The sequence below is a fragment of the Pseudomonas sp. 5Vm1k genome, assembly GCF_056161485.1.
In genome coordinates, this window is the sequence record NZ_JBSPCZ010000006.1 from 284,002 (window position 1) to 340,896 (window position 56,895).

The window sequence follows — 56,895 nt, forward strand, 5'->3', positions numbered from 1 at the left end:
CGATGATCCTCACCGGCGCGCTACTGATGCCGCTCTCGATTCTCGGCATGGCGTTCAGCGCACCACAGGCCTTATTGATGAGCAGCCTGTTCATGTTGCTCAGCGGTATCGCCAGCGGCATGCAGTTCCCGACGTCACTGGTGGGTACGCAGAATTCGGTGGAACAACGGGACATCGGCGTCGCCACCAGCACCACCAACCTGTTCCGCTCGCTGGGCGGCGCGGTGGGGGTGGCGTTGATGTCGGCGTTGCTACTGGCGTTGTTGCAGGATTCAAGTTTCGCCCACCTGAGCGGCTCGGCGCTGATTGGCGAGGGGCATTCGGGGAATGTGTTGCTGGATGGTTTGAACGCCGCGCCGGGGGATGCGAAGGACGCCTTGCGTGCGGAGTTGCTGCTGACGTTCCGGCATTTGCTGATGGTCAGTGCGGCGGTGTCGTTGTTGGGGTTGGCGGCGGCGATTGCGATGCCGAACAAGGTGTTGCGGGGGCGCGAGGATAAGGTTCGATAGTTAGACCGAGTCGCCTGTATTCGCGAGCAAGCCCGCTCCCACATTTGATCTCTGTCGTACACAAAATCTGTGACCACTGGAGATCCACTGTGGGAGCGGGCTTGCTCGCGAAAGCGGTCTATCAGGCCCTACGATTCAAGGGCTGTAATAACCCACTGCTACCAGAAAATGCCCAACCTTCTTCAGGTAGGCATGCTTATCCTCAACTTTGCCGGTCACCGGGTTCTTCCAGCGGTATTCGTATTCCCCCTGATCCTGCTTGGCGATCAACGCCAGAATCGGCTCGCCCACGGGTTTGCCTTCCGGGTCGTTGACCTTGCTGAAGTCGGTATTGATCAGTCTCAGATTAGTGCCATGGGCGACGTAGCGCTGGTTATCCAGGTCCACCACGAACACATACAGATCGTCCTGCAAGTACCCGCCCTTGAGGGAATTGATCGCCGTCAGCGTGCCCTTCTCGTCCTTGCCCAAGTCGATGGCCGCTTTATTCAGCAAAGCCATCGCCTGCTCCGCCGATGCCCGGGGTACGTAATAACCGACCGCCAGAATCCGCTGGCCGATGCGCTGATAGAACACGTGCTTGCGTTCGACCTTGCCGTCGGCCCAGTTCTGCCAGCGGTATTCGGCCTGCTGGATGCCGTTGCCTTCCGGTACTTTCAAGGCGTCCTTGAAGGCTTTCTGCAAATCAGGTGGCAGCGTCTCGGACACATCACGCCCGATCAACGCCGAGGACGGCCCACCGCTGGCGAGCATCACTCCCTTGGTGTCGACCACAAAGACGTAACGGTCCTTGTCGACAAACTCGCCCTGACGACTGAACGCCGCGAACGCCTTGTCACCGTTGTCGTGGTAATACGCCAGGGCTTTTTCCAGCAAGGCCCGAGCGGCCTGGCCGTCATCCTTTGCTGCCGTGGCTGCCTGAGCCTGACCCAGGCTCAGCAACAGCATCCCTACCAGCCAGGTCATCTTGTGCACAAACCCCATAGCGCATCCCTCGTTCTTGTTGATGTTTCAAGAGCGTAGACGGGTTGGGGATATGTATGGATATTCAGCTGAGCGTGGTTTGCGGGTGGTGCATTGAGCTTTTGTGGCGAGGGGGCTTGCCTGTGGCGAGGGAGCTTGCTCCCGCTGGAACGCGAAGCGCTCCCCAGCAGTGGACCAGACACACCGCGCTCTCAGGTTTTGCGACTGCTGCGCAGCCGAGCGGGAGCAAGCTCCCTCGCCACAGAAGCCCGCCCGCCACAAAAGTGGTGTGCCGGGCTATTTCGCCCGGGCGTTGATCTGTTGTTGCAGGTTCTGGATCTGCGCTTGCAGGGTGTTGAGGTTGCGAGTGGTCTGGGCGCGGAAGGCGTCGAACTCGGCGGTGTTGGCTGCGCTTGGGGCGACGGCGGCCGGGCGATTGTCCTGCTCGCTTTTGAGCACAACGATTTCCTGTTCCAGACGATCGATCGCGACAGTCGGATTGCCCTGTTTCTTCAGCGCCGCGATGTCGGCGTTGAGGTTTTTCAGCTCGGCGTCGACTTTGCTGGTGTCAGCCGGGGCGCTTTTCAGGGCAGTCAGTTCATCGCTCAGGGTTTTGACCTGAGTCTGCAACTGCGTGTTGGCAGCGGCTTGCGCGGTGGTCTGCGCAGTCATTTGTGCCAGGCGTTTGTCCAGGTCGCTGGTCTGGCCAACAACACCTTGCTGTGCCTGACTCTGATCCTGAAGTTTGCTTTCCAGTTGTTTGATCTGCAGTTTCAGCGCTTCGCTGTCGCTGTTGACGTTGGACTGACTGGCGACCACCTTGCCGGAAATATCCTGCAGGCGCCCCGCCGCCTCCTCACTGATCCGCGCGAAACTTTCCTGCGTCGCCACCAGTTGCTGCTCCATCAGCGAAATCTGCTGAAAGCTCCACCAGGCCAGGCCCGCGCAGGCAAAAAACAACGCGCCGACCAGTGCCCACAACGGACCGGTGCTGGCGCTTTTGACTTTGACTGCGGGTACCGGGCGCGAATGCACGGTGGTGCGAACGGTAGGCGGGAAATCATCGTCATCGAGGGGGTCGGCACGCAGGCTCGGTACATCGTCGAAGTCGTCGTTGGCATCGTTACGCATGGACATTGAGGCAACCTTTGTGAAACGCGGTGATGGCTTGATGCGGCGAAGTATAACCCCCACTGCCGCTGTGATTGACCCTCAACCCTGCACTCGGTTCAGTGTCGGGACAGGTCCTGCGCCACTTAGCGAATATCCTGAGCCTTCCACCAGCCACAGAATTCATCGAGGGCACTCCACAGGCTGACTTTTGGATCGTAGTCCAGATAATGCCGGGCGCGACTGATGTCCAACGTGAAATTTTTGTTCATCACTTGCATGCCCAAGCGCGACAGCGTCGGCTCGGGACGCCCCGGCCAGAGTTTGCACACGCCTTCGTTGAGCGCCGCGACGCTGTAGGCCAGGCCGTAAGAGCGATAACGAGTGACCTGAGGAACGTCCATTTTGCGCATCACGTAATTGACCACGTCCCACAACGGCACCGGTGTTCCGTTGCTTATGTTGTAAGCCTTGCCCAGCGCCGAACCGCTGGCCAGCAGACTGCTGAGCAACGCTTCGTTGAGGTTTTGCATGCTGGTGAAATCGACCTTGTTCAGCCCATTGCCGACAATCGCCAGACGCCCCTTGCGCTGCATCTTCAACAGCCGCGGAAAGATGCTCATGTCGCCGGCGCCAGTGACGAAACGTGGGCGCAGGGCGATGGTTTCGAGACCGAACTCCTGAGCACCGAAGACCTTTTGCTCAGCGAGGAATTTGGTCGCGGCATAGTGATGCTTGAAGCGTTTAGGCACTTGCTCTTCGGTCAGGCCCAGATGATCGCGGCCATCGAAGTAGATCGATGGCGACGACAAATGCACCAGGCGTCGAACCCGCTGCTTCAAACAGGCTTCGACCACGTTTTCGGTGACCTGGACGTTGCCCAGGTGAAAGTCCTGATAACGCCCCCACAACCCGACGGCGCCGGCGCAATGCACCACGGCTTCGACGTCCGAGCACAGGTCGCGCACCAGCTCCGGGTCGCTCAAATCACCCTGGATAAATTCGGCGCCACGGCGCACCAGGTGCTCGACGCCCTCGGCCCGGCGACCGTTGACCCGTACGTCCAGGCCCTGCTCCAGGGCGAAACGCGCAAAGCGCCCGCCAATGAAGCCGCTTGCGCCGGTGACCAGAATTTTCATGTAGAGCTCCGATGTCTTTCGTTTTGCGTAATGCGTGAGTCTTGACGCCGCCCGTCAGTCCAACGGCACCAGCCATTGCTTCGACGAACGTACCAATTGGTCAGTCAGTAAACCCAGTAACTGACCGCCATTGCGCCAATGATGCCAGTACAGCGGCACATCGATCGGCTTATCTGGCAAAAGCTCTACCAAAACACCGCGTTGCAGCTGTTCGCGCACCTGCAACTCCGGCACCAGCCCCCAACCCAGCCCCGCTTCCGTGAGGCGGATAAAGCCTTCGGACGATGGGCATAAATGGTGCTCGAAACCGCCGTCTACACCCAAGGACGCGAGGTAGCGATGCTGTAGGAAATCGTCCGGGCCAAACACCAGCGCCGGTGTGCGAGGCAACAGTTCGGCGCGCACACCTTCGGGAAAGTGCCGGGCAATGAACGCCGGGCTGGCCAACGCCCGATAGCGCATGGCGCCCAACAACACGCTGCGGGCACCGGCCACCGGGCGTTCGCTGGCGCAGACGCACGCCGCCACTTCACCGGCGCGCATGCGTTTAAGGCCCACGGTCTGGTCTTCCACCACCAGGTCCATCAACAGGTGTTGCTCGGCGCAAAAGTCTCCCACCGCATCGGCCCACCACGTGGCGAGGCTGTCGGCGTTCAGGGCGATGCGCAGGCGTTCCGGCAAACCTTCTTCGTCCAGCGCCGGCACCAGCGTCAACAAATCCCGCTCAAGCAAGCGCACCTGCTGCACATGGTTGAGCAATCGCCGACCGATTTCAGTGGGCGCTGGCGGCGTCGCCCGCACCAACACCGGTTGGCCAATCCGCGCCTCCAGCAGCTTGATGCGCTGGGAGATCGCCGATTGCGACAAACCCAGCACTTGGGCGGCGCGTTCGAATCCGGCCTGCTCGACCACGGCGGCCAAGGCAGAAAGCAATTTATAGTCGAACATCAGTTTTCCTAATGAGCGATCAGCACTATTGGTTTTTCTTATACAGCTTGGCGCTGGAGAATGGCCAGCAAGAACTTTTGAACAAGGAATACCGACATGGCTGGCGAAACGTCATTGGCAACCCTGCTGCGCAGCATGAGCCCACAACTCAACGTCGGCGAATTCGTGTTTTGCACCTCGCCCGACACCACGCTGCCGGCGGGGCTGGAGATCATCGGCAGCTTTCGCGAACAGGAAGGCCTGACCGTCATTATGGAAAAATCCCACGCCGAAAAAGCCGGTTTCAGCTTCGATTACGTCGCCGCGTGGATCACCTTGAATGTGCACTCGGCCCTCGAAGCCGTCGGCTTGACCGCCGCGTTCGCCACGGCATTGGGCAAGGCCGGGATCAGCTGCAACGTGATCGCCGGCTACTACCACGACCATTTGTTCGTCGGCCAGGCCGATGCCGAACGGGCCATGCAGGTACTTCGGGACCTGGCAGCCAACGCGGAGTAGATAACCATGTGGCAAAGCTATGTAAACGGTCTGTTGGTCGCTGCGGGGCTGATCATGGCGATCGGCACCCAGAACGCGTTTGTGCTGGCGCAAAGTCTGCGGCGTGAGCATCACTTGCCGGTCGCGGCGCTGTGCGTCGTCTGCGATGCGCTGCTGGTGGCTGCAGGCGTATTCGGTCTGGCGACCGTGCTGGCCCATAATCCGACACTGCTGGCGGTGGCGCGTTGGGGCGGTGCGGTGTTTCTGATTTGGTACGGCAGCCAGGCGTTGCGTCGGGCCTGCTCGAAACAGAGCCTGCAACAGGGCGAAAACCAGACCGTGCGTTCGCTGCGGGCGGTGATGCTCAGCGCCTTGGCGGTAACGTTGCTGAACCCGCACGTTTATCTGGATACCGTGTTGCTGATCGGCTCTCTGGGGGCACAACAAACCGAGCCGGGGGCCTATGTCGTCGGCGCAGCGAGTGCTTCGCTGCTGTGGTTTTTCACCTTGGCGCTGGGCGCCGCATGGCTGGCTCCGTGGCTGGCGCGCCCGAGCACCTGGAGGATTCTCGACCTGCTGGTGGCGGTCATGATGTTTACTGTAGCGATTCAACTCATCACGTCAGCCTGAATATTCCAAAAGGCTCTGGAACCTCTATTCCACACAGTTGTTGCGTGGTTATGCCGCACCCCCGGTGCTATGATCCGGTTCGATGCGCCGCAAAGAGTACAAACTCCCCGGCGCTTGTCTGGCCGCCCGTGATCGGCCTTGCGCTCACCGCAACTGACCTGATTAGGAGAATCATCATGGCTTTCGAATTGCCGCCGCTGCCCTACGCACACGATGCCCTGCAGCCGCACATTTCCAAGGAAACACTGGAATACCACCACGACAAGCACCACAACACCTACGTCGTGAACCTGAACAACCTGGTGCCAGGCACCGAGTTCGAAGGCAAGACCCTGGAAGAAATCGTTAAATCTTCTTCGGGCGGTATCTTCAACAACGCCGCTCAGGTCTGGAACCACACCTTCTACTGGAACTGCCTGGCGCCAAACGCCGGCGGTCAACCTACCAGCGCACTGGCTGAAGCCATCAACGCAGCCTTCGGTTCGTTCGACAAGTTCAAAGAAGAATTCAGCAAAACCTCCATCGGCACCTTCGGTTCCGGCTGGGGCTGGCTGGTGAAAAAAGCTGACGGTTCCCTGGCCCTGGCCAGCACCATCGGCGCCGGCAACCCGCTGACCAACGGCGACACCCCGCTGCTGACCTGCGATGTCTGGGAACACGCTTACTACATCGACTACCGCAACGTTCGTCCGAAGTATGTCGAAGCGTTCTGGAACCTGGTCAACTGGAAATTCGTGGCTGAGCAGTTCGAAGGCAAAACCTTCACCGCTTAAGATCGATGCCCAAGAAAAAAACCCGGCTTAGGTCGGGTTTTTTTATGGGCGTTGGAAATGTGTTGTCTGGTCGGGCGCCTTCGCGGGCAAGCCCGCTCCCACAGGGGGAATGCATTTCAACAGTGGGAACGGGGCTTGCTCGCGAAGAACGATGACGCGGTCAACCTGACTGAACGCCTATTGCTGCGGATCGACAATATCCAACGCCCGATTCACGGCCAACTCCGCCAACATCACGATCTGCGCGATAGCCAGCGCCGTATTACGTTGGGGACCTGTCAGGCCGGTGGCGAAATCACTGGCCAGGACACACGCGGAGGCCAATGACTCACAGGCATTTGCCAGGAGCGATTCGATGTCCATGTTTGGGGAAATCATGAACATGGGATTCGGGGGATGGGGGTTGGTGGGGTTGAAGGGCGGATCGGGGATTAACTTATCCATTGGAACTCCTGCTGGTAGTTGAAGCCATCCCACTCGCCGGATCTCAAGCGACGAAGAGGAGGCAGCTATGTGCAGGGTGAGATCACCGGTAGCAGGCACCCGGCCGGACCGAAGTCCGCCCGCACACAGCCGCCATAACGCATTTTCTGGCAGCAGATAAGCCGGCGCCAATTATGGTGATATTGGCACTGGATGCATACTAATTGCCGGGATCTCACACCCGGTCGCTGATGTTCAGCGACCGCCAAAAGGTTATTGAGCCCGCTTCCGACAGGCAACCTGAAAACCTCGTGGGAAAGTTCTACCGACTTCCTACACAGCAAAAACCCCTGTGGAAGTGAGCCTGCTCGCGATAGCGGTAAGTCAGCCAGATTGATATTGAATGCGCCGCCGCCTTCGCGAGCAGGCTCACTCCCACAGTGAATTAATGTGTGACAGGAAGAAACAGGTCGGCAGGAAGCCCGCCTTCGCAAGCAAGCCAGCTCCCACAATTGGACCGAGCACATCCGGGAGAGATAGGTCGGCTGGCAGGCCGCCTTCGCGGGCAAGCCTCGCTCCTACAGAAGCAGAAGCAGAAGCAGACGCAACCCAGCGCACACCGCCCCGCCCCTCACCACTCAACAGGCCGAGCGTTAGCTCGCCTGAAGCTCTTGATCTTGCTCTACCCGCCCCTTCGGGAGGCTGAGTGGAGGTGTTCATCTGGGGGTGGGCGCGCAGCGCCGTTCGACGAAGTCGAACACATCGAGAGGAGGTCGAAGCGAAGCCGACCGTAGGCGATGCCCCCAGATGGATACCGGAGCGAAGGAACGCCGAGCCTAAGCGAGGGGCCGGACGCTCGGGGCGAGCCTTTTTTTGCTTACTTTTTTTTGGCGTTTGAAAAAAAAGTGAGTCGCCGTAAGGGCGAAACCATAAGCCGCCGTTACCGCAGCAACGGATATGTACACAACCACCAAGAACATGGTCGGCCCAGAGGCCGCCAAGCCCCACCCGCCCAATCGCAATTTCCTACGATGAAACAAGCCAAGAGCCCCTTGCCCCCAAGCCACAGCGGACTAACATCAACCCAAAGGAAAAATAGTCCCGATCCCCCTCAAGTTGAAGGCCAAAACTACCGACACAGTACAAATAGGACAAACACTCAAAACAACAGCATATTGGCCAAGCTACAGGCAAAATCCCCTGAGCTGAATTGTCCCTTTGACTGCCATCACGGGATTGCCAATACTCATGGCAACTTGATGCTACCCGCACGGAACAAGGAATAACCCTTTGAAGCTGGAACTCAAGAACAGCTTGTCGGTGAAGTTGCTCCGGGTCGTGCTCCTGTCGGCATTGATCGTCGGCGTGGTCTTGAGCTGCGCGCAGATCGTTTTCGATGCCTATAAAACACGCCAGGCCGTGGCCGGCGATGCCCAGCGCATCCTCGACATGTTCCGCGACCCCTCGACCCAGGCCGTCTACAGCCTGGACCGGGAGATGGGCATGCAAGTGATCGAAGGCCTGTTCCAGGACGACGCCGTGCGCCAGGCCTCCATTGGCCATCCCAACGAAGCCATGCTCGCGCAAAAATCCCGCGAGCTGCAGCATTCCCATAGTCGCTGGCTGACCGACCTGATCCTCGGCCAGGAACGCACCTTCACCACTCAATTGGTGGGTCGTGGCCCCTACAGCGAGTATTACGGCGACCTGAGCATTACCCTCGACACCGCCACCTATGGCCAGGGATTCATCGTCAGCTCGGTGATCATCTTTATTTCCGGGGTATTGCGCGCCCTCGCCATGGGCCTGGTGCTGTACCTGGTCTACCACTGGCTGCTGACCAAGCCGCTGTCGCGGATCATCGAGCACCTGACCGAAATCAACCCAGACCGCCCCAGCGAACACAAGATTCCGCAGCTCAAGGGCCACGAAAAAAACGAACTGGGGATCTGGATCAACACCGCCAATCAGTTGCTCGAATCCATCGAGCGCAACACCCACCTGCGTCACGAAGCAGAAAACAGCCTGCTGCGCATGGCCCAGTACGATTTCCTCACCGGTCTGCCGAACCGCCAGCAATTGCAACAGCAACTCGACAAGATCCTGGTGGACGCCGGCAAACTGCAGCGCCGGGTCGCTGTGCTGGTCGTCGGCCTCGACGACTTCAAAGGCATCAACGAACAATTCAGCTACCAGACCGGCGACCAATTGTTGCTGGCCCTGGCCGATCGTCTGCGCGCCCACAGCGGTCGCCTCGGCGCCCTCGCCCGCCTCGGTGGCGATCAGTTTGCGCTGGTCCAGGCCGACATCGAACAACCTTACGAAGCGGCTGAACTGGCCCAAAGCATCCTCGATGATCTGGAAGCGGCGTTTGCCCTCGATCATCAGGAGATCCGCCTGCGCGCCACCATCGGCATCACCTTGTTTCCCGAAGACGGTGACAGCACCGAGAAGTTGCTGCAAAAAGCCGAGCAGACCATGACCCTGGCCAAGACTCGCTCGCGCAATCGCTATCAGTTCTATATCGCCAGCGTCGACAGCGAGATGCGCCGCCGCCGCGAACTGGAAAAAGACCTGCGCGATGCCCTGATCCGCGATCAGTTCTACCTCGTCTACCAGCCGCAGATCAGCTACCGCGATCACCGGGTGGTTGGCGTCGAAGCGCTGATTCGCTGGCAGCACCCCGAACACGGGCTGGTGCCGCCGGACCTGTTCATCCCGCTAGCCGAACAGAACGGCACCATCATTGCCATTGGCGAGTGGGTACTGGATCAGGCTTGCAAGCAATTGCGCGACTGGCATGACCAGGGGTTCGTTGACCTGCGCATGGCGGTGAACCTGTCCACCGTGCAACTGCACCACGCCGAGCTGCCGCGGGTGGTCAACAACCTTTTGCAAATCTACCGACTGCCACCCCGCAGCCTGGAACTGGAAGTCACCGAAACCGGCCTGATGGAAGACATCAGCACCGCCGCCCAGCATTTGTTGAGCCTGCGTCGCTCCGGCGCACTGATCGCCATCGACGACTTCGGCACCGGCTATTCGTCACTGAGTTATCTGAAAAGCCTGCCGCTGGACAAGATCAAGATCGACAAGAGCTTCGTCCAGGACCTGCTCGATGACGACGACGATGCAACCATCGTTCGAGCCATCATCCAGCTGGGCAAGAGCCTCGGTATGCAGGTGATTGCCGAAGGCGTGGAAACCGCCGAGCAAGAGGCCTACATCATCTCCGAAGGCTGTCACGAAGGTCAGGGTTACCACTACAGCAAACCACTGCCAGCGCGGGAGTTGAGCGCTTATTTAAAGCAGGCCCAGCGCAGTAACGCGGCTATTTTGTAAAAATCAAAAGATCGCAGCCTCGTGTCACTCGACAGCTCCTACAGAGTGCAACGAGGCTGCGATCTTTTGACCCACAACACCCCCACCCGCTAAATACGAAATATTTCCAAGCACAACCCTTTACACATAATGCGAAAGATTTGCATTATGTCGCAGTTTTGCGCGCCCACAGCGCCATTCCACCCCCTTACCGAAGCAGGATGTTCGCCATGATTCGTATGCCTCTGGCTACCGCCAGTCTGTTGGCCATCGCTATTTCCCTCGCCGGTTGCGGCGAAGGTAAAGACAAGACCGCCGCTGCGCCAACGCCTGCGCCGGCCGCCAGCACCACTGCTGCGGCCCCGGCTACTGCGCCAGCCGCTGCCGGTAAAGTCGACGAAGCCGCCGCCAAAGCCGTGGTCGCGCATTACGCCGACATGGTCTTCGCCGTTTACAGCGATGCCGAATCTACCGCGAAAACCCTGCAAACCGCCGTCGACGCCTTCCTCGCCAAGCCGAACGCCGACACCCTGAAAGCCGCCAAGGCTGCCTGGGTCGCTGCTCGCGTTCCTTACCTGCAGAGCGAAGTGTTCCGCTTCGGCAACACCATCATCGACGACTGGGAAGGCCAAGTGAACGCCTGGCCACTGGACGAAGGCCTGATCGATTACGTCGACAAGTCCTACGAACACGCACTGGGTAACCCGGGCGCTACCGCCAACATCATCGCCAACACTGAAGTTCAGGTCGGCGAAGACAAGGTCGACGTCAAAGACATCACCCCGGAAAAACTCGCCAGCCTGAACGAGCTGGGCGGTGCCGAAGCCAACGTCGCTACCGGTTACCACGCCATCGAATTCCTGCTGTGGGGCCAAGACCTGAACGGCACTGGCCCAGGCGCCGGCAACCGTCCTGCTTCCGACTACCTGGAAGGCAAAGGCGCGACTGGCGGTCACAACGATCGTCGCCGCGCTTACCTGAAATCCGTGACCCAATTGTTGGTCAGCGACCTGGAAGAAATGGTCGGTAACTGGAAGCCGAACGTGGCCGACAACTACCGCGCCACTCTGGAAGCCGAGCCTGCCGAGACCGGCCTGCGCAAAATGCTGTTCGGCATGGGCAGCCTGTCCCTGGGCGAACTGGCGGGCGAGCGCATGAAGGTTTCCCTGGAAGCCAACTCCCCGGAAGACGAACAGGATTGCTTCAGCGACAACACCCACAACTCGCACTTCTACGATGCCAAAGGCGTGCGTAACGTGTACCTGGGCGAATACACCCGCGTTGACGGCACCAAAATGACCGGCGCAAGCCTGTCGTCCCTGGTGGCCAAGGCCGACCCGGCTGCCGACACCGCACTGAAAGCCGACCTGGCCGCGACCGAAGCCAAGATCCAGATCATGGTTGATCACGCCAACAAGGGTGAGCACTACGACCAGTTGATCGCTGCCGGCAATACCGCAGGCAACCAGATCGTGCGTGACGCCATCGCGTCGCTGGTCAAGCAGACCGGTTCGATCGAACAAGCCGCTGGCAAACTGGGCATCAGCGACCTGAACCCGGACAACGCTGATCACGAATTCTGATCAACGCTGGCTGAGTGACTAAAGAGGCGACCTTCGGGTCGCCTTTTTCATGCCCGCCAAACACCACCCCTGTAGGAGCAAGGCTTGCCCGCGAAGACGGCGGCACATTCAAAATCATTCGTGCCTGACACACCGCCTTCGCGAGCAAGCTTCGCTCCTACAGGGGATTGATGGCGACCACAAAATCGGGCGTCACACCGAACAAAATGTGGGAGCGAGCTTGCTCGCGATAGCGGTCGCACATTCAGCATCAATGTCGACGGTGATGACCCCATCGCGAGCAAGCTCGCTCCCACATTGGATTGCATTCCCACAGGTGAATTGTGGTGCCCAGATAAATACTGTCCCACATCAACCAAACGATAATTCCTCTTATTCAATTTCCCCTGCCCTGTTAGACTTTGCGCCCTTGTTTTGCTCGTCTTTCAGGAAGTCTGATGCTGTCGTCGCCTCTTCGTTGGTGCACCCTGTTCATGGCCCTGGGCCTGAGTGCCTGCGATGACGCCCCGCGTTTTACCAAGGCCGAACCCGGTGAAGCCCGGTCCGGCGGCAGCGCGACGGTGCGCAAGACCGATCAGAACGCCTTTTCCCTGCCTTCAGCCAATCTGCCGCCATCACGCCGGGTGGATTTCAGCGTCGGCAACAGCTTTTTCCGCAGCCCCTGGGTGATCGCTCCGTCAACCACCACCGCCCGGGATGGCCTCGGCCCGTTGTTCAACACCAACGCCTGCCAGAACTGCCACATCAAGGACGGTCGCGGTCACCCACCGACGCCGGACGCCAATAATGCGGTGTCGATGCTGGTGCGCCTGTCGATCCCCGATGCGCCGGCCTACGCCAAGGTCATCGAGCACCTGGGCGTGGCGCCGGAACCGATCTACGGCGGCCAGCTTCAGGACATGTCGGTGCCCGGCGTCACCCCGGAAGGCAAGGTGCGGGTCGACTACACGCCGGTGCCGATGCGTTTCAAGGACGGCACCGAAGTTGAACTGCGCAAACCGACCTTGCAGATCACCCAACTGGGCTACGGCCCGATGCACCCCGACACCCGATTCTCGGCGCGGGTTGCACCGCCGATGATCGGCCTGGGCCTGCTCGAAGCGATCCCAGACGAAGCGATCCTGGCCAACACCGAGGCCCAGGCCAAAGACAAAAACGGCATCGCCGGGCGCCCGAACAAGGTCTGGGATGACGCTCAACAGAAAACCGTCCTCGGACGATTTGGCTGGAAGGCCGGGCAGCCCAACCTCAATCAACAGAATGTTCACGCGTTCTCGGGTGACATGGGCCTGACCACCAGCCTGCGCCCCTTCGATGACTGCACCGAAGCGCAAACCGCCTGCAAACAGGCGCCCAACGGCAATGGCCCGGACGGCGAACCGGAAGTCAGCGACAACATTCTGCGCCTGGTGCTGTTTTACAGCCGTAACCTCGCCGTCCCGGCCCGCCGCGATGTCGGCACGCCGCAAGTGCTGGCGGGCAAGAATCTGTTTTTCCAGGCGGGATGCCAGTCCTGTCACACGCCGAAATACACCACCGCCGCCAATGCCGCCGAACCTGAGCTGGCCAATCAAGTGATTCGCCCCTACAGCGATCTGCTGCTGCATGACATGGGCGACGGTCTGGCGGATAACCGCAGCGAATTCCAGGCCAGTGGCCGCGACTGGCGCACTCCGCCGTTGTGGGGCATCGGCCTGACGCAAGCGGTCAGCGGCCACACCCAGTTTTTGCACGATGGCCGCGCGCGCAATCTGCTTGAAGCGGTGCTCTGGCATGGCGGCGAAGCGAGCGCGGCGCAGCAACAGGTTTTGTCTTTCAACGCCGAGCAGCGCGCTGCGTTGCTGGCGTTTTTGAATTCTCTTTAAACACCTTATAAAAGAATCGGGAGCCCGACATGTTCCGTCCCAAATTGTTGTTCACCAGCCTTGCAGCGCTCGCCTTGGGCGCTTGTTCGCCCCAAGACCCACAAGCTGTTACCTCGGCGGCCATTGCCAAGCAAGTGATCCTGCCGACCTACAGCCGCTGGGTTGAAGCCGACCGCCAACTGGCCGTCAGCGCCCTCGCCTATTGCCAAGGGAAAGAAGACCTCGACACCGCCCGCGCCGACTTCCTGCACGCGCAGAAAGCCTGGGCCGAGTTGCAACCGTTGCTGATCGGGCCGCTGGCCGAGGGCAACCGTTCGTGGCAGGTGCAATTCTGGCCGGATAAGAAAAACCTGGTCGGCCGTCAGGTCGAGCAACTGGTCACCGCCCAGCCGCAGATCGATGCCGCTGCCCTGGCCAAATCGAGCGTGGTGGTTCAGGGCCTGTCGGCCTATGAATACATCCTGTTCGACAGCAAGATCGACATGGCCGATGCCACCCAGAAAGCCAAGTACTGCCCACTGCTGACTGCCATCGGCGAACGTCAGAAGCAACTGGCCGAAGAGATCCTGTCGCGCTGGAACACCAACGACGGCATGCTCGCGCAGATGAGCAAGTTCCCGAACCAGCGCTACGCCGATTCCCACGAAGCGATCGCCGATCTGCTGCGGGTACAGGTCACGGCGCTGGACACCCTGAAGAAAAAACTCGGCACGCCAATGGGTCGCCAGACCAAGGGCATTCCACAACCGTTCCAGGCTGATGCATGGCGTAGCCAGTCGTCGCTGCAAGGTCTGGAAGCCAGCTTGGCCGCGGCGAAAACCGTCTGGGTCGGGGTCGACAACAAAGGCCTGCGCGGTCTGTTGCCGAGCGAGCAGAAACCGTTGGCCGACAAGATCGATGTTGCCTATGCGGCATCGCTCAAGCTGTTCGCCAGCAACCAGCGTTCGCTGACCGAAATGCTCAGCGACGATGCCGGGCGCCAGCAACTCAACGATCTCTACGACAGCCTCAACGTCGTCCATCGCCTGCACGAAGGCGAGCTGGCCAAGGCGCTGGGCATCCAACTGGGCTTCAACGCCAACGACGGTGACTGATGAGGGCGACTGCCATGCTGCGACGTCAGGCTCTGACTTTAGGTAGTTTGCTGCTGGGAGCAGTGACACTGGGCGGCTGGACGCTGTTCAAGCACAAGGACAAGAGCCCGCTGCTGTTGTCGGCGCGGGACGATACCGACGGCAAGCATTACGCCGTCGGCTATCGGCTGGACGGCACCCGGGTGTTCGCCACCCAGGTCGGCCAGCGTTGCCACGACATCATCAACCACCCGACGCTGGCGATTGCGCTGTTCGTTGCACGTCGCCCCGGCACCGAGAGCTACCTGATCGACCTGCGCGACGGCACGCTGCTGCAAACCGTGACGTCGCAGCCGAACCGGCATTTCTACGGGCACGCGGTGATTCATAAGGACGGTGAGTTTTTATACGCCACCGAGAACGACACCTCCGATCCGGGCCGTGGCTTGCTGGGTGTGTATAAGTTCGAAGGCGAACGACTTATCCACAGTGGCGAAATTCCAACCCATGGCGTCGGCCCGCATCAAGTGTCGTGGATGCCCGACGGCGAAACCCTGGTGGTGGCCAACGGCGGGATTCGCACCGAGGCCGAAAGCCGGGTCGAGATGAACCTCAATGCGATGGAACCGAGCCTGGTGTTGATGCAGCGCGACGGCACCCTGCTGAGCAAGGAAACCCTCGCCCAACAGATGAACAGCGTGCGGCACCTTGGGATTGCCAGCGACGGCACCATCCTCGCCAGCCAGCAGTTCATGGGGCCGTCTCACGAGTCATCAGAGTTGCTGGCGATCAAGCGTCCGGGTCAGCCGTTCGTGGCGTTCCCGGTGCCGGAGCATCAGTTACAGGCCATGGGGCATTACACCGCCAGCGTCGCGGTCCACAGCGAGCTGCGCCTGGTCGCATTGACTGCGCCACGGGGTAATCGCTTTTTCATCTGGGACCTGGACAGCGGCGAAGTGCGCCTGGATGCGCCTTTGCCGGATTGCGCCGGGGTGGGTGCCGTGGCCGACGGGTTTGTCGTGACCTCGGGTCAAGGTCGTTGCCGGTACTACGATTGCCGTCAGACAGATTTGGTTGCAAAACCGCTGGAGCTGCCAGCGGGGCTTTGGGATAACCACCTGCATCTCATCTGATTTCCCCCTTCCGGGTGATGGACTTACCCTGTGGCGAGGGAGCTTGCTCCCGCTGGGCTGCGAAGCGGCCCTAAAAAATGGGACTGCTACGCATTCCAGCGGGAGCAAGCTCCCTCGCCACAGGGTTTATATTCCTCCCATTACAGACTGTAATAAGTGGCAGTTGGATTCCCCTTCCCACTCGGAGTAATGTTTCCGCCTGTCTCGCCTGATTTTCTCCAAGGAAGTGGAAATATGCTGCGTCGCCGCATGCTGATCATGTTGGGTGTTGTCCTGCTAATCGTGCTGGCGCTTGGCGGTTATAAAGCCTTTTCGATTTACACGATGGTCCAGGGGTTTGCCAAGCCCAAACCACCCATCAGTGTCGCCGTGGCCAGGGCCTCCGAACAGCCGTGGCAAATGCGCTTGCCCACCGTTGGCACGCTCAAGGCGTTGCAAGGGGTCAACCTGAGTCTGGAGATCTCAGGCACCGTGAAGGACCTGATGTTCGAGTCCGGGCAGAAGGTCAAGGCCGGGCAACCGCTGCTGCAATTGGACAGCGCCGTCGAAAGCGCCCTGCTGGAAACCGCCCAGGCTGACCTCGGGCTGGCACAACTGGATTTCGGCCGGGGCAGTCAATTGGTCGACAGCCGGGCGATCTCCAAAGGTGAGTACGATCGGCTCTCGGCACAACTGCAAAAAAACAAAGCAACGGTCAATCAGCTCAAGGCTTCCCTGGCGAAGAAACGCATCCTCGCCCCCTTCAGCGGCACTATCGGCATTCGCCAGGTCGACATCGGCGACTACCTCGCCAGCGGCACGATGATCGCCACCCTGCAAGACCTCAGCAGTCTGTATGTCGACTTCTTCCTGCCCGAGCAATCGGTGCCGAAGATCGCTCTCGGCCAACCTGTGCAGGTCATCGTTTCGGCCTACCCGACGCAAAACTTCCCCGGCACCATCAGCGCGATCAACCCGAAGGTCGAGAACAGCACCCGCAACATCCTGGTGCGCGCAACCCTGGCCAACCCCGATGGCAAGTTGCTGCCCGGGATGTTCGCCAGCCTGCAAGTGATGCTGCCAGATCCACAACCGCACATCGTCGTGCCGGAAAGCGCGATCACCTACACCCTTTACGGCAACTCGCTGTACGTGGTCGGGCAGAAAAAGGCCGAGGACGGCAGTGTCGAAAAAGACGACAAGGGCCAGCCGATCCTGATCGCCGAACGACGCTTCATCGAAACCGGCGAGCGCCGTGATGGGCTGGTGATGATCAACAAAGGCGTGCAGAGCGGCGAACAAGTGGTCACGGCCGGCCAGATCAAACTGGACAACGGCGCACACATTGCCATCAGCGACGACAAGACCCTGACCGATAAGAACAGTCAGCCACGTACTGACTGATCAAGGAATCCTCATGGCTTTTACCGATCCGTTCATCCGCCGCCCGGTGCTCGCCACCGTGGTCAGCCTGTTGATTGTGCTACTGGGTTTCCAGGCCTGGAGCAAGCTGCCACTGCGCCAATACCCGCAAATGGAAAACGCCCTGATCACGGTAACCACCGCCTATCCCGGGGCCAACGCCGAAACGATCCAGGGCTACATCACTCAACCGATGCAGCAGAGCCTGGCGAGTGCCGAGGGCATCGACTACATGACCTCGGTCAGTCGCCAGAACTTCTCGGTGATCTCGATCTACGCACGCATCGGCTCCAACAGCGACCGTTTGTTTACCGAGCTGCTGGCGAAAGCCAACGAGGTGAAGAACAAGCTGCCCCAGGACGCCGAAGACCCGGTGTTGAGCAAGGAAGCGGCCGACGCTTCGGCGCTGATGTACATCAGCTTCTTCAGTAAAGAACTGAACAACCCGCAGATCACCGACTACCTGTCCCGGGTCATCCAGCCGAAACTGGCGACGTTGCCTGGCATGGCTGAAGCGGAAATTCTCGGCAACCAGGTGTTCGCCATGCGCCTGTGGCTCGACCCGGTGAAGCTCGCCGGTTTCGGCCTGAGCGCCAGCGACGTGACCAACGCGGTGCGCCAGTACAACTTCCTCTCCGCCGCCGGCGAAGTGAAAGGCGAGTACGTGGTCACCAGCATCAACGCAAACACCGAACTCAAGTCTGCCGAGGCCTTCGCCGCGATTCCGCTCAAGGTCTCGGGTGACAGCCGCGTATTGCTCAGCGATGTGGCGCGGGTCGAGATGGGCGCCGAAAACTACAACGCCATCAGCTCGTTCGGCGGCACGCCGTCGGTGTACATCGGCATCAAGGCGACACCCGGCGCCAACCCGCTGGACGTGATCAAGGAAGTGCGCAAGATCATGCCGGAGCTGGAAGCCCAGCTGCCGCCCAACCTGAAAAGCGAAATCGCCTACGACGCCACGCTGTTTATCCAGGCCTCGATCAATGAAGTGATCAAGACGCTTTTCGAAGCGGTGCTGATCGTCATTGTGGTGGTGTTCCTGTTCCTCGGCGCTCTGCGTTCGGTGGTGATTCCGGTGGTGACCATCCCGCTGTCGATGATCGGCGTGATGTTCTTCATGCAGATGATGGGTTACTCGATCAACCTGCTGACCTTGCTGGCGATGGTATTGGCCATCGGGCTGGTGGTGGACGATGCGATTGTGGTGGTGGAGAACATTCACCGACACATCGAGGAAGGCAAGACTCCACTGGACGCAGCCATTGAAGGGGCCCGGGAAATCGCCATGCCGGTGGTGTCCATGACCATCACCCTGGCGGCGGTGTATGCGCCCATCGGTTTCCTCACGGGCCTGACCGGAGCACTGTTCAAGGAGTTCGCCCTGACGCTGGCCGGGGCGGTGGTGATCTCCGGTGTCGTCGCCCTGACCCTGTCGCCGATGATGTGCGCCTTTTTACTGCGCCACGACCAAAACCCCAGTGGCCTGGCCCATCGACTGGACCTTATTTTCGAAGGCCTCAAGCGCCGCTATCAAAGCATCCTGCACGGCACACTCAACACCCGGCCGGTGGTGCTGGTGTTCGCGGTGATCGTGCTGTGCCTGATCCCGGTGTTTCTCAAGTTCGCCAAGTCGGAACTGGCACCGGACGAGGACCAGGGCATCATTTTCATGATGGCCAACGCCCCGCAGCCGACCAACCTCGATTACCTGAACACCTACACCGACGAGTTCATCACGATCTTCAAGGAGTTTCCCGAGTACTACTCCTCGTTCCAGATCAATGGTTTCAACGGTGTGCAATCGGGTATCGGCGGTTTCCTGCTCAAGCCATGGAACGAGCGCCATCGCACGCAAATGCAGATTCTGCCCGAGGTCCAGGCCAAATTAGGGAACATTCCCGGTTTGCAGATCTTCGGCTTCAACCTGCCATCCTTGCCGGGCACCGGTGAAGGCTTGCCGTTTCAGTTCATTATCAACACCGCCAACGATTACGCGTCGCTGCTGGACGTGGCAGACCGGGTCAAAAAACGCGCACTGGAATCCGGCAAATTCGCCTTTGTCGACATCGACCTGGCGTTCGACAAACCGGAAATCGTGGTAGATATCGACCGCGCCAAGGCTGCGCAGATGGGCGTGTCGATGCAGGACCTGGGCGGCACCCTGGCGACACTGCTGGGTGAGGCGGAGATCAACCGGTTCACCATTGAAGGACGCAGCTATAAGGTCATCGCCCAGGTAGAGCGAGCCTATCGGGATAACCCCGACTGGCTGAACAACTATTACGTCAAAAACACTCAGGGCGAACTACTGCCCCTGTCGACCCTGATCACTGTCACCGACCGGGCGCGGCCACGGCAGTTGAACCAGTTCCAGCAGCTCAACGCGGCGGCCGTGACCGGGTTCCCACTGGTGAGCATGGGCGAGGCCATCGAGGTCGTGCGCCAGATCGCTCAGGAAGAAGCCCCGGCGGGTTTCGCCTTCGACTACGGCGGCACATCACGACAATTCGTCCAGGAAGGCAGTGCGCTGTGGGTGACCTTCGCCCTGGCGCTGGCAATCATTTTCCTGGTGCTGGCGGCGCAGTTCGAAAGCTTCCGCGACCCGCTGGTGATTCTGGTCACCGTGCCGCTGTCGATCTGCGGCGCGTTGATCCCGTTGTTCCTCGGCTGGTCGAGCATGAACATCTACACCCAGGTCGGGCTGGTGACGCTGATCGGGCTGATCAGCAAACACGGGATCCTGATCGTCGAGTTCGCCAACAAGCTACGCAAGGAGAAGGGTTTGACGCCCCGGGAGGCCGTGGAAGAAGCGGCGGCCATTCGCTTACGACCGGTGTTGATGACCACGGCGGCAATGGTGTTTGGCATGGTGCCGTTGATTCTGGCGACGGGTGCGGGTGCCGTCAGCCGGTTCGACATCGGTACGGTCATCGCCACGGGGATGTCGATCGGGACGTTGTTTACCTTGTTTGTGTTGCCGTGCATCTACACATTGCTGGCCAAGCCCGATAAACCCTGATTCGCCCCATTCCCCCTGTGGGAGCGGGCTTGCTCGCGAAGGCGGTGTGTCATTGAGCGATGATGTTGCCTGACACTCCGCTTTCGCGGGCAAGCCCGCTCCCACAAAGGGTTCGGTGTCGTTGCTGAACATCAGGCAAAAAAAAACCCCGCATCGGCGAGGTCTTTTATTTTGGCTTCAATCTGTTCAACTTTGCGGCCTCAATCCTTGTGATAGTCCGAACATAAACAGTAACAAGTCATGATCAGGTTGTGTGGCCACGGTTGCTTTGGCAACCCGTGGCAACGGGCAGTGAGCGTCACCGTTCACTGCACTGAGGACTTGCGTGCGGGGCTGCTCCCAAGCCGCCACCGCCAATGAAGCAACTGCCAAGGCTCCTAGAAGAAACACACCTCGTGCAATTTCGAGTTTCATCGCTATAAACCCTTGATAGCGCTGCCAAACGCCGTCTCATAAAAATAGACCAGATTCTTCCAGTCTGTATCGCTGAACGACGAGTGGCGACGCAATTGCTTCATGTCATGGGCGGCGGCACGCTGGGCGGTCAAACGCTGCCGGCACTTCTCCAGATCGATCAACGCCACTTCAACTGTGGCAGCGTCGCCCTCGCCAGTGACCCGCACAAATACGTGCTTGATATAGATGCAGCTGTGCTGCCAGCGGCCCTTGTGCATGCGGGCCAGGTTCTCGGCCAGTTCCTTGAGAACGCGCTCATGCACTGCCTCGCCGTGACGCTCGCGACCGCCGCCGGCGTACCAGTGTTCGATTTCTTCGAAACCGTCCAGAGACTTGGTGACCAGCAAGGCACGCCATTTGTGCACCGGGTCACGCTGGGCGCCGCAGAACACCATTTCTGGTACGCGCACACCCAGTGCGGTCAAACCGATCAGCGCATCACGCTCGCGCAATACCGTCGGCCGACCGAAGGGATGCAGCCAGCTGCGATAGATGTGCCCGGTCTGACGCTTGGCGTACAGCAGTTGTCCGTCGGTGCTCCTGACCCGTTGCACGCCACTTTCGCCACCGCGACGGACGTTGGGTTCTTCTACCCATTCACCGCGCTGATTCCAGAAATAGTCGAAGCGGTCCTGAGGAGCGACTTCCGTTTCTGCTGCACATTGCACTGCCATCCTGTTACCTCTTGCGTAATACGTAAACCCGCCACATGGCATAGAGCGGTATAAAGTCCAGTTGTTCCTGGATACGGAAACCCGCCTGCTCGAATTCCTTTTCAACCGTAGCAGCCGGTAACACAAAGCGATTTTGGTAACCTTCCTGACCGCGTGCTTTCTCGGCACGCTTGCGTTTCCAGGCCTTGAAATTGCCATCAACCCACAGAGAAAGGATCACGCTGTCGCGGGTGACGCGCTCGAACTCGCGCAAAATAGCCAGTCGATGCTCGGCTTCCCCGATGTGATGGAGCAAACGCATGCAGAAAATGCTGTCGACGGCGTTATCAGGTAAAGCAATGTCGAATGCAGAAGTGTGCAAGGGTTGTACCCGTTTTACCACTTCGGCAGGTTGTGCCTGGGTGGCGATCTTCAGCATTGACTCGGAGTTGTCGGCTCCGATGATGACACGGTTGTGCTTTTCGGCCAGCAGGGGCCAGAAACGTCCCGCGCCGCAAGGCAAATCGAGGACCAGCCCAGGGTCACCGGCCAGGGTCAGCGCCTTGCGGGCCAATTGCTCGTCACGCCAATGAGACAATCGACGACCGAGACCGTCCTGATGCTTGCGCAAATATTTTTGCGCGTGTTGATCGTCGTATTTTTCGGAAAAATCCAGTTTGATCGGGCCTTCCATCACCAAAGTCTCCTGAGTTGCTGATGACATCTACGTTATGTAGCGTAGTGTCAGCATCAGGTCATGGCTTTGTGAAAACTTCGTTGTGTACAACGGCGAAGTATTTCAGGGTTTTACAGGGGTTCAACAGTGGCGCGGGGCCACCATCCAAAGATCACGATGCCCGCCGCCGCGCAGGAACCGCCGAAGGCTGCGTTCTTCTCGCTCGATCAGACCCGAGGCTTACCCAACTCCACCTCAAAGCGGCAGCCATTAGGCTCCATGGTGGTCAGGCTGACGGTCCAGCCCTGGTTCTCACAGATCCGCTGCACCAGCGACAAGCCCAACCCCAGGCCTTCGCCGCGCTTCTCGCTGCCACGCACGAAGGGTTCGAACATCGCTTCGCGCTTTTCCTCAGGAATGCCGACACCGCTGTCCTCGACGATGAACCCACTGGCCGTCAGTGTCAGGCGAATGAACCCGTGCTCGGTGTAGTGCAGCGCGTTGCGCAACAAATTGCCCATCACCGCATGCAGCAGGGTTGCGTTGTAGCGGTTGTTCGGTGGATTGCCCGGTTCGAAGTTCAGGATCAGGCCCTTGTACTCGATCGGCTCGCGCCAAAGACTGAGCAGCCCGTCGGCGATCTGACTGACGGTCTGCTGCGGCGACATGCTGGCGTCTTCACGCTGGGCACGGGCCAGCATCAGGAAGGTTTGCACCAGCTCGCGCATCTCCTCACAGGCCCGAGCGATGCGCTCAACCTGGGCTCGACCGCGCTGATCGATGCCCGGGTTCTCCAGCAACAGTTCACAGGAACTGGCGAGCACCATCAGCGGGGTGCGCAATTCATGGCTGACGTCACTGGTAAACAGGCGCTCACGGGTCAAGGCCTGGCGTAGACGCCCCAGGGTGGCGTCGAAAGCCACTGCCAGTTCACCCACTTCATCGGCGGCGTAATCCGGCGCCAGTGGCGGCGCCAGGCCCAGCAACTGATCGCGGTGACGCACCTGACGGGCCAAGCGCACCACGGGCGCCATCACTTTGCGCGCCAGGATCCAGCCAAGAAATACCGCCAGCGCCAGGCTGAGCACAAAGCCCACCAGCACCACGGCAAACAGCACGCGCTCACGCTCTTCAAAATCGCTCTGATCCTGCAACAGCACGTAACGCCGACCGTCGACGATTTCGACCATCGCGTGGTACGACAGATTTTCACGAAAGACTTCGTGGAAACCGGAATCCAGGTGACGCAGATCCTTGGGCAACTCGAAGTCCCCCGGCCCGCCGCTGAAATAAAACAGCTGATCAGGCTCCGGGCGGTGGCTCCAGTCCGTAACGCTGTCCATCAACAACAGGCGTTGCAAGTCGCCGCCCAGACCTGCCGATATCAGCTTCTCTTCCACCAGGTGCACGGTCGCCACGATGCCCATGGCGAAGGCCCCGGCCACCAGTGCGCTCATCAGCGCAAAGGCGATGATGATCCGTTGAGCAAGGCTCTGTTTAAACTCCATCACGGCCCTCGGCCAAGCGATAACCGACACCGTGCACGGTTTGCAGCAGGGGCTTGGCAAAGGGCTTGTCGATCACCTGGCGCAGTTGGTGAACGTGGCTGCGCAGGCTGTCGCTGTCCGGGCAGTCATCGCCCCACAAGGCTTCTTCGAGGATTTCACGGCGCAGTACGTGGGGGCTTTTCTGCATCAGCACCGCCAGCAGTTTCAGGCCGACCGGGTTGAGCTTCAGCAAACGCCCTTCGCGGGTCACTTCCAGGGTATCGAGGTCGTAACTCAAGTCGCCGACCTGCAACGAACGGCGACCGCCACCCTGGGTGCGGCGCATGACCGCTTCGATACGCGCGGCCAGTTCGGACAAGGCGAAGGGCTTGATCAGGTAATCATCGGCGCCGGACTTGAAGCCCTGCAGCCGGTCATCGAGTTGATCCCGGGCGGTGAGCATGATCACCGGCGTGTCGCGGCGGGCGTCTTCGCGCAGGCGCTTGCACAGGGTGTAGCCGTCAATGCCGGGCAGCATGATGTCGAGCACGATCAAGTCGTAATGCTCGGTGGCTGCCAGGTGCAACCCCGACAAACCGTCCTGCGCGCAATCCACGGTGTAGCCCTTGAGCCCCAGGTAATCGGCCAGATTGGCGAGGATATCGCGGTTGTCTTCAACCAATAGAATTCGCATGGGGCACTCCTCCGTACACAGTAACAGCCGTCTTGGCCCGCGCAGCTTAAGGCCTCGTGTGGCTCAGGGCTAGGGCCGGGTATCGCTGGAATCAATTCACTCAACCAAAGCCCGGGTTTGACAAGTTTTTCACTATCGGTTCACAACATCATTACAGTACGACGGTTAGACTCACGCGGCTGATAAAAAAGGAAGGTCTCCAATGGATGTTTTGAAGACAGCGCCAATGCGCTTTCTAACGCTTGTTACCGGCACCTGGCTGGTTATTTTCTTTCTGACCCGGATGGTTCTGCTACTCACTCACCTGGATGAGGCCGGTAGCGGCTTTCTGTCGGTTTTTGGAATCGGGTTTCTTTATGACCTGGGTTTCATTGCCTATGCGGCCTTGCCGATGGGCCTCTACTTGCTGCTGTGCCCGCCCGCCTTGTGGCGTCGCCGAGGCCATCGCTGGTTTCTGCAAGGGCTGCTGACTGTCAGCCTGTTTGCGATGCTGTTCACGTCCGTCGCCGAATGGCTGTTCTGGGACGAGTTCGGTGTGCGCTTCAACTTCATCGCCGTTGATTACCTGGTGTACTCCGACGAAGTGTTGAACAACCTGCTGGAGTCGTACCCGATCGGCACGCTGCTGGGCATTCTTGCTGTGGTGGCCGTGGTTCTGAGCCTGCTACTGCGCAAGCCCTACAATGCTGCACTGGACGCGCCACTGCCGCCAGTGCGCCGACGCCTGCTCAATGCCTTGGGCTTGCTGATCGTTGCGGGCCTCAGCCTGCAACTGCTCAGCCAGGACGCCCCGCGCGCCCAGGGCGGCAATGCCTATCAGAACGAACTGGCGAGCAACGGCCCGTATCAATTCTTCGCCGCGTTCCGCAATAACGAGCTGGATTATCCACAGTTCTATAAAAGCCTGCCGCCCGCCACTGTTGCGGGGCAGATCCGCGCCGAACTCAGTGAACCGAACGCACGCTTCATCGGCGAAGACCCGCAAGACATCCGCCGCATGATCGACAACCCCGGCACCCCACGCACACCCAACATCGTGCTGGTGACCATCGAAAGTTTCAGCGCCAAGTACATGGGCAGCAATGGCGACGGGCGCAACCTGACGCCAAACCTGGACGCCCTGCGTAAACAGAGCCTGTACTTCAATAACTTCTACGCCACCGGCACCCGCACCGATCGCGGTCTGGAAGCCATTACCCTGGCTATTCCGCCGACGCCGGGCCGTTCGATCGTCAAGCGCGTGGGCCGTGAAAGCGGTTTCGCCAGCCTTGGCCAGCAGCTCAGTGCCGTGGGCTACGACAGTGTGTTCGTTTATGGCGGACGTGGTTACTTCGACAATATGAACGCGTTCTTCAGCGGTAACGGTTATCGCGTGGTCGATCAGAGCAGCGTCGATGAAGCGGAGATCCACTTCAAGAACGCCTGGGGCATGGCCGACGAAGATCTGTATAACCAGACCCTGAAACTGGCCGATGCCGACTACGCCAAGCAGCAGCCCTTCCTGCTGCAATTGATGACCACCTCCAACCATCGTCCTTATACCTACCCGGACAACCGGATCGACATCAAATCCGGTAATGGCCGCGACGGTGCGGTGAAATACACCGACTATGCCATCGGCCAGTTCCTTGAGCAGGCACGCCAGAAGCCGTGGTTCGACAACACGATTTTCGTGTTTGTCGCCGACCACACGGCGGGCAGCGCCGGCAAGGAAGACTTGCCGATCAGCAACTATCAGATTCCGCTGTTCATCTATGCACCGAAGCTGATCGACGCCCGGGAAACCGCGCAACTGGCCAGCCAGATCGATCTGGCGCCGACCCTGCTTGGCTTGCTGAACATGGACTATCAATCGACATTCTTTGGCCGCAATCTGTTGCAGGACAATCCGCTGCCACCGCGTGTGGTGGTTGGCAACTATCAACATTTGGGGTTGTTCGACGGCAAGGATCTAGCGATCCTGAGCCCACGTCAGGGCCTGCGTCGTCATGACGATGCGCTGACCGAGAGCCGCGAGTCGAAGGCCCAGGCCAGCGATCCGTTGATCACCCGTGCCATTACCTATTACCAAACCGCCAGTTATGGCTTCAAGCAACAGCTGCTTGGCTGGAAAGCGCCCAAGGAGGGCAACGACCAGGTCAGCGAACGTTAACCGAACAGCCCCGGGCTGATGCCCCGGGGCTTTTTCCCATGCTCAGGATCCACCATGTCATCAACCGCTGTTCGCCCCGTTTCCCGGCCACTCAATTTCTGGGTGTGCCTCGGGGTCCCCGCCATTGCGGCGATCGTTCTGGTGCTGCTCGAACTGACCGACCTGGACATGGACCTGGCCAGGTATTTTTATGACCCGGCGGCCGGTGACTTCATTGGCCGGCACAGTTACTTCCTGGAAAACATCCTGCATGACAAGGCCAAGGAAGTGGTCATCGCTTTCTCGGTGTTTGCGGTGATCGGTTATATCTGCTCGTTTTTTGTCGAGAAACTCAAACCGTTCAAACGGGAGCTGGGTTGCCTGGTGCTGTCCCTGGGCTTGGCGACGTCCTTCGTCACGCCGGTGAAAGTGGTGACAGCGGTGCAATGCCCGTGGAGCCTGGAACAGTTCGGCGGCCACGAAACCTACAGCGAGCTGCTCAGCCCGCGTCCGCACACCGAAAAACCTGGTCGTTGCTGGCCTGGTGGTCATGCGGCTACTGGTTTCACGCTGTTTGCGCTGTTCTTCGTGTTGCGTGACCGTCGCCCACGTTTGGCGCGCAAAGCGTTTATCTTCGCCGCTGCACTGGGCACGGTGTTTTCCATCAGCCGGATGATGCAGGGTGCGCACTTCTTCTCGCACAACGTGTGGACGGCGATTTTCTGCTGGTTGATTTGTCTGGGGTCGTATTACTACATCCTGTATCGACCGGCGTCCAAGGCTGAACGGGTTGGCAAGGCAGATCCGGTCAACGCCTGACACACACAGATCCAAATGTGGGAGCGGGCTTGCTCGCGAAGGCGGCGTGTCAGACAACGTTGATGTCGACTGATACACCGCCTTCGCGAGCAAGCCCGCTCCCACAGTGGTTCGATGTGACCGCTGAATCCGGGCAATAAAAAGCCCCGCCTGCTTTCGCAGGCGGGGCTTTTTTATAGGGGTAAGGCTGGCTTACATCATGCCGCCCATGCCGCCCATACCACCCATGTCTGGCATACCGCCGCCAGCGCCGCCTTCTTCCTTGATCTCGGCGATCATGGCTTCGGTCGTGATCATCAGGCTGGCGATGGAAGCCGCTGCCTGCAGAGCCGAACGAGTCACTTTAGCCGGGTCCAGGATACCCATTTCGATCATGTCGCCGTATTCGCCGGTAGCAGCGTTGTAACCGTAGTTACCCGAACCCTGCTTGACCTTGTCGACTACTACGCTTGGCTCGTCGCCGGAGTTGGCAACGATCTGGCGCAGCGGCGCTTCAACAGCGCGACGCAGCAACTGGATACCAACGTCTTGATCGGCGTTGTCGCCTTTCAGTTCGGAGATAGCCTGCAGAGCGCGAACCAGTGCCACGCCACCGCCAGGTACCACGCCTTCTTCAACGGCTGCACGGGTAGCGTGCAGGGCGTCTTCAACGCGGGCTTTCTTCTCTTTCATTTCAACTTCGGAGCCAGCGCCAACCTTGATCACTGCAACGCCGCCGGACAGCTTGGCCAGACGCTCTTGCAGTTTTTCACGGTCGTAGTCGGACGAAGTGTCGGCCACTTGCTGACGGATTTGCAGAACGCGAGCCTGGATATCAGCTTCAACGCCGGCGCCGTCGATCACGGTGGTGTTTTCTTTGGACAGGATCACGCGCTTGGCATTACCCAGGTGTTCCAGGGTAGTGCTTTCCAGGCTCAGACCGATCTCTTCGGAGATAACGGTACCGCCAGTCAGAACAGCGATGTCCTGCAGCATGGCCTTGCGACGGTCGCCGAAGCCCGGAGCCTTGACGGCTGCGACTTTAACGATGCCACGCATGTTGTTCACAACCAGAGTCGCCAGGGCTTCGCCTTCAACGTCTTCGGCCACGATCAGCAGTGGACGGCCGGCTTTGGCAACGGCTTCCAGTACTGGCAACATTTCGCGGATGTTGGAGATCTTTTTGTCGACCAGCAGGATCAGCGGACCGTCGAGCTCGGCAGTCATGGTCTCTGGCTTGTTGACGAAGTACGGGGACAGGTAGCCACGGTCGAACTGCATGCCTTCAACAACCGACAGTTCGTTTTCCAGGCCCGAGCCTTCTTCAACGGTGATCACGCCTTCTTTACCGACTTTTTCCATGGCTTCGGCAATGATGTCGCCGATGGAGTTGTCGGAGTTGGCCGAGATGGTGCCGACCTGAGCGATTGCCTTGGTGTCAGCGCAAGGCTTGGACAGGGCTTTGAGCTCTTTGACGATAGCGATGGTCGCTTTGTCGATGCCGCGCTTCAGGTCCATCGGGTTCATGCCGGCAGCGACGGCTTTCAGGCCTTCGTTGACGATCGATTGAGCCAGAACGGTAGCGGTGGTGGTGCCGTCGCCTGCGTCATCGTTGGCACGGGAGGCAACGTCTTTGACCAGCTGCGCGCCCATGTTTTCGAAACGGTCTTTCAGTTCGATTTCTTTGGCTACGGAAACGCCGTCCTTGGTGATGGTCGGAGCGCCGAAGCTCTTCTCGATGATCACGTTACGGCCTTTAGGGCCCAGGGTCGCTTTTACTGCGTCAGCCAGGACGTTTACACCGGCGAGCATTTTCTTGCGGGCGGAGTCGCCGAATTTAACTTCTTTAGCAGCCATGATCGATATTCCTTAAATACTTTGTAGTAACGGGAAAATGAGCGGGGAATCAGCCTTCGATAACAGCGAGAATCTCGTTCTCAGCCATTACCAGCAGGTCTTCGCCGTCAACTTTCACAGTGTTGCTGCCGGAGTACGGGCCGAACACAACCTTGTCACCCACTTTTACGGCCAGTGCACGCACTTCACCGTTTTCCAGCACGCGGCCGGTACCGACAGCGAGGATCTCGCCGCTGTTGGCTTTTTCAGCAGCCGAACCTGGCAGGACGATACCGCCAGCGGTTTTCTTTTCTTCTTCGCTGCGACGGATGACGACGCGGTCATGCAGAGGACGAAGCTTCATTGTCGATCTCTCCTAATTGTGGTTTTCATCGGCCGGTGTATTCCCGGCGGGTTTAACAAATCCGGCGGTGCCGGGTGCGGTTCGTCAAGCGAACTGCGGAAGTCTGTCTGGCATGATCGCCAGAAACCTTGCGGTGACCGTTACATAAGGGCGCATAAGCTTATTACAAGGGCGAGCAAGCAAATTTTTTCATGTTGTTGCCCGCAAACGAACACGGCACCCGAAGGTGCCGTGCAGCTGAAACGCTTTACTTGGGATCGTGGTGTTCGAACTCGCCTTCGATCACGTTGGGCTCGCGGCCCAGCGGTTGCTGTCTTGGAGCGGGACCGCCCCGGGACTGCAGGTCATCGGCGAAGGCACGCTGACGGATCGCCTGTTCTTCGGCACGCTGACGCATCTTGTTTGCCAACAGACGCCGAGACAGCGGCATCAACATGATCAGGCCCAGCACGTCGGTGACGAAACCCGGCAGGATCAATAGACCGCCCGCCAGCGCCAACATCAAGCCTTCCAGCATGGTCTGGGCCGGCAGCTCGCCGCGGTTCAGGCTTTCACGGGCACGCAGTGCGGTAGCCAGACCGGCGATACGCAGCACGAACACGCCGAGCATCGAGCCGAGAATGATCAGCAGCAGGGCCGGGAAAAACCCGATGGCCCCGCTGACCTTGACGAATACGAACAGCTCCAACACCGGAAACAGTACAAAGAGCAATAAAAAAGGGCGCATCAAATGGTTCCTCAACGCAAGAATGCCTTGCCAGTGTTCCTTAGATGACGTCGCCGATTCGTGAATTCAAGCGTCGGCCACTTCATTTTTCGGCCAATGCTCGGCGTGAGCCAGGAAAACCAAGGCTTCGCGCACTTGTGTCGGCGTATTACAAGGCGCTTGAAACGGTAGCCAGTACAGCGCCTGACCTATCCGCAGGTGCATGCCTTCGGTGTCGATGCCGGCCAGTTGCGCCGGTTCGGTTTTCGGCAAACCGGCCAATTCGACGTAATGGGCGATGGCCTTGGTGTGGTCAGTATTCATGTGCTCGACCATGCTCACTTCGGCCTTACCGGCGAACGGGTTGGCCAGGGTCAGTTGATCGACCCAGTGAATCGCGCCGAAGCCGCCGATGTAACGGTGACGCACCGGTTTGAGCACCCAAAAATCGAAATCATGCGCCTTGTGGTAACTCTGCGAATCCGGGAAATAACGGTAGTAACGCTCGGCCGCCGCTTCAATGGCTGCCTCATCCTCGAGTTTTTCGGCTTCGGCGAGGTAAGTCAGGCGACCGACGGCTTGTGCATCTTCCGCCCCGCGCTCGCCCACGAACAGTGAGCACTTAGGATCTTTTTGCAGATTGTGGGTGTGCTGGGCGATGCGGCTGATCAGGATCAGCGGCCGGCCCTGCTCGTCCAGGCAGTACGGAACCACCGAGCCGAAGGGGAAACCGGGCATGGCCTTGGAGTGCGTCGAAAGCACTCCGCGGTATTCCTTGAGAAGCAATTCTCGGGCATTCTTGGCCGCTTCAACGCTCAATTTATGACTCCTTATATAGAATCCGTCGAAAAAACGGACAGGCGCCTGGGGATAAGTTCCAGTGCGCCATCGGGGCAGTTCTCATGTGCAACCAAGCCGCATCAGGTGCAGATCGAGAGGCCCTCTACAAGGAACCACTCTCCGACCTGCTTTTGGGGCATGCGAATGCAACTCACTGACAAAGTAATCATTATCACTGGCGGTTGCCAGGGTTTAGGCCGTTCCATGGCCGAGTATTTCGCTGACAAGGGCGCAAAACTGGCGCTGGTGGATCTGAACCAGGAAAAGCTCGATGACACCGTCGCCGCCTGCAAGGCCAAAGGTGTCGAGGCCCGCGCTTACCTGTGCAACGTCGCCAATGAAGAGCAAGTGACGCACATGGTTGCTCAGGTGGCTGAAGATTTCGGCGCGATCCATGGTTTGATCAACAACGCCGGGATCTTGCGCGACGGCCTGCTGCTGAAGGTCAAGGACGGCGAAATGACCAAGATGAGCCTGGCCCAATGGCAGGCGGTGATCGACGTCAACCTGACCGGCGTGTTCCTGTGCACCCGTGAAGTCGCGGCGAAAATGGTCGAGCTGAAAAACAGCGGCGCGATCATCAATATCTCGTCGATCTCCCGCGCCGGTAACGTTGGCCAGACCAACTACTCCGCCGCCAAGGCTGGCGTGGCAGCAGCGACCGTGACCTGGGCCAAGGAACTGGCGCGCTACGGTATTCGTGTGGCGGGCATTGCGCCGGGCTTTATCGAAACCGAGATGACGCTGGGTATGAAGCCTGAGGCGCTGGAGAAAATGACCGCCGGGATTCCGCTCAAGCGCATGGGTAAACCAGACGAGATCGCCCATTCGGCAGCGTACATTTTCGAGAACGACTACTACACCGGCCGGATTCTGGAGATGGATGGCGGGTTGCGGATTTAAGTCCACCGCATAACCAATGTGGGAGCGGGCTTGCTCGCGAATGCGGTGTGTCATTCAACAGATAAGTTGACTGATCTACCGCATTCGCGAGCAAGCCCGCTCCCACAGGGGATTGTGTTTCTTCTGTGATTAATCGTCGCTAACGGTGATATTCGGCATCGCCGGGGTTGCCGCTTCCTGCAACACGATCCGCGCGCCGACGTGGCGGGCCAGCTCCTGGTAGACCATCGCAATCGGGCTGTCCGGCTCAGCGATCACCGTTGGCTTGCCGCCATCGGCCTGCTCGCGAATGGCCATCGCCAGCGGCAATGAAGCCAGCAATTCAACGCCATACTGCGTGGCCAGTTTCACGCCACCGCCCTCACCGAACAGATGCTCGGCATGCCCGCAGTTGGAGCAGATGTGCACGGCCATGTTTTCCACGACACCCAGCACCGGAATGTTGACCTTGCGGAACATCTCCACGCCTTTGCGTGCGTCCAGCAGGGCCAGATCCTGTGGCGTGGTGACGATCACGGCACCGGCCACCGGGACTTTCTGGGCCAGGGTTAGCTGGATGTCGCCGGTGCCTGGCGGCATGTCGATGACCAGGTAATCGAGATCGCCCCACGCGGTTTGTGTCACCAGTTGCAACAGCGCACCGGAGACCATCGGGCCGCGCCAGACCATCGGCGTGTTGTCGTCGGTCAGGAACGCCATGGACATCACTTCGACGCCATGGGACTCGATCGGAATGAACCACTTCTGATCCTTGACCTTTGGTCGAGTGCCTTCGGGGATGCCGAACATGATGCCCTGGCTCGGACCGTAGATGTCTGCGTCGAGAATCCCGACCTTGGCGCCTTCACGGGCCAGCGCCAGCGCCAGGTTGGCGGCGGTGGTGGACTTGCCCACGCCACCCTTGCCCGAAGCCACGGCAACAACGTTTTTGACGTTGGCCAGGCCCGGGATTTGTGCCTGGGCCTTGTGCGCGGCAATTACGCTGGTGATCTCGACGCGCGCGGTGACCACACCGTCCAGCCCTTCGATGGCCATTTGCAGCAATTGCGCCCAGCCGCTCTTGAACAGGCCGGCGGCATAACCGAGCTCCAGCTGGACGCTGACGCGGTCGCCCTGGATGTCGATGTTGCGTACACACCCGGCGCTGACCGGGTCCTGGTTCAGGTAAGGGTCGGTGTATTGGCGAAGGACGGCTTCCACCGCTGCGCGATTGACGGCGCTCATGGGCAACTCCGATAGCAAGACTGGAAAATCAGGCGGGTATCGTACCTGTTCTCTCGCACGGACGGCATGCTTTCAGGATGTGACAATTATCCGGTGACCACACGCATTCTGTAGCAGCTGGCGAAGCCTGCGTTCGGCTGCGCAGCAGTCGCCAAACCGGACACCGCGTACTGCCTGAAACACCTCCGTGTCCAATTTTACGACTGCTGCGCAGCCGAACGCAGGCTTCGCCAGCTGCTACAAGGGACCGTGATGGCCTGTGCCGGGGGTGAAAAATATGCGCCAGCGCTTTATAGTGGCCGACCTCCGTTTCATCAAGTAGCCGAGCCCCATGTCCGAGCCACGCAAGATCCTCGTCACCAGCGCCCTGCCCTATGCCAATGGTTCGATCCATCTTGGCCACATGCTGGAATACATCCAGACCGACATGTGGGTGCGCTTCCAAAAGCACCGCGGCAATCAATGCATCTATGTCTGCGCCGACGACGCTCACGGCTCGGCCATCATGCTGCGTGCAGAAAAAGAAGGCATCACCCCGGAACAACTGATCGCCAACGTCCAGGCTGAACACAGCGCCGACTTTGCCGACTTCCTGGTGGACTTCGACAATTTCCACTCCACTCACGCCGAAGAAAACCGTGAGCTGTCGAGCCAGATCTACCTGAAGCTGCGCGACGCCGGGCACATCGCCCAGCGCTCGATCACGCAGTACTTCGACCCGGAAAAGAAAATGTTCCTGGCCGACCGCTTCATCAAAGGCACCTGCCCGAAATGCGGCACTGAAGACCAGTACGGCGACAACTGCGAAAAATGCGGTGCAACCTACGCACCGACCGACCTGAAGGATCCGAAGTCGGCAATCTCTGGCGCCACCCCGGTGCTCAAGGATTCCCAGCACTTCTTCTTCAAACTGCCGGACTTCCAGGAAATGCTGCAAGCCTGGACCCGCAGCGGCACCCTGCAAGACGCCGTGGCCAACAAAATCGCCGAGTGGCTGGACGCCGGCCTGCAACAGTGGGACATCTCCCGCGATGCGCCGTACTTCGGTTTTGAGATTCCGGGCGAGCCAGGCAAATACTTCTACGTGTGGCTGGACGCGCCGATCGGCTACATGGCCAGCTTCAAGAACCTCTGCGCCCGTCGTCCAGACCTGGACTTCGACGCGTTCTGGGCCAAGGATTCCACCGCCGAGCTGTACCACTTCATCGGCAAGGACATCGTCAACTTCCACGCCCTGTTCTGGCCAGCAATGCTTGAAGGCGCGGGTTTGCGCAAGCCGACCGGCATCAACGTGCACGGCTACCTGACCGTCAACGGTCAGAAAATGTCCAAGTCCCGCGGCACCTTCGTCAAGGCCCGGACCTACCTGGATCACCTGTCGCCGGAATACCTGCGCTACTACTACGCGGCCAAGCTGGGCCGTGGCGTGGACGACCTCGACCTGAACCTCGAAGACTTCGTGCAGAAGGTCAACTCCGACCTGGTGGGCAAAGTCGTCAACATCGCCAGCCGTTGCGCCGGTTTCATCCAGAAAGGCAACGCCGGTGTGCTGGTGGCGGGTAACGCCGCGCCGGAACTGACCGAAGCGTTCCTGGCCGCCGCGCCGAGCATCGCCGACGCCTACGAGGCGCGCGACTTCGCCCGCGCCATGCGTGAAATCATGGGCCTGGCCGACCGCGCCAACGCCTGGATCGCCGACAAGGCACCGTGGTCGTTGAACAAACAGGAAGGCAAGCACGACGAAGTCCAGGCCATCTGCGCCTTGGGCATCAACCTGTTCCGCCAACTGGTGATCTTCCTCAAACCGGTGCTGCCGCTGCTGGCCGCCGACGCCGAGGCGTTCCTGAACGTCGCGCCGCTGACCTGGAATGATCACGCCACGCTGTTGAGCAATCATCAGTTGAACGAGTTCAAACCGTTGATGACCCGCATCGACCCGGTAAAAGTACAAGCCATGACCGACGCCTCGAAAGAAGACCTGACCGCCAGCGCAACCGACACCGGCGAAACTGCACCGGCCGGCAATGGTGAACTGGTCAAGGAACCGCTGGCGCCGGAAATCGAGTTCGATGCGTTTGCAGCCGTCGACCTGCGGGTTGCGCTGATCCTCAAGGCCGAAGCTGTGGAAGGCGCCGACAAGCTGTTGCGCCTGACCCTGGACATTGGTGACGAGCAACGCAACGTCCTTTCCGGGATCAAGAGCGCTTACCCGGACCCGGCCAAGCTCGAAGGTCGCCTGACCATGATGATCGCCAACCTCAAGCCGCGCAAAATGAAGTTCGGGATCTCCGAAGGCATGGTGATGGCCGCCGGCCCTGGTGGTGAAGAAATCTACCTGCTGAGCCCCGACAGCGGCGCCAAGCCGGGTCAGCGCATCAAGTAAGTACTTTGCTGAACAAATCCCACAGTCATGCCTGGCATGACTGTGGGATTTTCATGTCTGGCCCATAATTACTATCAACTCTGGCCTCACCGTGTAGGAGCTGCCGCAGGCTGCGATCTTTTGATCTTGCTCTTTAAAGTCAAAAGATCGCAGCCTGCGGCAGCTTCTACGGAGTTAGTCGGCAGCCATCAACAGTGCATGTATATGGACGATCATGACCGAACTGCTTCTTACGCTTATCAGCGCCGCCCTGATCAACAACCTCGTGTTGCAGTGGCCGCTGGGCGTCGATCCGCTGTTGGGTTCGCAACAGCGGCAGGTCCACGCACTGGGCATTGCCACGGCGAGCCTGATGCTGATCGTCGGCCTGCTCGGTTACGCGCTCTACCACTGGCTGTTGGTGCCACTGGAACTGACGAACCTGCGCCTTTTCGTGTTCCTGCCGTTGAGCGTCTTGCTGATCGCCCCGCTGCTGAAGCTGCTGTCGCGATCACTGCCAAAACTTTCGTTCGAGGGCCTATGGCCGTTGCTGTTGGCCAACGCCGGCGTGCTCGGGCTGACCTTGCTCAACGCCCGGGACGACAAGGGATTTTTCCACGCCACCGCCCTGAGCCTCGGCGCCGGGTTGGGTTTCTGGCTGGTGCTGATCCTGTTTAATGACTTGTGCCAGCGCACACGTGACAACGATGTTCCCCTGCCCTTTCGTGGCTTGCCGATCCAGTTGATCGGCGCCGGACTGATCGCAGTGGCTTTTCTCGGATTCAGTGGACTGATCAAAACATGAGTCTGATTCAACGCATCGACGCCCTCTTGCCCCAGACCCAATGCGGCAAGTGTGGTCACCCCGGATGCAAGCCCTACGCCGAAGGCATCGCCAGCGGCGAGTCGATCAACAAGTGCCCGCCGGGTGGCAGCGAAACCATCGCCGCCCTCGCCGAACTGCTGAAAGTGCCGGTGCTGGAACTGGACGTCAGTCGCGGTTCGGCACCGGCGCAAATTGCCTACATCCGCGAGGCCGAATGCATTGGCTGCACCAAGTGCATCCAGGCTTGCCCGGTGGACGCGATCGTCGGCGCAGCGAAATTGATGCACACCGTGATCGTCGATGAATGCACCGGTTGCGACCTCTGCGTGGCGCCGTGCCCGATGGACTGTATCGAAATGCGCCCGTTGCCGCTGACCACGGTGCTGCCGATTGTCGGTGGCCTGGCGTTCAGCCTCGAAGATCAACGGGCTCGGGCTACCAAGCGCAATCGTGCGCGGCGGCGCTTCGAACAGCGCAACGCGCGGCTGCAACGGGAAGAACAACAGAAAGTCGCCGAGCGCCAGGCCCGCGCCCAGCGTGCCGCGCAACCCAGCGAAGTGGCGGTCAACCCGGTGCAGGCGGCCCTTGAGCGAGTTCGTGCGCAGAAAGCGGCGACGGCTGACGCAGCGTTGAAAAAAGCCAAGATCGATGTGGCGATGAGTCGGGCGCAATTGAACAAATCGCTCAAAGCATTCGGGCATCCGCCAACCTTCGAGCAGCAATCGCAACTGATCCTGCTGCAACAGCAGTTCGAAGCCGCCGAACAAGCCCTCGCGCAACTCGAAAGTAGCGCGCCGCCAGCCCCCGCACCGGTTGCCCCGGCGAAAGACGCCGAACTGAAACGGGCAAAAATCCAGTTGGCCATGCACCGCGCCGAACTGAAAAAAGCGCAAACCAGCGAAGCGTCAGTGGATCAGATCGAAGCGTTGGAACTCGCGTTGAAAAATGCCGAGCAAGCCTTGCACGACGCTGAAGCGGTCAGCGATCAACCGTTACCTGACTTGCAGCGCGTTGAAAAACGCCCGATCAACAACCAACTTCGTCAGCTGAAAACCGAATTGGCCTACGCCCGCGCGGACGTCAGCAAACTTGAACGACTTCCCGAAACGCCTGCCGAACTGATGGACAAGGCGCGCGCCCGACTGCTGGAAGCCGAACGTCTGGTGGAGGCCTATGTCGCCCCTTGAATCGGTGGACGAACGCCTTCAGCAGGCCATGAAGCTGGTATTGCTGGCCACCATGCCGGGGATGCTGGCGTTGTTTTGGCTGTACGGCTGGGGCGTATTGATCAATCTGATTCTGACGGTCGTGACTGCATTAATTGTTGAGGCCAGCGTGCTGAAACTGCGTCAGCGTCCGCTCAAGCCGACCTTGAGCGACGGCAGCGCCTTGGTCACCGCGACGCTGTTGGCGCTAGCCTTGCCACCTTATTGCCCCTGGTGGCTGACAGTCAGTGCGGCCACCGCCGCGCTGCTGTTCGGTAAACACCTGTATGGCGGCGTCGGCAAGAACCCGTTCAACCCGGCCATGCTCGGTTTCGCCCTGGTGCTGGTGACCTTTCCCCAACCGATGACGCATTGGCCGTCATCCCATGGCATGGACCTGCTCGGCGGCCTTCAGCAGATCTTTGGCTTCAGTTTCAGCCAGACGCCGGATGCCTGGGTCCAGGCCACGGCACTGGACAGCCTGCGCATCAATAAAAGCCTGACCATGGATGAGCTGTTTGCCGGCAATTCGGCGTTCGGTCACTTCGGCGGCCACGGCGTGGAATGGGTCAACCTGGCGTTTCTCGCCGGTGGCGCCTTTCTGCTCCAGCAACGGGTGTTCAGTTGGCATGCCCCGGTCGGCATGCTCGCCAGCCTGTTCATCATCAGCCTGCTGTGCTGGAACGGCTCGGGCTCGGATTCCCATGGTTCGCCATTGTTTCACTTGCTGACTGGCGCGAGCATGCTCGGTGCTTTCTTTATCGTTACGGAGCCGGTGTCCGGCGCCAAAAGCGCAGCTGCCCGGCTGTTGTTCGGAATGGGCGTGGGGCTGATCACCTACATGATTCGAACCTGGGGCGGCTACCCGGACGGCGTGGCCTTCGCCGTGCTGCTGATGAACCTCTGTGTACCGGCGCTGGAGCGGTTTGTCGCCGCCCGACAGGAGCGAACCGCACCATGAACCGGGCGACAAGCGTTGTGACACTGGTGTTATTGGTCGGACTGGGAATGGGCGCGACCTACCTTGTGCAACACACCAGCGCCGCGCGCATTGCCACAGAGCAACGCCTGATCGACAGCCACACTCTGCTGGATATGTTGCCGCCCGGCAGCTACGACAATCAGCCGCTGGAACAGCCACTGCCCCTCGAAAACATTCCGCTGGCCAACAGCACGTTGCTGGTGGGCTACCTGGCAACCAAGTCCGGGCAACCCAGCGCGGTGTTGCTGCGCAGCCAGGCCCTGGGCTACATCGGCGCCATCGAGTTACTGATCGCCATTGATGCCAACGGCAAGCTGTTGGGGGTCAAAACCCTTAAACAGGCAGAAACACCGGGCCTGGGCGGTCGCCTCGCCGACTGGCCGAATGCCTGGCTGCACCTCTTTACCGGCAAGTCGCGCACTGACCCTGCCGACAATGGCTGGGCACTGAAAAAAGATCAGGGGCAATTCGATCAAATGGCCGGGGCCACCACCACATCAAGAGCGGTGATCAACACCATTCATGATGCGTTGCGCTACTTTGATGAACATCGGCAACAGTTAGTCGGGAGCAGCGCCCATGAATAAGGCCTCTGTGCAGAACTCGCTGATGCTGGCGCCACTGATCGGCGCCACCGATTCCCTGATGACGGCACTGGGCCTATGGCTGATGTTCGTGGTGGTGATAGCTGCCTACGACGGGGGTATGAGCCTCTTGCGCGCCCGACTCATGCCGTGGGCACGTTTGCCTGCCGGCGTCCTGCTGGCGGCCACGCTGACCAGTTGCGCAGAGCTCGCCGGGCAATCCTGGTCGCTGCAATGGCAGCAACACTTGGGGTTGTATGCCGGACTGATTGCCTTGCAATGCGTCGTGTTGGACACCCATGATTTTTTCCAGAGCCCGTGGCGTGATCGCTTGCACCTGTGTGGCGCATTCGGCGCGCTGATGGTGGGCCTGGGTTTGCTACGCGAGCTCATCGGCAACGGCACGCTTGGTGCTCATCTGTCCTGGCTGAGCGGCGGACTGGATTGGCCCGGTTTGGTGCTGACCACCGACGGTGGCTTGCGTCTGGCCACACTGGTCCCCGGCGGATTTATTCTGCTGGGACTGCTGATCGCTGCGAAACAGGCCTGGCTTCGCCCCTCAAACTGACCGCTTTCGAGGAAACGCATCACCCATGAATGCCGCAAAACGTTACGAAATCTTCCGCAGGCTGCACGAAGACAACCCGGAACCGAAGACCGAACTGGCCTACTCCTCGCCGTTTGAACTGCTGATCGCGGTGATCCTGTCAGCGCAGTCCACCGATGTCGGGGTCAACAAGGCCACGGCGAAGCTGTATCCAGTGGCCAATACCCCCGCCGCCATCCATGCCTTGGGGGTCGAAGGGTTGACGGAGTACATCAAGACCATCGGCCTGTTCAACAGCAAGGCCAAGAACGTGATCGAAACCTGTCGCCTGCTGGTGGAAAAACACGGCGGCGAAGTGCCACAGACCCGCGAGGAGCTGGAGGCCTTGCCCGGCGTTGGCCGCAAGACCGCCAACGTGGTGCTCAATACGGCTTTCCGTCAGTTGACCATGGCGGTGGACACCCATATTTTCCGGGTCAGCAACCGTACCGGCATTGCTCCAGGCAAAAATGTGGTCGAGGTGGAAAACAAACTGATGAAGTTTGTGCCCAAGGAGTTTCTGCTCGACTCCCACCACTGGCTGATCCTCCACGGACGCTACGTTTGCCTGGCCCGCAAGCCCCGTTGCGGCAGTTGCCGGATCGAGGACCTGTGCGAATACAAGCAAAAGACCTCGGACGATTGAGACGCTATTAAATTTATTGATATACCGATTGAAAAAATATTTTTTACCCGCCGGGAGAATGTCGATATAAGGAGCGCCAAAGGCAGTCTTAGCCTGGAGTAACAAAATGAGCACTGGCAAAGAGCAATTGGACGTAGAAGACGACTTCACCCCCGTTGAAGCCGATGACGCTGAACCGGTGGTTGAGGTAGCAAAAACCAACCTGAGCAAGCGCCGCACCATCGACAATTTGCTGGAGGAGCGCCGACTGCAGAAGCAATTGGCCGATTACGATTTTGATCTATGACACCTGAAAGCCTCCCGAAACGGAGGCTTTTCACTATGTGCCGTCAAACCAGGCCATTTCGCTGGGCCAGTTCGATCAAGTCCACCAGCGAGCGCGCGTTGAGCTTCAACAATAACCGGGTTTTGTAAGTGCTGACGGTCTTGTTGCTAAGGAACATGCCATCGGCAATCTCCTTGTTAGTCTTCCCCCGTGCCAGTTGTTGCAACACCATCATTTCCCGACCCGATAAACGATCCACCATATCGGCTTCGCTGGCATTGCCCAAACTGGACCGAACCGTATGCAAGGCTTGATTGGGGAAGTAGCTGTAGCCTGACAATACAGCCTTGATGGCACTGAGCAATTCAGTGAGGTCCTGTTGCTTGCAAACATAACCGGCGGCGCCCGACTGCATGCAACGCATTGAAAAATGGCCTGGCGCCTGGGAAGTCAGTACCAACACTTTCAAAGGCAGCGCCACGGATGTCAGGCGCGCGATGACTTCCAGCCCATCCAGTTTCGGTATGCCAATATCCAGAATGACAATATCCGGCATATGTTCACGAGCAAGTTGCAATGCATCCACACCATTGTCTGTTTCTGCGATGACTTCGTAGCCATGACGTTCCATTAGCAAACGCACCGCAAGACGAATGACAGGATGATCATCCACGATCAGCACTTTATTCATGGGCAAGTCCAATTTTCGCTGTTCGAATTTTTAGAGCCCGCACAATAGCCTAGTCGTTTCCCCCGTGGCATGCCGTACCCCCCGGCCACCCACACCGAGAGACATTCCCTACACGCAACACGGATGAATCCTACAAAAAAACCTTGAATTTAATGAGCACGAAAACGTGATTTCTTAAGAACGATCGGCTTGCAGTTACCTTTTTTGTATCAGCTTACAACTGACACCTCACATAACCGTCAGAGCGGCAACTCATCCCGAGCCGATTACCTACAGGACCAGACTAAAAGTTATCGCTATTACCAGCATCCAACTCAATACCAGTTGATCAATCACCAAACATTCACTCACAGTTAAAGAAACGAACCTCACACCCAATTAAACTTTTGAAACAAGAACATTCGACATACTAAAGCCACCGGCATTACAGTTACTTTCTACACCCCAACTGATACAAATCGGAATTTAATTAAAAAATAACACCTATTAACAGACACGAGAACAAGACACTACCTCACGAGCCAAACACATGAAAAAACTCAAAAAAAGAATTTCCAACCCAATGACCATCATTGCTATATTCGCAGCACTTTCCGAGACATCTGCTGCTATTTCCCTGCCCTTTCTTGATAACGACGAACGAGAAATCTACGTCTGGTTTTTGATCAGTTTTCCGTTTTACTTACTCTTTCTTTTTTTTCTCACGCTCAACTTTAACTATCGATCGCTCTACGCGCCTTCAGACTTTGATAAAGACAAATATTTTATAAAGGTCATTGATCATGCCGAGCGTCCGCCACCCACGCGCTTCTCATCCAGAGTGAGAGGATTTCGTTACTGGTTCTGTAGCGCACAAGACCCGCCGTCCCAAATTCACCTGCAAGCAGGCAACTGGCCGAGACACAGCGTCTATCTGCAGGGGCTGTTGAGAGAGGTGAGCATCATCGACGCTCGCGGTGTGAGTACGCCGGTGGATATCGCCACCTTAATGGAAAAAACCCGCAAATCCGGGAGGCTTCCGACGAAGGTGATCGTGTTTCTGGCGTGCAGCGAATCGGAGAAGTTACTGAAGGACAGCGCACTCAAGTGTTCAAAGCAAAAAAAGAAAGGCGCTTACGAAGCCTTCTGCATTGTCTACAACTTGAACTCACAGGGCGTGACGGTGCTGGATCAGACTCTTGAAGAGTGATCAGAAAAACCTGAATTGAAAAAAGATAAACGCGGTCAATCCGGTGCAGGACAGAAAAACCATTTGACGTTGTGGCCCCGTCGAAGACAGGGCCACAGCCTCAATTACCGCAGCAAAGGTGCTTAGAACAGCTTGCGACCCTTGTTGGCGGCAATACGCATGCGCAAGGCGTTGAGCTTGATGAAGCCCGCCGCATCGGCCTGGTTGTAGGCGCCGCCATCTTCTTCGAAGGTTGCGATGTTGGCGTCGAACAACGATTCGTCGGACTTGCGCCCAGTGACGATCACGTTGCCCTTGTACAGCTTCAGGCGAACGACACCGTTCACGTGAGCCTGGGAAGCGTCGATCATCTGTTGCAGCATCAGACGCTCAGGGCTCCACCAGTAACCGGTGTAGATCAGGCTGGCGTATTTAGGCATCAGCTCGTCTTTGAGGTGAGCCACTTCGCGGTCCAGGGTGATCGATTCGATCGCACGGTGAGCGCGCAGCATGATGGTGCCGCCAGGAGTTTCGTAGCAGCCACGGGACTTCATGCCCACGTAGCGGTTTTCGACGATGTCCAGACGGCCGATACCGTGTTCACCACCGATACGGTTCAGGGTCGCCAGCACGGTGGCCGGGGTCATTTCGACGCCGTCCAGTGCAACGATGTCGCCGTTGCGGTAGGTCAGTTCGAGGTACTGAGCCTTGTCAGGAGCGTTCTCCGGGGAGACGGTCCATTTCCACATGTCTTCTTCGTGCTCGGTCCAGGTGTCTTCCAGCACGCCGCCTTCATAGGAGATGTGCAGCAAGTTGGCATCCATCGAGTACGGGGATTTCTTCTTGCCGTGGCGCTCGATCGGGATGTTGTGCTTTTCAGCGTAATCCATCAGCTTTTCACGGGAGAGCAGATCCCACTCGCGCCAAGGGGCGATCACTTTCACGCCTGGCTTGAGTGCGTAAGCGCCCAGCTCGAAACGAACCTGGTCGTTGCCCTTACCGGTGGCGCCGTGGGAAATGGCGTCAGCGCCGGTTTCGTTGGCGATTTCGATCAGGCGTTTGGCGATCAACGGACGAGCGATGGAGGTACCCAGCAGGTACTCACCTTCGTAAACGGTGTTGGCGCGGAACATCGGGAACACGAAATCACGCACGAATTCTTCGCGCAGATCGTCGATGTAGATTTCTTTTACGCCCATGGCCTGAGCCTTGGCGCGGGCCGGTTCGACCTCTTCGCCCTGACCCAGGTCAGCGGTGAAGGTCACTACTTCACAGTTATAAGTATCCTGCAGCCACTTGAGGATCACCGAAGTGTCCAGGCCGCCGGAATACGCCAGAACGACCTTGTTTACGTCCGCCATGCCATCACTCCACGGGGTTCTACGGAAAGCCGTGAAGTCTACCGCTCATACAAAATAATTTACAGTACCGCGACAGCTTATGACGACGAAGCGACAGATTCTGTCGAGCTCGCGACGAACACAACAGGTTCAGGAGGTCGCCGCAGCGCTTGCGGCAGAGGCGGATTGCGGGGCCGGTTTTTCGGTCGGAGCAACACGTTCGAGGCGCACCGCAACCCGGCGGTTTTTGGCCCGGTTGGCCGCATTGGTGTTCGGTGCCAGCGGGTAGCGCTCACCGTGGAAACGCATGGTGATCTGCGATTCCTGGACGCCATTGGCCTTGAAGAAGTCCATCACCGCCAACGCCCGGCGGCGTGACAGTTCACGGTTGGTCAGGCGATTGCCACTGTTGTCGGAGTGACCGTCGAGCTCGATGTGATTGACCGTCGGGTCGGCCTTCATGAATTCCAGCATGACCTGCAACTTGGCCTTGGCTTGAGGATCCAGATCGACGCCTTCGCCGGGGAAACCGACTTCGGATTGCTTCACCTGTTCGAAGTTCTGGGGCAACAGTTTGGCCACACAGCCCTGATAATCATTGAAGGCCTTGCTGAACTTGACCGGCAGCAGACGAACCTCAGACACCCGGCCGTCGCCCGAAGCACGCCGGATCACCGGGCTGCGACCGTCCATCAAACCACTGATCAGGCGCCCGGCCTGCACTTGCGAACTGTTGAACAGTACGTTGCCGCTGCCAATGTTTACCGAGCCCAGATTAATGTCCCCACGCCCTGGCTGCCATGGCGCAGCCGCCGCCAGCAAGGTCGCCGAACCGCCGCCGATCATCGAGTTGTAGGCTTTGAGACGAAAGATCGCCTGCTCACCCGCACGACGCACGAACTCGCCCGAACCGAAATCGGTAATCGGCTGGGTCAGGCGGCATTCGAACTTATCCCCTTCGACCATCCACTCAATGTTCTCCAGACGGGTCTGGAAAGTGAGCGCCATCGCGGGAAGGCTGGCAAACACACTGAGCAAGGCTAAATAACGCTGGCGCACGGGAGGCTCCACTGGCTTCTACTACAAAAAGACCGACACATACGTTTACGGCATACCTAATGGATATCGGAAGCTTGCTGCAAAACTTGATAGCGAGTGCCTGAGAGAGTCTTTTCCGGTAGCATTCCCCTCAGTTTGACCCGCCTGGAATCCCCTCATGTCCGACCGCCTGACCCTGCTGCGTCCCGACGACTGGCATATTCATCTTCGCGATGGTGCTGTTTTGTCCAATACCGTTGCGGATGTTGCGCGCACCTTTGGTCGCGCCATCATCATGCCCAACCTGGTACCTCCGGTGCGCAACGCCGCTGAAGCCGACGGCTATCGCCAGCGGATTCTCGCTGCACGCCCGGCCGGCAGTCGTTTCGAGCCGTTGATGGTGCTGTACCTGACCGACCGTACCCAGCCCGAAGAAATTCGTGAGGCCAAGGCCAGCGGTTTCGTTCACGCCGCCAAGCTGTACCCGGCCGGCGCCACCACCAACTCGGATTCTGGCGTCACCAGCATCGACAAGATTTTCCCGGCGATCGAGGCCATGGCCGAAGTCGGGATGCCGTTGTTGATCCACGGTGAAGTCACCCGTGGCGATGTCGACGTGTTCGATCGCGAAAAGATCTTCATCGATGAGCACATGCGTCGTGTGGTCGAGCGTTTCCCGACGCTCAAAGTGGTGTTCGAACACATCACCACCGCCGATGCCGTGCAGTTCGTCAACGCGGCCCCGGCCAACGTTGGCGCAACCATCACCGCCCATCACCTGCTGTACAACCGCAACCACATGCTGGTGGGCGGAATTCGGCCGCACTTCTACTGCCTGCCGATTCTCAAGCGCAACACGCACCAGGAAGCCCTGCTCGACGCCGCCACCAGTGGCAGCGAGAAGTTCTTCCTCGGCACCGACTCGGCGCCGCATGCCCAGCATGCAAAAGAAGCCGCTTGCGGCTGTGCCGGTTGCTACACCGCTTATGCTGCGATCGAGATGTACGCCGAGGCCTTTGAACAGCGCAATGCGCTGGACAAGCTTGAAGCCTTCGCCAGCCTCAACGGCCCGCGCTTCTATGGCCTGCCGGTGAACACCGATCGCATTACCCTGGTCCGCGAAGAGTGGACCGCCCCAACCAGCCTGCCATTTGGCGAGCTGACCGTAATCCCGCTGCGCGCCGGTGAAAAACTGCGCTGGCGCCTGCTGGAGGAACACGCGTGAGTGAAGACCATTTCGACGACGAACAGGACGGTCAAGGCGGCGGAGGCGGTCCTCGTCATCCGATGGCTGCCAGATTCCGTGGCTACCTGCCGGTTGTCGTCGACGTAGAAACCGGTGGTTTCAACTCGGCCACCGACGCCCTGCTGGAAATTGCCGCGACCACCATCGCCATGGATGAAAAAGGGTTTGTTTACCCCGATCACACCTACTTCTTTCGCGTAGAACCGTTTGAAGGCGCGAACATCGAAGCAGCCGCCCTGGAATTCACCGGGATCAAGCTCGATCACCCGCTGCGCATGGCGGTGAGTGAAGAAACCGCCCTGACCGATATCTTCCGTGGCATCCGCAAGGCCCTGAAAGCCAACGGTTGCAAACGGGCGATCCTGGTCGGGCACAACAGCAGCTTCGACCTGGGCTTCCTCAACGCCGCTGTCGCGCGCCTGGACATGAAACGCAACCCGTTTCATCCGTTCTCCAGTTTCGACACTGCAACCCTCGCTGGCCTGGCTTACGGCCAAACCGTACTGGCCAAGGCTTGCCAGGCAGCGGATATCGACTTCGACGGTCGCGAGGCTCACTCGGCTCGCTACGACACCGAGAAGACCGCCGAGCTGTTCTGCGGCATCGTCAATCGCTGGAAACAAATGGGCGGCTGGGAAGACTTCAACGACTGATTCAGTCGAGGGTTTTATCCCGCCCACAAAAAAACCGGCCTCGCGGCCGGTTTTTTTATGCCTGACGCTTGGGCTTACAGCGCCGCAGCGTGCTCGGTCAGGTAAGCCGCAACACCTTCGGTGGAAGCGGTCATGCCTTTGTCGCCTTTTTTCCAGTTGGCAGGGCAAACTTCGCCGTGCTCTTCGTGGAATTGCAGTGCGTCGACCAGACGGATCAGCTCTTCCATGTTACGACCCAGTGGCAGGTCGTTGATGATCTGCGAACGGACAACGCCTTTGTCGTCGATCAGGAAAGCGCCACGGAAAGCAACGCCGTCAGCGGACTGAACGTCGTAGGCCTTCATGATTTCCTGCTTGATGTCGGCAGCCATGGTGTAGCGAACCTGGCCGATACCGCCATTGTTCACCGGGGTGTTGCGCCATGCGTTGTGGGTGAAATGCGAGTCGATCGACACGGCAACCACTTCAACGTTACGTGCCTTGAAGTCAGCCATGCGGTTGTCCAGAGCGATCAGCTCGGACGGGCAAACGAAGGTGAAGTCCAGTGGGTAGAAGAACACCAGGCCGTATTTGCCTTTGATGGCCGACGACAGAGTGAAGCTGTCTACGATCTCGCCGTTGCCGAGGACGGCTGGTACGGTGAAGTCTGGAGCTTGTTTGCCTACGAGTACGCTCATTGAATATCTCCTGGTCTATTAACGTGAAGAACTGGATTCGCATCAGCCTGCCACCCTCAGGCGACAGCCCTGTGACACGATCCCCTTCGCAAGGACCGACCATCATACACGGCGTTTTTGAGCTGTCCTTAACGGATTTTCAGCGGCGCGTTAAATTGGGACTGTTACGGTTACTGTCGTAATGCCATGCCGCAAACCGTTCGTCAGCCATGGGCGCTTATAACGCGAAGCTTTCAGAAAGCACTTTGACAATCATTCTCGTTAACATTAAGATCCATCGCAATTGAGTCACAACCAGCGACGGTTCTCACTTATGTATGTCTGCCTCTGCACTGGCGTTACCGACGGTCAAATCCGCGATGCAATCTATGAAGGTTGCTGCAGCTATAAGGAAGTCCGTCAGGCCACCGGCGTAGCTAGCCAATGCGGTAAATGCGCCTGCCTTGCCAAGGAAGTGGTGCGTGAAACCCTGACCAAGCTGCAAACCGCCCAGGCCGCGATTCCATTTCCTGTTGAATTTACTGCCGCGTAACTACCGTATTTCAAAGAACCGGACTAATGTCCGGTTTTTTTATGCCCGTAAATCAACCGCTTAGGCGCTAGACGCGGAACACAAACATTCTTATTCCGATTAATTTTCATATAAGTTTCAATAACTTAGGTTTGACACTCTTAATTACGCGGCTCAAACTCTGCCTTATAGTCAGTTAATACAGGGCAGGATCCCATCATGAAAGGCGACGTTACAGTCATCCAGCATCTCAACAAGATCCTTGCCAATGAGCTGGTCGCGATCAATCAATACTTTCTGCATGCACGCATGTATGAAGATTGGGGCCTGAACAAGCTCGGCAAGCATGAGTACAAAGAATCCATCGACGAGATGAAACACGCGGACAAGCTGATCAAGCGCATTCTGTTTCTTGAAGGCCTGCCGAACGTCCAGGACCTGGGCAAGCTGCACATCGGCGAGCACACCAAGGAAATGCTTGAGTGCGACCTGCGTATCGAGCGCACTGGTCACGCGGATCTCAAGGTCGCGATCGCGCATTGCGAAACCGTCGGCGACTTCGGCAGCCGTGAGCTGCTTGAAGATATCCTCGAATCCGAAGAAGAACATATCGACTGGCTGGAAACCCAACTGGGCCTGATCGATAAAGTTGGCCTTGAGAACTATCTGCAATCGCAGATGGGCGAAGAGTAAGAGCTGTGTAGGAGCTGTCGAGTGCAACGAGGCTGCGATCCTGGCGATGGCAGCGGCGACATCGACATAACTTACTAAGCGCAATAAAAAGCCCCGCCTTCTTTCGAGAGGCGGGGCTTTTTAGTTGCTGAAGATCAAAAGATCGCAGCCTCGTTGCACTCGACAGCTCCTACAGGGGAGCCAATCGACTTATGCTTCGGTCTTGGCAGCGGCTGCTTTTTCAACAGCTGCTTTGATCGTGGCCTGCAACGAACCGTCAGCAGCCATTTCAGTCATGATGTCGCTACCGCCGACCAGCTCACCGCCGACCCACAGTTGCGGAAAGGTTGGCCAGTTGGCGTATTTTGGCAGGTTGGCGCGAATTTCCGGATTCTGCAGGATGTCCACGTACGCGAACTTCTCACCACAAGCCATGACGGACTGCGCGGCTTTCGCGGAGAAGCCACACTGTGGGGCATTCGGCGAGCCTTTCATGTAAAGCAGAATGGTGTTGTTAGCAATCTGCTCTTTAATCGTTTCGATGATATCCATGGAGCACCTCGGCTGAACTTTCCGACTCAAGGGTCGGCACGGTGGCGCATTGTAACGGAAACCCGAGCGCCATGCTCGGTCTCCCCGACAGACTCGATCAAGCTGCCGCCACGGTCACCGGCACGCCGTTCAACGCCGCATTCCCCGACAATTCGTCAAGCTGACATTCGTCGGTCAGGTCATTGGCGCTGGACCCCGGCTGGCTACTGGCAATCGTCATCTGCACACCCGGCCGCGCATGGCCCCAACCGTGCGGAAGGCTGACCACGCCTTTCATCATATCCAGACTGCCAAGCACTTCAACTTCGATCACCCCGACCCGCGAACTGACCCGCACCCGCTGCCCGTCGCTGAGGCCACGGCTGGCCAAGTCTTCCGGATGCATCAACAGTTGATGCCGGGGCTTGCCCTTCACCAGACGGTGATAGTTGTGCATCCACGAGTTGTTGCTGCGCACATGTCGGCGGCCAATCATCAACAGCTCATCGGCGGCCGGCGCCTGCAGGGCAGCGAAGCGCGCCAAGTCTGCAAGGATCGCCGCCGGTGCAGCCTGGACATGCTTGTTCGGCGTCTTGAGCCGTGGTTTCAGATTGGATTTGAGCGCACCCAAATCAACGCCATGGGGATGATCGAACAAGGTCGCCAGTGACAGCTTGTGATCGGATGCATCGCCATACAGCCCCATCCGCAAGCCACGGTCGATCATCTGCGCCGGAGCGATGGTCGGCTTGAGTTCCTTGCCAGTCTTCGCCGCAAAAGCCTTCGCCAGACCAACGAAAATCTCCCAATCGTGCAACGCGCCTTCCGGCTTGGCCAGGATCGCCCGGTTGAAGCGCGTGACGTTGCGCACGGCAAACATGTTGAACGTGGTGTCGTAGTGATCGTTTTCCAGGGCCGAAGTAGACGGCAGGATCAGATCGGCGTAACGGGTGGTTTCGTTGATGTACAAATCGATGCTGACCATGAACTCCAGCCCGTCCAGCGCTTGCTCCAGTTGCCGGCCGTTGGGCGTGGACAGCACCGGATTACCCGCCACGGTGATCAGCGCCCGCACCTGCCCTTCCCCGCCGGTGAGCATCTCTTCGGCCAGGGCTGACACCGGCAACTCGCCGCCGTACTCCGGGCGCCCGGACACCCGGCTCTGCCACAAATTGAAATGCCCGCCCGAGGTGGACGCCACTAAATCCACCGCCGGCTCGGTGCACAGCGCACCGCCCACGCGGTCGAGGTTACCGGTGACCAAATTGATCAGTTGCACCACCCAATGGCACAACGTACCGAAGGCCTGGGTCGAGACACCCATGCGGCCGTAGCAGACCGCCGTCGGCGCCGCCGCAAAGTCCCGGGCCAGTTGGCGGATCTGTTCGGCGGGCACCGCGCAAAGCGGGCTCATGACCTCTGCGGTGAACCCCGCCACCGCCTCACGCACCTCATCCAGACCGTCCACCGGCAAATGACTGTCACGAGTCAGGCCTTCGGCAAACAACGTATTGAGCAGCCCGAACAGCAACGCTGCGTCGCCACCGGGCCGCACGAACAGATGTTGATCGGCAATCGCCGCCGTTTCGCTGCGGCGCGGATCGACCACCACCACTTTGCCACCCCGGGCCTGAATCGCTTTCAGGCGTTTCTCGACATCCGGCACGGTCATGATGCTGCCGTTGGACGCCAGCGGATTACCGCCCAGGATCAGCATGAAATCGGTGTGATCGATGTCCGGGATCGGCAAGAGCAAGCCGTGGCCGTACATTAAATGGCTGGTCAGGTGATGGGGCAATTGATCGACCGAAGTCGCGGAAAACCGGTTACGGGTTTTCAGCAGGCCGAGAAAGTAATTGCTGTGGGTCATCAGCCCATAGTTGTGCACGCTGGGGTTGCCTTGATAGACCGCCACTGCATTCTGCCCGTGACGTTCCTGAATCCCTGCCAAGCGTTCGGCTATGAGATTAAAGGCGTCTTCCCACGCAATCGGCTGCCATTCGCTGCCCACGCGCTGCATCGGTTGATGCAGACGATCCGGGTCGTTCTGAATGTCTTGCAGCGCCACAGCCTTGGGGCAGATGTGCCCGCGACTGAACGTATCCTGGGGATCACCCTTGATCGAAGTGATCTGCACCCGGCCTTCGGCCTCAGTGGTTTCGATGGTCAGGCCGCAAATGGCCTCGCACAGGTGGCAGGCACGGTGGTGGAGAGTCTTGGTCATGGCCAGTCTCTGTCTTGTTCTGGGTGGGCAATGTCTGCCACGGGAACAAAACTATGGCGCGCGGACCGTCGCTGCGCCAGCGACGTTCGTCTTGTGAATCGGCGGCCATCAGGCCAGCCGATGGCAGTAAGAACTCAGTTCGGCGGCAACCGGGGCGGCGCCTGCAACTGGATTTCCTGGATGGTTTCGATCTGCTCGTGGGCGACATGCACGCCGGTGAGTTCGCCGATCAGTCGCCAGTGTTCGTCGAGCCCGGAGCTGATGGTCGCCATGCGGTCGATCATCCGTCGACCGGCGGCCTTGGTCACTTCGTCGTCACTGCGCATCAACTCAAAGGACATTGAGGTCATGGACGCGGTGAGGTGGGTCAGAGAGCGGGCCGTAAGGCCGAGTAATTCCATCAATTGTTGTTCTTTCGATTCCATTCTGAAGGCTTCCTGCATCGTCGTGAGGTAGTTATAACCCAGCACTTTGCATTAGCAAATGTTTCAGACCAGACACACTATTCAGAAAGATGAGGAAAACTTCACTGAGCTTGAGAAACCTTCAACACTTTCTTTTTGTACGGTGAGGTAAGCGCCGTCCATATACCGCCGATGGCCAGCCAAAGCATGACGCCGGACCCGATCAGGATGATCGCTTTTTGGTTTGCCAAGATTCCCAATTGATGGGGTTCGGCTTGATAGACCTGCAAAGCGATATCAATCACGCTCACCACGGTGAACCACGCGACCTCCAACGCTGCTCCATGCTTGAGGTCGGGTGTGGAACGGGCCAGTAGCGAAACACCCAGGTAGATTCCGATAGCGATCAATCCGCCAATTACCAAAAATTGGGTCAAATCAATCTGCAATCGCATCATCCTTGAAATTCTTCACGCCGATAAAAGCGCCAACGATGGCGCCTACCACTGCGCTCGGAACGCCGGGGTAGATCGTATTCGCGATAATCGCGAAGCCCATGACGGTAGACAGCACGGCTATGTCAAACGCCGGAGATACGCGACGCAGGCGTGTCAGGCCAATGTTTCCGGCTTTGTTGATCGACATATGGGGCGCGCCCTCCTTGGTTGTTGGCTTGATTCAATCGAAAATCCGCAATGGGCGGATGATACGGGATGACTGCTTCACTACCGGCAGGTAAAACCGTAACAGCAAGCAACGCGCCCCTTTGAAACCATGCAGTTACTGGGGCTCCGCGCTGCGCCTGATTTGCAAACCCGCTTCGCCACCGTGTACAAATGCGGCTCGCTTGTGAATTTCGAAACATGTCAGCAGCCGGAAAAATAAGCCCCCTATTGGTAAGACGCGACATTTAATTATAAGATCGCGCCTTCCCCTATTTCGTCGCCCCGTGCGGCTTACGCCGCAGGTCTCGCCCGTTTTTCAATTAAACAAGGCTTTGAGTATCTGCGGTCTGTTGCAAAAAGGTAGTCAATGATGAGCGCAAGGCACTTTCTCTCCCTGATGGATTGCACGCCCGAAGAGCTGGTCAGCGTGATCCGTCGAGGCGTTGAGCTCAAGGACCTGCGTAACCGCGGCGTACTGTTCGAGCCTTTGAAAAACCGCGTCCTGGGGATGATCTTCGAGAAGTCCTCGACCCGCACCCGCATCTCGTTCGAAGCCGGCATGATCCAGCTCGGCGGCCAGGCGATCTTCCTTTCGCCCCGGGATACCCAACTGGGTCGCGGCGAGCCGATCGGTGACGCCGCCATTGTCATGTCGAGCATGCTCGATGCGGTGATGATCCGTACGTTTTCCCACAGCACACTGACTGAATTCGCCGCCAATTCGCGCGTCCCGCTGATCAACGGCCTGTCCGATGACCTGCACCCGTGCCAGTTGCTGGCCGACATGCAAACCTTTCTTGAGCATCGTGGCTCGATCCAGGGCAAGACCGTGGCCTGGATCGGCGACGGCAACAACATGTGCAACAGCTATATAGAAGCGGCGATTCAGTTCGACTTCCAGTTGCGCATCGCTTGCCCGGAAGGTTACGAGCCAAACCCTGAGTTCGTGGCCAAGGCCGGCGATCGTGTGACCATCGTCCGCGATCCACAGGATGCCGTACGTGGCGCCCATCTGGTTAGCACCGACGTCTGGACCTCCATGGGCCAGGAAGAAGAAACCGCCAAGCGCCTGAAGCTGTTCGCGCCATTCCAGGTTAATCGCGCCCTGCTCGACCTGGCTGCTGCGGACGTGCTGTTCATGCATTGCCTGCCGGCCCACCGTGGCGAAGAAATCAGCCTCGACCTGCTGGATGACCCGCGCTCCGTGGCCTGGGACCAGGCAGAAAACCGTCTGCACGCGCAAAAGGCCCTGCTGGAGTTTCTCGTAATGCCGGCGTACCACCACGCATGAGCCAACCATTACTACTGAACTTGCGCAACCTGGCCTGCGGTTACCAGGACCAGCGGGTGGTACAGAACCTCAACCTGCATCTGAATGCTGGCGATATCGGTTGCCTGCTGGGCTCCTCTGGCTGCGGCAAGACCACGACCCTGCGGGCGATTGCCGGTTTCGAACCGGTGCACGAAGGTGAAATCCAGTTGGCCGGCGAGACTATCTCCAGCGCCGGGTTCACCCTCGCCCCGGAGAAACGCCGGATCGGCATGGTATTTCAGGACTACGCACTGTTTCCGCATTTGAGCGTGGCCGAGAACATCGCTTTCGGGATTCGCAAGCATCCGCAAAAGGATCGCGTCACCGAAGAGTTGCTGGAACTGGTCAACCTGAAAAACCTTGGCAAGCGCTTTCCCCATGAGTTGTCCGGCGGCCAGCAGCAACGTGTCGCACTGGCCCGCGCCCTGGCGCCGGAGCCGCAACTGTTGCTGCTCGACGAACCGTTTTCAAACCTCGATGGCGAACTGCGGCGCAAGCTCAGCCATGAAGTGCGCGACATTCTCAAGGCCCGTGGCACCAGTGCGATCCTGGTCACCCACGACCAGGAAGAAGCTTTCGCCGTCAGCGATCACGTGGGGGTTTTCAAGGAAGGTCGCCTGGAGCAGTGGGACACGCCCTACAACCTGTATCACGAACCGCTGACACCGTTTGTGGCGAGTTTCATTGGCCAGGGTTATTTCATTCGCGGCCAATTGAACACGCCGGAGTCAGTGCAAACCGAACTGGGCGAGTTGCGCGGCAATCGGGCCTATACGTGGCCGACCGGCGGCGCGGTGGACGTGTTGTTGCGCCCGGATGACATCGTTTATGCACCGGACAGCACGCTGAAGGCTCGCATCGTCGGCAAGACCTTCCTCGGCGCCTCGACGCTGTATCGCTTGCAGATGCCGACGGGTGCGCAGTTGGAATCGATCTTCCCGAGCCATGCCGACCACCAGATCGGTGCGCAAGTGGGTATTCGGGTGGCGGCTGAACATCTGGTCCTGTTCCAGGCATCTGGAAGCACGGCGGCGCAGATTCCCGCGGTTGAGACCGGCGTTCGCCGGTACAGCACCGCCAGCTGAATCCTGAACCTGTAGGAGCGAGGCTTGCCCGCGAAGGCGCCGTGTCAGTCGATGTCATTATCGGCTGGTCAGCCCCATTCGCGGGCAAGCCTTGCTCCTACAAGCGTTAACCCAACATCAGCGTGCCACTCGCCACCAACGTCGCATTCCCGCCGATCTTCACCCGCTCCCCTTCCAGTCGGCAGAACAACTCCCCGCCTCGGGCCGAGCACTGATATGCCGTCAGACTCGATTTGCCCAACCGTTTCGACCAGTACGGAATCAAACTGCAATGGGTCGAACCGGTCACAGGGTCTTCATTGATGCCGATCGCCGGCGCGAAGTAGCGGGACACAAAATCATGCTTGCTGCCCTTGGCCGTGACGATTGCACCCGGCCACGGCAGTTTCGCCAGCGCCGCCATATCTGGCCGACAGTCCAGCACCGCTTGTTCGGATTCCAGCACCACCAACAGCTCATTCGAACCCAGCACATCCAAGGCTTCTACACCCAGAGCGCGTTCGACATCCAGGGTCACACCAACTTCTGACGGTACGATTGCCGGGAAATCCAGCCACAACCGCTCACCTTCCCGGCTGACGCTCAACGAGCCGGACTTGCAGATGAAATCCAGACGCTCGACCGGCTCCTTATAGACTTCAAACAGTACGAACGCGCTGGCCAAGGTCGCGTGCCCGCACAGCGGCACTTCGGTAGTCGGGGTAAACCAGCGGATATGCCAGGCCTGACTTTCGCGCACTACAAAAGCGGTTTCAGCGAGGTTGTGCTCGGCGGCGATCTTCTGCATCAACTCATCGGCGAGCCAGGCATCGAGCCGATACACCATCGCCGGGTTGCCACTGAACGGCCGATCACTGAACGCATCGACCTGATGATACTCAAGCTGCATAACCTTCTCCCTAAGTCAGGCCACCGAGCATGAAGCCACGACTTATCCGGCGCCAGTGACAGTGAAGCCCAATTTCCACGATACACCGCGAAGTCGATGGCAATAGTCAGACGCGAGCGATATCGGCGAACGTCGCCTGGGTGTGCTCAGCCAGTACCGCAGGCGCCAATTCGACTTCCAGACCGCGCCGCCCGGCGCTGACAAAAATGCTGGCAAACGGTTGAGCCGAATTATCGATAAAGGTACGCAGACGTTTCTTCTGCCCCAGCGGACTGATGCCACCCAACAAGTAACCCGTCGCGCGTTGAGCCGCTGCAGGATCAGCCATTTCGACTTTTTTCACGCCCGCCGCATGCGCAAGGTGCTTTAAATCCAGACTTCCGACGACCGGCACCACCGCCACCAGCAATTCACCTTTCTCACTGGCCGCCAGCAGGGTCTTGAACACCTGCGCCGGATCGAGTCCCAGTTTTTCCGCGGCCTCCAGACCATAGGAGGCCGCCTTCGGATCATGTTCGTAACTGTGCACCCGATGTTCGGCGCGAACTTTTTTCAACAAATCCAATGCAGGGGTCATGGCAGCTCCAGGCTTGGCGACAGAAGAAAAACACTGCTTCGGATTCTAGGTCATTGATCAACAAAAGGCTCTATTGCGGAGCCATTTCAAAGGCTTGGCGCGCCACGCCATCGGGGGTTTGCAGGAGACTCATCGTGCTTTCAACACGATCATTCACACGGCGAATAGTTTAAATATGACTGATGGTTCACTTTCGACCTTTGACAGCGGCGTTTCTTGTCTATATTTTTTCGAATGCGAATACTGTAGGAATGATCCCGAAGTAGTACTCGGCAGTAAACCAGGAACAGGATGGGGATCCTGTCCTGGTGAAAATCGCGCTTTGACCAAGATGACAAAGCGCCAGACAACAACAAAAAAGAGGTTTTCGATGACAACTGCTTTGAAACAACCGTCACTTTCCAGCCAATGCATGGCCGAATTCCTCGGCACTGCGCTGTTGATCTTTTTCGGGACGGGTTGCGTTGCCGCTCTCAAGGTCGCGGGTGCCAGCTTCGGGCTTTGGGAAATCAGTATCATTTGGGGCGTCGGCGTCAGCATGGCGATCTACCTGACCGCCGGTGTATCCGGGGCTCACCTCAATCCTGCCGTCAGTATCGCGTTGAGCATTTTTGCCGA

At 58.8% G+C, this 56,895-nt stretch carries 56 protein-coding genes (2 of these 56 cut by a window edge); 30 read left to right on the forward strand and 26 right to left on the reverse strand.

The features are described 5' to 3' along the window. Positions 1-509: the 3' portion of an MDR family MFS transporter gene (locus tag ACWIKB_RS14685; RefSeq protein ID WP_475267668.1), read on the forward strand. The gene continues 1,009 nt to the left of window position 1, outside the view; the window shows 509 of its 1,518 coding nt (coding positions 1,010-1,518); the start codon falls outside the window, past its left edge; the stop codon is at positions 507-509. Positions 510-644: 135 nt separating this feature from the next. Here ACWIKB_RS14685 and ACWIKB_RS14690 read toward each other — a convergent pair whose 3' ends face one another. The 4 genes from ACWIKB_RS14690 to ACWIKB_RS14705 form a co-directional block, all read right to left on the reverse strand. Continuing rightward, positions 645-1,493, reverse strand: a complete 849-nt coding sequence (locus ACWIKB_RS14690; RefSeq protein WP_475267670.1) for a cache domain-containing protein — start codon at positions 1,491-1,493, stop codon at positions 645-647. A 276-nt stretch (positions 1,494-1,769) separates the two neighbouring features. Continuing rightward, entirely contained in the window at positions 1,770-2,609 is an 840-nt protein-coding gene (locus ACWIKB_RS14695; protein ID WP_475267671.1) for an ATPase, read from the reverse strand. Positions 2,610-2,728: 119 nt separating this feature from the next. Further along, positions 2,729-3,721 (reverse strand): NAD-dependent epimerase/dehydratase family protein, encoded by a 993-nt coding sequence (locus ACWIKB_RS14700; protein WP_475267672.1) that lies wholly within the window; start codon positions 3,719-3,721, stop codon positions 2,729-2,731. 54 nt (positions 3,722-3,775) lie between these two features. Next, positions 3,776-4,669 (reverse strand): LysR family transcriptional regulator ArgP, encoded by an 894-nt coding sequence (locus ACWIKB_RS14705; RefSeq protein WP_475267674.1) that lies wholly within the window; start codon positions 4,667-4,669, stop codon positions 3,776-3,778. 96 nt (positions 4,670-4,765) lie between these two features. On the opposite strand from ACWIKB_RS14705, the gene ACWIKB_RS14710 reads away from it, so the two are divergent. The 3 genes from ACWIKB_RS14710 to ACWIKB_RS14720 all read left to right on the forward strand — a co-directional run bounded on the left by ACWIKB_RS14710 (position 4,766) and on the right by ACWIKB_RS14720 (position 6,549). After that, a complete protein-coding gene (locus tag ACWIKB_RS14710) occupies positions 4,766-5,167 on the forward strand; it encodes an ACT domain-containing protein (protein ID WP_475267676.1) in 402 nt (133 codons plus the stop codon). A gap of 6 nt (positions 5,168-5,173) precedes the next feature. Further along, positions 5,174-5,776: a LysE/ArgO family amino acid transporter gene (locus tag ACWIKB_RS14715; protein WP_475267678.1), complete on the forward strand. Its 603-nt coding sequence runs from the start codon at positions 5,174-5,176 to the stop codon at positions 5,774-5,776. Positions 5,777-5,952: 176 nt separating this feature from the next. Further along, positions 5,953-6,549, forward strand: a complete 597-nt coding sequence (locus tag ACWIKB_RS14720) for a superoxide dismutase (RefSeq protein WP_475267680.1) — start codon at positions 5,953-5,955, stop codon at positions 6,547-6,549. A 177-nt stretch (positions 6,550-6,726) separates the two neighbouring features. Here the strand turns inward: ACWIKB_RS14720 and ACWIKB_RS14725 are convergent, their stop codons facing one another. Beyond that, positions 6,727-6,993, reverse strand: a complete 267-nt coding sequence (locus ACWIKB_RS14725; RefSeq protein ID WP_475267681.1) for a DUF6124 family protein — start codon at positions 6,991-6,993, stop codon at positions 6,727-6,729. 1,269 nt (positions 6,994-8,262) lie between these two features. On the opposite strand from ACWIKB_RS14725, the gene ACWIKB_RS14730 reads away from it, so the two are divergent. From ACWIKB_RS14730 to ACWIKB_RS14760, 7 genes are all read left to right on the forward strand, one after another. Beyond that, positions 8,263-10,314: a putative bifunctional diguanylate cyclase/phosphodiesterase gene (locus ACWIKB_RS14730; protein ID WP_475267683.1), complete on the forward strand. Its 2,052-nt coding sequence runs from the start codon at positions 8,263-8,265 to the stop codon at positions 10,312-10,314. A gap of 209 nt (positions 10,315-10,523) precedes the next feature. Next, positions 10,524-11,876, forward strand: coding sequence for an imelysin family protein (locus tag ACWIKB_RS14735; protein WP_475267684.1), 1,353 nt, complete (start codon positions 10,524-10,526; stop codon positions 11,874-11,876). A gap of 437 nt (positions 11,877-12,313) precedes the next feature. Then, a complete protein-coding gene (locus ACWIKB_RS14740) occupies positions 12,314-13,741 on the forward strand; it encodes a di-heme oxidoreductase family protein (protein WP_475267685.1) in 1,428 nt (475 codons plus the stop codon). 29 nt (positions 13,742-13,770) lie between these two features. Then, entirely contained in the window at positions 13,771-14,835 is a 1,065-nt protein-coding gene (locus ACWIKB_RS14745) for an imelysin family protein (RefSeq protein WP_475267686.1), read from the forward strand. A gap of 14 nt (positions 14,836-14,849) precedes the next feature. Then, positions 14,850-15,947, forward strand: a complete 1,098-nt coding sequence (locus ACWIKB_RS14750; protein WP_475267688.1) for a DUF1513 domain-containing protein — start codon at positions 14,850-14,852, stop codon at positions 15,945-15,947. A 234-nt stretch (positions 15,948-16,181) separates the two neighbouring features. Next, on the forward strand, positions 16,182-17,330 hold the full coding sequence (locus tag ACWIKB_RS14755) for an efflux RND transporter periplasmic adaptor subunit (protein WP_475267689.1): 1,149 nt from the start codon (positions 16,182-16,184) through the stop codon (positions 17,328-17,330). Between the two features lie 13 nt (positions 17,331-17,343). Next, on the forward strand, positions 17,344-20,370 hold the full coding sequence (locus tag ACWIKB_RS14760; RefSeq protein WP_475267691.1) for a multidrug efflux RND transporter permease subunit: 3,027 nt from the start codon (positions 17,344-17,346) through the stop codon (positions 20,368-20,370). A gap of 186 nt (positions 20,371-20,556) precedes the next feature. Here the strand turns inward: ACWIKB_RS14760 and ACWIKB_RS14765 are convergent, their stop codons facing one another. From ACWIKB_RS14765 to colR, 5 genes are all read right to left on the reverse strand, one after another. Beyond that, positions 20,557-20,784, reverse strand: coding sequence for a hypothetical protein (locus ACWIKB_RS14765; protein WP_082356595.1), 228 nt, complete (start codon positions 20,782-20,784; stop codon positions 20,557-20,559). Between the two features lie 2 nt (positions 20,785-20,786). Then, positions 20,787-21,500, reverse strand: coding sequence for a lipopolysaccharide kinase InaA family protein (locus ACWIKB_RS14770; RefSeq protein WP_475267693.1), 714 nt, complete (start codon positions 21,498-21,500; stop codon positions 20,787-20,789). A 4-nt stretch (positions 21,501-21,504) separates the two neighbouring features. Next, a complete protein-coding gene (locus ACWIKB_RS14775; protein WP_475267695.1) occupies positions 21,505-22,173 on the reverse strand; it encodes a class I SAM-dependent methyltransferase in 669 nt (222 codons plus the stop codon). A 209-nt stretch (positions 22,174-22,382) separates the two neighbouring features. Next, positions 22,383-23,663 carry a sensor histidine kinase gene (locus ACWIKB_RS14780; RefSeq protein ID WP_475267697.1) on the reverse strand — a complete coding sequence of 427 codons (1,281 nt, stop codon included), beginning with the start codon at positions 23,661-23,663 and terminating at the stop codon, positions 22,383-22,385. Then, positions 23,653-24,336, reverse strand: coding sequence for a two-component system response regulator ColR (gene colR / locus ACWIKB_RS14785; protein WP_090180812.1), 684 nt, complete (start codon positions 24,334-24,336; stop codon positions 23,653-23,655). Before colR ends, ACWIKB_RS14780 begins: the two co-directional genes overlap by 11 nt. A 202-nt stretch (positions 24,337-24,538) precedes the next feature. Here colR and ACWIKB_RS14790 point away from each other — a divergent pair, with 202 nt between their 5' ends. Next, positions 24,539-26,488, forward strand: a complete 1,950-nt coding sequence (locus ACWIKB_RS14790) for an LTA synthase family protein (RefSeq protein WP_475267700.1) — start codon at positions 24,539-24,541, stop codon at positions 26,486-26,488. 54 nt (positions 26,489-26,542) lie between these two features. Next, complete coding sequence (locus tag ACWIKB_RS14795) at positions 26,543-27,286, forward strand: phosphatase PAP2 family protein (RefSeq protein WP_475267702.1); 744 nt, start codon at positions 26,543-26,545, stop codon at positions 27,284-27,286. Between the two features lie 192 nt (positions 27,287-27,478). On the opposite strand, the gene groL is transcribed toward ACWIKB_RS14795, so the two are convergent. From groL to ACWIKB_RS14815, 4 genes are all read right to left on the reverse strand, one after another. Further along, positions 27,479-29,122 carry a chaperonin GroEL gene (gene groL / locus ACWIKB_RS14800; protein WP_054045163.1) on the reverse strand — a complete coding sequence of 548 codons (1,644 nt, stop codon included), beginning with the start codon at positions 29,120-29,122 and terminating at the stop codon, positions 27,479-27,481. A gap of 49 nt (positions 29,123-29,171) precedes the next feature. Further along, positions 29,172-29,465, reverse strand: coding sequence for a co-chaperone GroES (locus ACWIKB_RS14805; protein WP_054045166.1), 294 nt, complete (start codon positions 29,463-29,465; stop codon positions 29,172-29,174). A 247-nt stretch (positions 29,466-29,712) separates the two neighbouring features. Further along, a complete protein-coding gene (locus ACWIKB_RS14810; protein WP_475267705.1) occupies positions 29,713-30,192 on the reverse strand; it encodes an FxsA family protein in 480 nt (159 codons plus the stop codon). A 66-nt stretch (positions 30,193-30,258) separates the two neighbouring features. Then, positions 30,259-30,990 (reverse strand): HugZ family pyridoxamine 5'-phosphate oxidase, encoded by a 732-nt coding sequence (locus tag ACWIKB_RS14815; protein WP_475267707.1) that lies wholly within the window; start codon positions 30,988-30,990, stop codon positions 30,259-30,261. A 165-nt stretch (positions 30,991-31,155) separates the two neighbouring features. Between ACWIKB_RS14815 and ACWIKB_RS14820 the strand changes: the two genes are divergently transcribed. Continuing rightward, positions 31,156-31,914, forward strand: coding sequence for an SDR family oxidoreductase (locus ACWIKB_RS14820; protein ID WP_475267709.1), 759 nt, complete (start codon positions 31,156-31,158; stop codon positions 31,912-31,914). A gap of 129 nt (positions 31,915-32,043) precedes the next feature. Here ACWIKB_RS14820 and apbC read toward each other — a convergent pair whose 3' ends face one another. Continuing rightward, positions 32,044-33,138: an iron-sulfur cluster carrier protein ApbC gene (apbC, locus tag ACWIKB_RS14825; protein WP_475267711.1), complete on the reverse strand. Its 1,095-nt coding sequence runs from the start codon at positions 33,136-33,138 to the stop codon at positions 32,044-32,046. Positions 33,139-33,469: 331 nt separating this feature from the next. Between apbC and metG the strand changes: the two genes are divergently transcribed. From metG to ACWIKB_RS14865, 8 genes are all read left to right on the forward strand, one after another. Then, complete coding sequence (gene metG, locus ACWIKB_RS14830) at positions 33,470-35,521, forward strand: methionine--tRNA ligase (RefSeq protein ID WP_475267713.1); 2,052 nt, start codon at positions 33,470-33,472, stop codon at positions 35,519-35,521. A gap of 214 nt (positions 35,522-35,735) precedes the next feature. Then, positions 35,736-36,305, forward strand: a complete 570-nt coding sequence (locus ACWIKB_RS14835; RefSeq protein ID WP_475267714.1) for an electron transport complex protein RnfA — start codon at positions 35,736-35,738, stop codon at positions 36,303-36,305. After that, positions 36,302-37,513, forward strand: coding sequence for an electron transport complex subunit RsxB (rsxB, locus tag ACWIKB_RS14840; protein WP_475267716.1), 1,212 nt, complete (start codon positions 36,302-36,304; stop codon positions 37,511-37,513). Before ACWIKB_RS14835 ends, rsxB begins: the two co-directional genes overlap by 4 nt. Continuing rightward, positions 37,500-38,492, forward strand: coding sequence for an RnfABCDGE type electron transport complex subunit D (locus tag ACWIKB_RS14845; protein WP_475267718.1), 993 nt, complete (start codon positions 37,500-37,502; stop codon positions 38,490-38,492). Before rsxB ends, ACWIKB_RS14845 begins: the two co-directional genes overlap by 14 nt. Next, the gene (locus ACWIKB_RS14850) at positions 38,489-39,100 is read left to right on the forward strand and encodes an RnfABCDGE type electron transport complex subunit G (RefSeq protein WP_475267720.1); all 612 of its coding nucleotides are present in this window, start codon (positions 38,489-38,491) and stop codon (positions 39,098-39,100) included. The genes ACWIKB_RS14845 and ACWIKB_RS14850 overlap by 4 nt, the downstream gene beginning before the upstream one ends. Beyond that, positions 39,093-39,665, forward strand: coding sequence for an Rnf-Nqr domain containing protein (locus tag ACWIKB_RS14855; protein WP_475267722.1), 573 nt, complete (start codon positions 39,093-39,095; stop codon positions 39,663-39,665). Before ACWIKB_RS14850 ends, ACWIKB_RS14855 begins: the two co-directional genes overlap by 8 nt. Positions 39,666-39,690: 25 nt before the next feature. Beyond that, entirely contained in the window at positions 39,691-40,329 is a 639-nt protein-coding gene (gene nth, locus ACWIKB_RS14860; RefSeq protein WP_475267723.1) for an endonuclease III, read from the forward strand. Positions 40,330-40,435: 106 nt separating this feature from the next. Next, a complete protein-coding gene (locus tag ACWIKB_RS14865; protein WP_007898493.1) occupies positions 40,436-40,615 on the forward strand; it encodes a PA3496 family putative envelope integrity protein in 180 nt (59 codons plus the stop codon). 43 nt (positions 40,616-40,658) lie between these two features. On the opposite strand, the gene ACWIKB_RS14870 is transcribed toward ACWIKB_RS14865, so the two are convergent. Continuing rightward, a complete protein-coding gene (locus ACWIKB_RS14870; protein ID WP_054045186.1) occupies positions 40,659-41,285 on the reverse strand; it encodes a response regulator transcription factor in 627 nt (208 codons plus the stop codon). A 529-nt stretch (positions 41,286-41,814) separates the two neighbouring features. Here ACWIKB_RS14870 and ACWIKB_RS14875 point away from each other — a divergent pair. Then, entirely contained in the window at positions 41,815-42,474 is a 660-nt protein-coding gene (locus ACWIKB_RS14875; protein ID WP_475267725.1) for a hypothetical protein, read from the forward strand. 122 nt (positions 42,475-42,596) lie between these two features. On the opposite strand, the gene ACWIKB_RS14880 is transcribed toward ACWIKB_RS14875, so the two are convergent. Then, complete coding sequence (locus tag ACWIKB_RS14880; RefSeq protein WP_088422930.1) at positions 42,597-43,814, reverse strand: argininosuccinate synthase; 1,218 nt, start codon at positions 43,812-43,814, stop codon at positions 42,597-42,599. Positions 43,815-43,943: 129 nt separating this feature from the next. Continuing rightward, a complete protein-coding gene (locus ACWIKB_RS14885) occupies positions 43,944-44,852 on the reverse strand; it encodes a flagellar protein MotY (protein WP_475267727.1) in 909 nt (302 codons plus the stop codon). Between the two features lie 157 nt (positions 44,853-45,009). Here ACWIKB_RS14885 and pyrC point away from each other — a divergent pair, with 157 nt between their 5' ends. Beyond that, the gene (gene pyrC, locus ACWIKB_RS14890) at positions 45,010-46,056 is read left to right on the forward strand and encodes a dihydroorotase (protein WP_054045193.1); all 1,047 of its coding nucleotides are present in this window, start codon (positions 45,010-45,012) and stop codon (positions 46,054-46,056) included. Then, positions 46,053-46,730, forward strand: a complete 678-nt coding sequence (gene rnt / locus ACWIKB_RS14895; protein WP_054045196.1) for a ribonuclease T — start codon at positions 46,053-46,055, stop codon at positions 46,728-46,730. The genes pyrC and rnt overlap by 4 nt, the downstream gene beginning before the upstream one ends. A gap of 74 nt (positions 46,731-46,804) precedes the next feature. On the opposite strand, the gene ACWIKB_RS14900 is transcribed toward rnt, so the two are convergent. Then, positions 46,805-47,407 (reverse strand): peroxiredoxin, encoded by a 603-nt coding sequence (locus tag ACWIKB_RS14900; protein ID WP_054045198.1) that lies wholly within the window; start codon positions 47,405-47,407, stop codon positions 46,805-46,807. A 313-nt stretch (positions 47,408-47,720) separates the two neighbouring features. On the opposite strand from ACWIKB_RS14900, the gene ACWIKB_RS14905 reads away from it, so the two are divergent. Then, positions 47,721-47,939 carry a bacterioferritin-associated ferredoxin gene (locus ACWIKB_RS14905; protein ID WP_008057530.1) on the forward strand — a complete coding sequence of 73 codons (219 nt, stop codon included), beginning with the start codon at positions 47,721-47,723 and terminating at the stop codon, positions 47,937-47,939. Between the two features lie 198 nt (positions 47,940-48,137). Next, complete coding sequence (gene bfr, locus ACWIKB_RS14910; protein ID WP_475267731.1) at positions 48,138-48,611, forward strand: bacterioferritin; 474 nt, start codon at positions 48,138-48,140, stop codon at positions 48,609-48,611. Between the two features lie 189 nt (positions 48,612-48,800). Here bfr and grxD read toward each other — a convergent pair whose 3' ends face one another. From grxD to ACWIKB_RS14935, 5 genes are all read right to left on the reverse strand, one after another. Continuing rightward, positions 48,801-49,142, reverse strand: coding sequence for a Grx4 family monothiol glutaredoxin (gene grxD / locus ACWIKB_RS14915; protein WP_054045200.1), 342 nt, complete (start codon positions 49,140-49,142; stop codon positions 48,801-48,803). A 97-nt stretch (positions 49,143-49,239) separates the two neighbouring features. After that, a complete protein-coding gene (locus ACWIKB_RS14920; RefSeq protein WP_475267733.1) occupies positions 49,240-51,345 on the reverse strand; it encodes a molybdopterin oxidoreductase family protein in 2,106 nt (701 codons plus the stop codon). Positions 51,346-51,479: 134 nt separating this feature from the next. Continuing rightward, positions 51,480-51,770: a hypothetical protein gene (locus tag ACWIKB_RS14925; RefSeq protein ID WP_475267735.1), complete on the reverse strand. Its 291-nt coding sequence runs from the start codon at positions 51,768-51,770 to the stop codon at positions 51,480-51,482. Positions 51,771-51,871: 101 nt separating this feature from the next. After that, complete coding sequence (locus ACWIKB_RS14930; protein WP_475267737.1) at positions 51,872-52,198, reverse strand: hypothetical protein; 327 nt, start codon at positions 52,196-52,198, stop codon at positions 51,872-51,874. Then, positions 52,188-52,394, reverse strand: coding sequence for a hypothetical protein (locus tag ACWIKB_RS14935; protein ID WP_475267739.1), 207 nt, complete (start codon positions 52,392-52,394; stop codon positions 52,188-52,190). Before ACWIKB_RS14935 ends, ACWIKB_RS14930 begins: the two co-directional genes overlap by 11 nt. 390 nt (positions 52,395-52,784) lie before the next feature. Here ACWIKB_RS14935 and argF point away from each other — a divergent pair, with 390 nt between their 5' ends. Both argF and ACWIKB_RS14945 read left to right on the forward strand, forming a co-directional pair. Continuing rightward, the gene (gene argF, locus ACWIKB_RS14940) at positions 52,785-53,705 is read left to right on the forward strand and encodes an ornithine carbamoyltransferase (protein ID WP_475267741.1); all 921 of its coding nucleotides are present in this window, start codon (positions 52,785-52,787) and stop codon (positions 53,703-53,705) included. Continuing rightward, positions 53,702-54,811, forward strand: a complete 1,110-nt coding sequence (locus ACWIKB_RS14945; RefSeq protein ID WP_475267743.1) for an ABC transporter ATP-binding protein — start codon at positions 53,702-53,704, stop codon at positions 54,809-54,811. Before argF ends, ACWIKB_RS14945 begins: the two co-directional genes overlap by 4 nt. 106 nt (positions 54,812-54,917) lie before the next feature. Here ACWIKB_RS14945 and ACWIKB_RS14950 read toward each other — a convergent pair whose 3' ends face one another. Both ACWIKB_RS14950 and ybaK read right to left on the reverse strand, forming a co-directional pair. Beyond that, entirely contained in the window at positions 54,918-55,700 is a 783-nt protein-coding gene (locus ACWIKB_RS14950; RefSeq protein ID WP_475267745.1) for a PhzF family phenazine biosynthesis protein, read from the reverse strand. Positions 55,701-55,806: 106 nt separating this feature from the next. Beyond that, a complete protein-coding gene (ybaK, locus tag ACWIKB_RS14955) occupies positions 55,807-56,277 on the reverse strand; it encodes a Cys-tRNA(Pro) deacylase (RefSeq protein ID WP_475267747.1) in 471 nt (156 codons plus the stop codon). 370 nt (positions 56,278-56,647) lie between these two features. On the opposite strand from ybaK, the gene ACWIKB_RS14960 reads away from it, so the two are divergent. Then, a protein-coding gene (locus tag ACWIKB_RS14960; protein ID WP_475267749.1) for an MIP/aquaporin family protein crosses the window boundary here: on the forward strand, positions 56,648-56,895 show its 5' end (the start). 604 nt of this gene lie beyond the right edge of the window; 248 of the gene's 852 nt are visible here — the first part of the coding sequence; it begins with the start codon at positions 56,648-56,650; the stop codon falls past the right edge of the window.

Bases quoted from the DNA above. Each gene is read 5' to 3' on its own strand.
- ACWIKB_RS14690 (WP_475267670.1), bottom strand. From the start codon at position 1,493: ATGGGGTTTGTGCACAAGATGACCTGGCTGGTAGGGATGCTGTTGCTG.
- ACWIKB_RS14695 (WP_475267671.1), bottom strand. From the start codon at position 2,609: ATGTCCATGCGTAACGATGCCAACGACGACTTCGACGATGTACCGAGC.
- ACWIKB_RS14700 (WP_475267672.1), bottom strand. From the start codon at position 3,721: ATGAAAATTCTGGTCACCGGCGCAAGCGGCTTCATTGGCGGGCGCTTT.
- ACWIKB_RS14705 (WP_475267674.1), bottom strand. From the start codon at position 4,669: ATGTTCGACTATAAATTGCTTTCTGCCTTGGCCGCCGTGGTCGAGCAG.
- ACWIKB_RS14710 (WP_475267676.1), top strand. From the start codon at position 4,766: ATGGCTGGCGAAACGTCATTGGCAACCCTGCTGCGCAGCATGAGCCCA.
- ACWIKB_RS14715 (WP_475267678.1), top strand. From the start codon at position 5,174: ATGTGGCAAAGCTATGTAAACGGTCTGTTGGTCGCTGCGGGGCTGATC.
- ACWIKB_RS14720 (WP_475267680.1), top strand. From the start codon at position 5,953: ATGGCTTTCGAATTGCCGCCGCTGCCCTACGCACACGATGCCCTGCAG.
- ACWIKB_RS14725 (WP_475267681.1), bottom strand. From the start codon at position 6,993: ATGGATAAGTTAATCCCCGATCCGCCCTTCAACCCCACCAACCCCCAT.
- ACWIKB_RS14735 (WP_475267684.1), top strand. From the start codon at position 10,524: ATGATTCGTATGCCTCTGGCTACCGCCAGTCTGTTGGCCATCGCTATT.
- ACWIKB_RS14740 (WP_475267685.1), top strand. From the start codon at position 12,314: ATGCTGTCGTCGCCTCTTCGTTGGTGCACCCTGTTCATGGCCCTGGGC.
- ACWIKB_RS14745 (WP_475267686.1), top strand. From the start codon at position 13,771: ATGTTCCGTCCCAAATTGTTGTTCACCAGCCTTGCAGCGCTCGCCTTG.
- ACWIKB_RS14750 (WP_475267688.1), top strand. From the start codon at position 14,850: ATGCTGCGACGTCAGGCTCTGACTTTAGGTAGTTTGCTGCTGGGAGCA.
- ACWIKB_RS14755 (WP_475267689.1), top strand. From the start codon at position 16,182: ATGCTGCGTCGCCGCATGCTGATCATGTTGGGTGTTGTCCTGCTAATC.
- ACWIKB_RS14760 (WP_475267691.1), top strand. From the start codon at position 17,344: ATGGCTTTTACCGATCCGTTCATCCGCCGCCCGGTGCTCGCCACCGTG.
- ACWIKB_RS14765 (WP_082356595.1), bottom strand. From the start codon at position 20,784: ATGAAACTCGAAATTGCACGAGGTGTGTTTCTTCTAGGAGCCTTGGCA.
- ACWIKB_RS14770 (WP_475267693.1), bottom strand. From the start codon at position 21,500: ATGGCAGTGCAATGTGCAGCAGAAACGGAAGTCGCTCCTCAGGACCGC.
- ACWIKB_RS14775 (WP_475267695.1), bottom strand. From the start codon at position 22,173: ATGGAAGGCCCGATCAAACTGGATTTTTCCGAAAAATACGACGATCAA.
- ACWIKB_RS14780 (WP_475267697.1), bottom strand. From the start codon at position 23,663: ATGGAGTTTAAACAGAGCCTTGCTCAACGGATCATCATCGCCTTTGCG.
- colR (WP_090180812.1), bottom strand. From the start codon at position 24,336: ATGCGAATTCTATTGGTTGAAGACAACCGCGATATCCTCGCCAATCTG.
- ACWIKB_RS14790 (WP_475267700.1), top strand. From the start codon at position 24,539: ATGGATGTTTTGAAGACAGCGCCAATGCGCTTTCTAACGCTTGTTACC.
- ACWIKB_RS14795 (WP_475267702.1), top strand. From the start codon at position 26,543: ATGTCATCAACCGCTGTTCGCCCCGTTTCCCGGCCACTCAATTTCTGG.
- groL (WP_054045163.1), bottom strand. From the start codon at position 29,122: ATGGCTGCTAAAGAAGTTAAATTCGGCGACTCCGCCCGCAAGAAAATG.
- ACWIKB_RS14805 (WP_054045166.1), bottom strand. From the start codon at position 29,465: ATGAAGCTTCGTCCTCTGCATGACCGCGTCGTCATCCGTCGCAGCGAA.
- ACWIKB_RS14810 (WP_475267705.1), bottom strand. From the start codon at position 30,192: ATGCGCCCTTTTTTATTGCTCTTTGTACTGTTTCCGGTGTTGGAGCTG.
- ACWIKB_RS14820 (WP_475267709.1), top strand. From the start codon at position 31,156: ATGCAACTCACTGACAAAGTAATCATTATCACTGGCGGTTGCCAGGGT.
- apbC (WP_475267711.1), bottom strand. From the start codon at position 33,138: ATGAGCGCCGTCAATCGCGCAGCGGTGGAAGCCGTCCTTCGCCAATAC.
- metG (WP_475267713.1), top strand. From the start codon at position 33,470: ATGTCCGAGCCACGCAAGATCCTCGTCACCAGCGCCCTGCCCTATGCC.
- ACWIKB_RS14835 (WP_475267714.1), top strand. From the start codon at position 35,736: ATGACCGAACTGCTTCTTACGCTTATCAGCGCCGCCCTGATCAACAAC.
- rsxB (WP_475267716.1), top strand. From the start codon at position 36,302: ATGAGTCTGATTCAACGCATCGACGCCCTCTTGCCCCAGACCCAATGC.
- ACWIKB_RS14845 (WP_475267718.1), top strand. From the start codon at position 37,500: ATGTCGCCCCTTGAATCGGTGGACGAACGCCTTCAGCAGGCCATGAAG.
- ACWIKB_RS14850 (WP_475267720.1), top strand. From the start codon at position 38,489: ATGAACCGGGCGACAAGCGTTGTGACACTGGTGTTATTGGTCGGACTG.
- ACWIKB_RS14855 (WP_475267722.1), top strand. From the start codon at position 39,093: ATGAATAAGGCCTCTGTGCAGAACTCGCTGATGCTGGCGCCACTGATC.
- nth (WP_475267723.1), top strand. From the start codon at position 39,691: ATGAATGCCGCAAAACGTTACGAAATCTTCCGCAGGCTGCACGAAGAC.
- ACWIKB_RS14865 (WP_007898493.1), top strand. From the start codon at position 40,436: ATGAGCACTGGCAAAGAGCAATTGGACGTAGAAGACGACTTCACCCCC.
- ACWIKB_RS14870 (WP_054045186.1), bottom strand. From the start codon at position 41,285: ATGAATAAAGTGCTGATCGTGGATGATCATCCTGTCATTCGTCTTGCG.
- ACWIKB_RS14875 (WP_475267725.1), top strand. From the start codon at position 41,815: ATGAAAAAACTCAAAAAAAGAATTTCCAACCCAATGACCATCATTGCT.
- ACWIKB_RS14880 (WP_088422930.1), bottom strand. From the start codon at position 43,814: ATGGCGGACGTAAACAAGGTCGTTCTGGCGTATTCCGGCGGCCTGGAC.
- pyrC (WP_054045193.1), top strand. From the start codon at position 45,010: ATGTCCGACCGCCTGACCCTGCTGCGTCCCGACGACTGGCATATTCAT.
- ACWIKB_RS14900 (WP_054045198.1), bottom strand. From the start codon at position 47,407: ATGAGCGTACTCGTAGGCAAACAAGCTCCAGACTTCACCGTACCAGCC.
- ACWIKB_RS14905 (WP_008057530.1), top strand. From the start codon at position 47,721: ATGTATGTCTGCCTCTGCACTGGCGTTACCGACGGTCAAATCCGCGAT.
- bfr (WP_475267731.1), top strand. From the start codon at position 48,138: ATGAAAGGCGACGTTACAGTCATCCAGCATCTCAACAAGATCCTTGCC.
- grxD (WP_054045200.1), bottom strand. From the start codon at position 49,142: ATGGATATCATCGAAACGATTAAAGAGCAGATTGCTAACAACACCATT.
- ACWIKB_RS14920 (WP_475267733.1), bottom strand. From the start codon at position 51,345: ATGACCAAGACTCTCCACCACCGTGCCTGCCACCTGTGCGAGGCCATT.
- ACWIKB_RS14925 (WP_475267735.1), bottom strand. From the start codon at position 51,770: ATGGAATCGAAAGAACAACAATTGATGGAATTACTCGGCCTTACGGCC.
- ACWIKB_RS14935 (WP_475267739.1), bottom strand. From the start codon at position 52,394: ATGTCGATCAACAAAGCCGGAAACATTGGCCTGACACGCCTGCGTCGC.
- argF (WP_475267741.1), top strand. From the start codon at position 52,785: ATGAGCGCAAGGCACTTTCTCTCCCTGATGGATTGCACGCCCGAAGAG.
- ACWIKB_RS14945 (WP_475267743.1), top strand. From the start codon at position 53,702: ATGAGCCAACCATTACTACTGAACTTGCGCAACCTGGCCTGCGGTTAC.
- ACWIKB_RS14950 (WP_475267745.1), bottom strand. From the start codon at position 55,700: ATGCAGCTTGAGTATCATCAGGTCGATGCGTTCAGTGATCGGCCGTTC.
- ybaK (WP_475267747.1), bottom strand. From the start codon at position 56,277: ATGACCCCTGCATTGGATTTGTTGAAAAAAGTTCGCGCCGAACATCGG.